Origin of the sequence: Coleofasciculus sp. B1-GNL1-01 (assembly GCF_040220235.1) — a bacterium.
Lineage (GTDB): Bacteria > Cyanobacteriota > Cyanobacteriia > Cyanobacteriales > Coleofasciculaceae > Coleofasciculus.
The window spans coordinates 1-57,671 of the sequence record NZ_JAVJTO010000011.1 but is presented as its reverse complement, the minus strand read 5'-3'; the positions used below and the strand labels follow the sequence as shown (position 1 = coordinate 57,671).

The 57,671-nt window shown below is 44.7% G+C and carries 42 protein-coding genes and 2 pseudogenes (1 of these 44 running past the window's edge); 22 read left to right on the top strand and 22 right to left on the bottom strand.

Going from position 1 to position 57,671, the window contains the following annotated elements:
- The 4 genes from RID53_RS02460 to RID53_RS02445 all read right to left on the bottom strand — a co-directional run.
- Nucleotides 1–821 carry the 5' end (the start) of a hypothetical protein gene (locus RID53_RS02460; protein ID WP_446386609.1) on the bottom strand. It extends 1,519 nt beyond the left edge of the window, so 821 of the gene's 2,340 nt are visible here — the first part of the coding sequence; the start codon lies at nt 819–821; its stop codon lies off the left edge, out of view.
- 54 nt (nt 822–875) lie between these two features.
- Nucleotides 876–2,189 carry an APC family permease gene (locus RID53_RS02455; RefSeq protein WP_446386608.1) on the bottom strand — a complete coding sequence of 438 codons (1,314 nt, stop codon included), beginning with the start codon at nt 2,187–2,189 and terminating at the stop codon, nt 876–878.
- A gap of 316 nt (nt 2,190–2,505) precedes the next feature.
- Nucleotides 2,506–2,835 carry a hypothetical protein gene (locus RID53_RS02450; protein WP_446386607.1) on the bottom strand — a complete coding sequence of 110 codons (330 nt, stop codon included), beginning with the start codon at nt 2,833–2,835 and terminating at the stop codon, nt 2,506–2,508.
- A gap of 39 nt (nt 2,836–2,874) precedes the next feature.
- Nucleotides 2,875–3,555: an HAD family hydrolase gene (locus RID53_RS02445; RefSeq protein WP_446386606.1), complete on the bottom strand. Its 681-nt coding sequence runs from the start codon at nt 3,553–3,555 to the stop codon at nt 2,875–2,877.
- Nucleotides 3,556–3,797: 242 nt separating this feature from the next.
- On the opposite strand from RID53_RS02445, the gene RID53_RS02440 reads away from it, so the two are divergent.
- Nucleotides 3,798–4,661, top strand: a complete 864-nt coding sequence (locus tag RID53_RS02440) for a DUF4351 domain-containing protein (protein WP_446386605.1) — start codon at nt 3,798–3,800, stop codon at nt 4,659–4,661.
- 279 nt (nt 4,662–4,940) lie between these two features.
- On the opposite strand, the gene RID53_RS02435 is transcribed toward RID53_RS02440, so the two are convergent.
- From RID53_RS02435 to RID53_RS02400, 8 genes and pseudogenes are all read right to left on the bottom strand, one after another.
- Entirely contained in the window at nt 4,941–6,263 is a 1,323-nt protein-coding gene (locus tag RID53_RS02435; protein ID WP_446386604.1) for a hypothetical protein, read from the bottom strand.
- 133 nt (nt 6,264–6,396) lie between these two features.
- Nucleotides 6,397–7,704, bottom strand: coding sequence for an ATP-binding protein (locus RID53_RS02430; RefSeq protein ID WP_446386603.1), 1,308 nt, complete (start codon nt 7,702–7,704; stop codon nt 6,397–6,399).
- A 614-nt stretch (nt 7,705–8,318) separates the two neighbouring features.
- The gene (locus RID53_RS02425) at nt 8,319–12,533 is read right to left on the bottom strand and encodes a beta strand repeat-containing protein (RefSeq protein ID WP_446386602.1); all 4,215 of its coding nucleotides are present in this window, start codon (nt 12,531–12,533) and stop codon (nt 8,319–8,321) included.
- 33 nt (nt 12,534–12,566) lie between these two features.
- Nucleotides 12,567–13,649 carry a TIGR03032 family protein gene (locus RID53_RS02420; RefSeq protein WP_446386630.1) on the bottom strand — a complete coding sequence of 361 codons (1,083 nt, stop codon included), beginning with the start codon at nt 13,647–13,649 and terminating at the stop codon, nt 12,567–12,569.
- Nucleotides 13,650–14,061: 412 nt separating this feature from the next.
- A pseudogene (locus RID53_RS02415) lies at nt 14,062–15,270 on the bottom strand (RNA-guided endonuclease InsQ/TnpB family protein); the annotation flags it as partial.
- Nucleotides 15,271–15,483: 213 nt separating this feature from the next.
- Nucleotides 15,484–15,972: a DNA-binding protein gene (locus tag RID53_RS02410; RefSeq protein ID WP_446386601.1), complete on the bottom strand. Its 489-nt coding sequence runs from the start codon at nt 15,970–15,972 to the stop codon at nt 15,484–15,486.
- A 219-nt stretch (nt 15,973–16,191) separates the two neighbouring features.
- Nucleotides 16,192–18,615 (bottom strand): GH116 family glycosyl hydrolase, encoded by a 2,424-nt coding sequence (locus RID53_RS02405; RefSeq protein ID WP_446386600.1) that lies wholly within the window; start codon nt 18,613–18,615, stop codon nt 16,192–16,194.
- Between the two features lie 149 nt (nt 18,616–18,764).
- Nucleotides 18,765–20,207 carry an AAA-like domain-containing protein gene (locus RID53_RS02400; protein ID WP_446386599.1) on the bottom strand — a complete coding sequence of 481 codons (1,443 nt, stop codon included), beginning with the start codon at nt 20,205–20,207 and terminating at the stop codon, nt 18,765–18,767.
- A 293-nt stretch (nt 20,208–20,500) separates the two neighbouring features.
- Here RID53_RS02400 and RID53_RS02395 point away from each other — a divergent pair, with 293 nt between their 5' ends.
- The 3 genes from RID53_RS02395 (at nt 20,501) to RID53_RS02385 (ending at nt 22,455) form a co-directional block, all read left to right on the top strand.
- A complete protein-coding gene (locus RID53_RS02395) occupies nt 20,501–21,232 on the top strand; it encodes a PEP-CTERM sorting domain-containing protein (RefSeq protein WP_446386598.1) in 732 nt (243 codons plus the stop codon).
- Nucleotides 21,233–21,389: 157 nt separating this feature from the next.
- Nucleotides 21,390–22,298 carry a glycosyltransferase family 2 protein gene (locus RID53_RS02390; RefSeq protein ID WP_446386597.1) on the top strand — a complete coding sequence of 303 codons (909 nt, stop codon included), beginning with the start codon at nt 21,390–21,392 and terminating at the stop codon, nt 22,296–22,298.
- Nucleotides 22,270–22,455 carry a hypothetical protein gene (locus tag RID53_RS02385; protein WP_446386596.1) on the top strand — a complete coding sequence of 62 codons (186 nt, stop codon included), beginning with the start codon at nt 22,270–22,272 and terminating at the stop codon, nt 22,453–22,455. The genes RID53_RS02390 and RID53_RS02385 overlap by 29 nt, the downstream gene beginning before the upstream one ends.
- A 400-nt stretch (nt 22,456–22,855) precedes the next feature.
- Here the strand turns inward: RID53_RS02385 and RID53_RS02380 are convergent, their stop codons facing one another.
- Both RID53_RS02380 and RID53_RS02375 read right to left on the bottom strand, forming a co-directional pair.
- Nucleotides 22,856–23,407, bottom strand: coding sequence for a hypothetical protein (locus tag RID53_RS02380; protein ID WP_446386595.1), 552 nt, complete (start codon nt 23,405–23,407; stop codon nt 22,856–22,858).
- Nucleotides 23,394–24,512, bottom strand: a complete 1,119-nt coding sequence (locus RID53_RS02375) for an AAA family ATPase (protein ID WP_446386594.1) — start codon at nt 24,510–24,512, stop codon at nt 23,394–23,396. Before RID53_RS02375 ends, RID53_RS02380 begins: the two co-directional genes overlap by 14 nt.
- Before the next feature lie 172 nt (nt 24,513–24,684).
- Here RID53_RS02375 and RID53_RS02370 point away from each other — a divergent pair, with 172 nt between their 5' ends.
- The 4 genes from RID53_RS02370 (at nt 24,685) to RID53_RS02355 (ending at nt 30,217) form a co-directional block, all read left to right on the top strand.
- Nucleotides 24,685–24,813 carry a hypothetical protein gene (locus RID53_RS02370; protein WP_446386593.1) on the top strand — a complete coding sequence of 43 codons (129 nt, stop codon included), beginning with the start codon at nt 24,685–24,687 and terminating at the stop codon, nt 24,811–24,813.
- A 593-nt stretch (nt 24,814–25,406) separates the two neighbouring features.
- A complete protein-coding gene (locus tag RID53_RS02365) occupies nt 25,407–29,390 on the top strand; it encodes a magnesium chelatase subunit H (protein ID WP_446386592.1) in 3,984 nt (1,327 codons plus the stop codon).
- A 252-nt stretch (nt 29,391–29,642) separates the two neighbouring features.
- Nucleotides 29,643–29,993 (top strand): hypothetical protein, encoded by a 351-nt coding sequence (locus RID53_RS02360; protein ID WP_446386591.1) that lies wholly within the window; start codon nt 29,643–29,645, stop codon nt 29,991–29,993.
- On the top strand, nt 29,993–30,217 hold the full coding sequence (locus RID53_RS02355; protein ID WP_446365019.1) for a transposase: 225 nt from the start codon (nt 29,993–29,995) through the stop codon (nt 30,215–30,217). The genes RID53_RS02360 and RID53_RS02355 overlap by 1 nt, the downstream gene beginning before the upstream one ends.
- A gap of 42 nt (nt 30,218–30,259) precedes the next feature.
- Here the strand turns inward: RID53_RS02355 and RID53_RS02350 are convergent, their stop codons facing one another.
- From RID53_RS02350 to RID53_RS02325, 6 genes and pseudogenes are all read right to left on the bottom strand, one after another.
- Nucleotides 30,260–32,080 (bottom strand): UvrD-helicase domain-containing protein, encoded by a 1,821-nt coding sequence (locus tag RID53_RS02350; RefSeq protein ID WP_446386590.1) that lies wholly within the window; start codon nt 32,078–32,080, stop codon nt 30,260–30,262.
- A 94-nt stretch (nt 32,081–32,174) separates the two neighbouring features.
- Nucleotides 32,175–32,861: a hypothetical protein gene (locus RID53_RS02345; RefSeq protein ID WP_446386589.1), complete on the bottom strand. Its 687-nt coding sequence runs from the start codon at nt 32,859–32,861 to the stop codon at nt 32,175–32,177.
- 84 nt (nt 32,862–32,945) lie between these two features.
- Nucleotides 32,946–33,390, bottom strand: a pseudogene (locus RID53_RS02340) (type II toxin-antitoxin system VapC family toxin).
- A complete protein-coding gene (locus tag RID53_RS02335; protein WP_446386588.1) occupies nt 33,378–33,599 on the bottom strand; it encodes a hypothetical protein in 222 nt (73 codons plus the stop codon). Before RID53_RS02335 ends, RID53_RS02340 begins: the two are co-directional and overlap by 13 nt.
- Before the next feature lie 268 nt (nt 33,600–33,867).
- Nucleotides 33,868–35,031 (bottom strand): DNA cytosine methyltransferase, encoded by a 1,164-nt coding sequence (locus RID53_RS02330; RefSeq protein ID WP_446386587.1) that lies wholly within the window; start codon nt 35,029–35,031, stop codon nt 33,868–33,870.
- A gap of 309 nt (nt 35,032–35,340) precedes the next feature.
- Nucleotides 35,341–35,598, bottom strand: coding sequence for a type II toxin-antitoxin system ParD family antitoxin (locus RID53_RS02325; protein WP_446386586.1), 258 nt, complete (start codon nt 35,596–35,598; stop codon nt 35,341–35,343).
- A gap of 95 nt (nt 35,599–35,693) precedes the next feature.
- Here RID53_RS02325 and RID53_RS02320 point away from each other — a divergent pair, with 95 nt between their 5' ends.
- Nucleotides 35,694–36,749, top strand: a complete 1,056-nt coding sequence (locus tag RID53_RS02320; RefSeq protein ID WP_446386585.1) for a class I SAM-dependent methyltransferase — start codon at nt 35,694–35,696, stop codon at nt 36,747–36,749.
- A gap of 43 nt (nt 36,750–36,792) precedes the next feature.
- On the opposite strand, the gene RID53_RS02315 is transcribed toward RID53_RS02320, so the two are convergent.
- Entirely contained in the window at nt 36,793–39,231 is a 2,439-nt protein-coding gene (locus RID53_RS02315) for an AAA-like domain-containing protein (RefSeq protein WP_446386584.1), read from the bottom strand.
- Between the two features lie 250 nt (nt 39,232–39,481).
- Here RID53_RS02315 and galE point away from each other — a divergent pair, with 250 nt between their 5' ends.
- The 11 genes from galE to RID53_RS02260 all read left to right on the top strand — a co-directional run bounded on the left by galE (nt 39,482) and on the right by RID53_RS02260 (nt 53,738).
- On the top strand, nt 39,482–40,582 hold the full coding sequence (gene galE / locus RID53_RS02310) for a UDP-glucose 4-epimerase GalE (protein ID WP_446386583.1): 1,101 nt from the start codon (nt 39,482–39,484) through the stop codon (nt 40,580–40,582).
- A gap of 23 nt (nt 40,583–40,605) precedes the next feature.
- Complete coding sequence (locus tag RID53_RS02305) at nt 40,606–41,757, top strand: glycosyltransferase family 2 protein (RefSeq protein WP_446386582.1); 1,152 nt, start codon at nt 40,606–40,608, stop codon at nt 41,755–41,757.
- Nucleotides 41,758–42,017: 260 nt separating this feature from the next.
- Nucleotides 42,018–43,724 carry an ABC transporter ATP-binding protein gene (locus tag RID53_RS02300; protein ID WP_446386581.1) on the top strand — a complete coding sequence of 569 codons (1,707 nt, stop codon included), beginning with the start codon at nt 42,018–42,020 and terminating at the stop codon, nt 43,722–43,724.
- Nucleotides 43,725–43,740: 16 nt separating this feature from the next.
- On the top strand, nt 43,741–45,021 hold the full coding sequence (locus RID53_RS02295; protein WP_446386580.1) for a glycosyltransferase family 2 protein: 1,281 nt from the start codon (nt 43,741–43,743) through the stop codon (nt 45,019–45,021).
- 64 nt (nt 45,022–45,085) lie between these two features.
- Complete coding sequence (locus RID53_RS02290; protein ID WP_446386579.1) at nt 45,086–46,156, top strand: glycosyltransferase family 2 protein; 1,071 nt, start codon at nt 45,086–45,088, stop codon at nt 46,154–46,156.
- 17 nt (nt 46,157–46,173) lie between these two features.
- Entirely contained in the window at nt 46,174–47,478 is a 1,305-nt protein-coding gene (locus tag RID53_RS02285) for a glycosyltransferase family 2 protein (protein WP_446386578.1), read from the top strand.
- Nucleotides 47,479–47,512: 34 nt separating this feature from the next.
- Nucleotides 47,513–48,247 (top strand): class I SAM-dependent methyltransferase, encoded by a 735-nt coding sequence (locus RID53_RS02280; RefSeq protein WP_446386577.1) that lies wholly within the window; start codon nt 47,513–47,515, stop codon nt 48,245–48,247.
- 112 nt (nt 48,248–48,359) lie between these two features.
- Nucleotides 48,360–49,535, top strand: a complete 1,176-nt coding sequence (locus RID53_RS02275) for a hypothetical protein (RefSeq protein WP_446386576.1) — start codon at nt 48,360–48,362, stop codon at nt 49,533–49,535.
- 49 nt (nt 49,536–49,584) lie between these two features.
- Nucleotides 49,585–50,727, top strand: coding sequence for a hypothetical protein (locus RID53_RS02270; protein WP_446386575.1), 1,143 nt, complete (start codon nt 49,585–49,587; stop codon nt 50,725–50,727).
- Between the two features lie 32 nt (nt 50,728–50,759).
- Nucleotides 50,760–52,388 carry a glycosyltransferase family 39 protein gene (locus RID53_RS02265; protein WP_446386574.1) on the top strand — a complete coding sequence of 543 codons (1,629 nt, stop codon included), beginning with the start codon at nt 50,760–50,762 and terminating at the stop codon, nt 52,386–52,388.
- 81 nt (nt 52,389–52,469) lie between these two features.
- The gene (locus tag RID53_RS02260; RefSeq protein WP_446386573.1) at nt 52,470–53,738 is read left to right on the top strand and encodes a glycosyltransferase family 4 protein; all 1,269 of its coding nucleotides are present in this window, start codon (nt 52,470–52,472) and stop codon (nt 53,736–53,738) included.
- A gap of 286 nt (nt 53,739–54,024) precedes the next feature.
- On the opposite strand, the gene RID53_RS02255 is transcribed toward RID53_RS02260, so the two are convergent.
- Nucleotides 54,025–55,263, bottom strand: a complete 1,239-nt coding sequence (locus RID53_RS02255; protein WP_446386572.1) for a bifunctional sterol desaturase/short chain dehydrogenase — start codon at nt 55,261–55,263, stop codon at nt 54,025–54,027.
- Between the two features lie 135 nt (nt 55,264–55,398).
- Between RID53_RS02255 and RID53_RS02250 the strand changes: the two genes are divergently transcribed.
- Nucleotides 55,399–56,817 carry a glycosyltransferase gene (locus tag RID53_RS02250; RefSeq protein WP_446386571.1) on the top strand — a complete coding sequence of 473 codons (1,419 nt, stop codon included), beginning with the start codon at nt 55,399–55,401 and terminating at the stop codon, nt 56,815–56,817.
- Between the two features lie 63 nt (nt 56,818–56,880).
- Nucleotides 56,881–57,357, top strand: a complete 477-nt coding sequence (locus RID53_RS02245; RefSeq protein ID WP_446386570.1) for a DEP domain-containing protein — start codon at nt 56,881–56,883, stop codon at nt 57,355–57,357.
- Nucleotides 57,358–57,671: the final 314 nt, after the last annotated feature.

Below are 57,671 nucleotides of genomic sequence, written 5' to 3'. Positions count from 1 at the left end.
AGAAACTGGCGGGGTTGAACCTGGTATACCTGGAATTTGGGTTCTAATCCCACTGTTTGATCAAGCACTAATTCTGGGGTGGATTCCCCGGTGACTTGTTGCCAATAAGGGGGTTTATCTGTGGGACTTTGCCAGTCCAGCATAACACTCAGGTGCATTTGTTCGGGGTTGTAATGGAGGATTTGTCCATAACTTTTCGGGGATTCATTGGTGAGACGAACTCCCCAGAGGTTAAACCAAAATCCTGTGGCGGGGGCTTGATTTTCTAAACGGTTAAATCGAGTAAAGGCGAGGGAACGAGAGGCACTTCCAGTAATGGCGTCGGTGGAGGAGAGGACAAAATATTCTTCCGGTTCGTTAATAGCAAGCTGAGTGACCAATTGGTAAGCAAGTTCAGCTTGCTGAAATTCGATGGGTTGATAGAGTCTTAGTTCGACAATTTTTTGGCAATTGGTTTGACAGTTCGGCTTAGATTTTAAGATGGGTAATAGAATAGGAGTTTCTCGATAGGGTTGTCCTGTATTGAGGGATACAAGTTCTCCCGCGATTAACCCATTTTGGCGCAATTCGTCGCGTATAGTTGCCAGGGTTTGTGGGGGTGAAGCATCAGCGATGGGAATCTTTGTCCATCCGGGTAAAATGCGATTCAGCCAGATCGCCGCATTCGGATCAATCATGAGGCGAATCCCTAGCCATATCCCCCCAGTAACGATCGCACCCGTGGCGATTAATGCGGCGATCGTACCTAATGCTACCAGACAGCCGTTGGCTGATGATTTTTTCCGGACTCGTCTTCGGCGTCTCTTTGTGACTCCGGACAATCGTTTCCCCCTTTCACCTACTGACACCTTATCACCGATCATCGCTGCATTAAGTTAGTGATTGTGTACCCCTAAAGCCAAGGGCAATACTATCGTTTTCCAGACTAATCCGGCTACAATTAATCCCAGACCAACCAACCAAATTTGTTGTTCCACCCAAAAGGCTAAGACAAGACACCCGGCTAATCCTACCCCAGCTATCCATTTGGGATACAGTCGTTCTTGGGCAGATAGGCGTAGGGCAGACAGGTTGGTAAGGGCATAATAAACCAAAACGGTAAACGCGCTAAATGACCAGGTTATTTTTACATTACCAATCAGAACCAACGCCGCGATCGCAACTCCAATACAAATCACTGATATATAGGGTGTGGTTCCCGCCGCATTCAGACGCGCTACGATCCTTGGCATATCCCGACGACGCCCCATAGCCAATAGTACGCGAGATAATCCCAATATCAGGTTTAGCAATACGCCTACCATCGCCGTCATTGCACCGAGGGCGAGGAGTGGGGGAACAATAGGAATCCCAAATTGGCGAGAAGCGACTTCCAAGGGGGCGGCTTTTGATTGGGTAGCGGCGCTAAGGGTATCCACACCGACAGAACCCACACCCACGGCGGCGATTGCCATATACAGGATCATGGTAACAATCATCGTCAAGATAATCGCGATCGGGATAGTACGTCGCGGTTGATGCACCTCTTCTCCCAATGTGGCAATTCGACCATAGCCAGTATACGCCACAAACATTAAAGCACTGCCATGGAGTAAAGAGGCGATCGCACGTTTATCTGAGGTGTCGTCTGGGAAAAAGGGAATAAAATTCCCAGGGGTGACATGAGGTAAACCCGTGATGATAAAGATCATCAGCGAGAGTAGGGTAATGGAGACGATAATTAGGTTAGTTAGGTTAGAACGGCGAATTCCCCCTAAGACAATTAGCGTCAAGATAACTACTGTCACCAGCGCCAGGGGGACTAACCATTGATTCGCATCCAGACGCAACGCATTTAACAAATAACCCGCAAACCCCAAAGCCGCCGTCGCTGCTGATGCTGTTTTCGCCAACAGGAACATCCAACCCGCCGTAAAGCCCAGCCAAGGGGTAAGATAGCGATACCCATATTCATAAGTTCCCCCACTAACAGAATGATTCGCCGCAAGTTGGGCGCTACTTAACCCATTACAGGCGGCGAGTAAGGCTGCGATCGCAACAGCTAAAATTACCGATGTTCCAGCGACTCCGGCGGCGATACCAATACTGACAAATACCCCGGTTCCCACCATCGAACCGAGTCCGACTAGGATAGCACCTCGGAGATCCAATTCTCGTTTCAGCGAGGGTGGCGCGTTTGATTCTGGCATAGAGACACTCCCCTGAGTAATCATTATGCCGCTTATCGTACCAACTCTAATAGAGTAGAATTTATGTCAAGTGATCTACGATACAAGCGACAAGAAATGTAGGGGCGCAAGGCTTGCGCCCAGAAAGATTTTGGTGTTGCCGAAATCCTTACTATACCGTAGAGTGGGCATTGCTCACCCGCTAAAATTTCAGCCAAATAAGCATTTTGGTATCGCCGAAATTCTATACTGTAGGGTGGGCATTGCCCACCAGCTAAAATGTCAGTACCTGTGAACAAGTCTCAAACCCTTACAAATGACAAATGACCATCCCCACCTACTTATTGTCTCTCGGTTCCAGTAGCTTTATCCTAGTCTGGTCATCAAACTTTTCCTTGTTATCAATAGTTTCTAAAGTCGCTTCCTGTTCCTTTAACGACTCAATAGTGTTGCTCAACTCCAGTGTGTTTCTAGATACTCGATTGAACGATAACCAAACTACGGTAGTAGTGAAACTGGCTCCGATAATCACTGCTAAGGGTAAAATAACACCACTGTCAGTCATCGAAACTAATGGAATGCAAATCCCTAACATTCCCGTAGCAAATCCCCAGATAATGGCAGTAGCGGCAAGTTTGAAGCCTGCTCCTTGTGTTTGACGTATCATAAGTTAACTCAAGCTATCAGACAATCACTATCTCCTCTGTCACAATGCGATAGTGTTCATTTCCCGCCCAAAACAATGCAATAAATCTTCCAGCTTGGGGTCAGTCAAATCATTAACCACCAACTCCGCCCCCGCCGCCATTAACGCCTGTGGTTCATGAGTCGTCGCCACACCAATTGTTAAAAGTCCCGCACCGACGGCGGAACGAACGCCAGTTAAGGAGTCTTCAAACGCCACGGCTGAAACCGGGGATACACCCAATAATTCTAACCCCACCTGATAAGGCATGGGATCAGGTTTACCCTTTTTCAGTTCCTCCGCTAAAACAACGGTGGTAAAGTGCTTGTCTAAACCGAGAACTTGCAACATGAATTGGGCATTATCTTTCGGTGCATTTGTCACCACCGCCTGCTTCAGTTGCTTTTGATTTGCCCAATCTAACACCTCTACCAATCCGCCTAACGGTTTCAATTGTTGGGCAGCACGTTTCCGATATTCTGCTTCTTTATAATCCCCTAACTCTTTTCCTGCTTCTAGAGACAGATGGGGTAATAAATCCTTGACAATCGCCGCATTGAGACGACCGCTAAAATGAGTTTGGTAGAAGGCGTGATCAAACTCTAAGCCATACTCGCGCAAGATATCTTGCCACGTCTGAAAATGGATAGGGTCAGTATCCGCTAAGGTGCCGTCTAAATCAAATAATAATGCCTGAAGCATAATCGATGGGGTGATAGCTGTTGCACTCCAGTCTACCGTTTAGTAACGAAATATGACAAGAACGACTCAGTTTCCGGTTAAGACTGACGTATCGTAATAAAAGGTGCGGTTTATCAAGATGGGTTTAGCCACTTTCTGCGTGGGTATCACCGATTACATTTCAACAAAACCCCTCCTTATCCCAAATCAGTATCACTGCGCCAAAGCTTTGATTTCTGCCAGTATTATTCACAATGAGTGATATGATTCAATCTCAACTCACACTGCCCAAAGTATCCTACAGGATTGAATGGAAAAAACTGCCTGATGATTTTCACTTACCTGATGAACCTGTGGAGAATATTGATCATCCCTTACTCGCATCAGCACTGCGAGAGATTCTAGAAATCGCTGGTTTTATCACCGCCTCCATGCTATTCGCCTCCAACTTTGCTATCTGCGCCACTGTGGATGGCAAAATAGTGGTCAAAGCACCAGACTGGTTTTATGTTTCCAATGTGTTACCTATCGCGCCAGAAGTCACTCGTCGCAGTTATACCCCTCATACAGAGGGAGATATTCCAGCCATTGTTATGGAGTTTCTCTCTGAGACTGAACAGGGGGAATACTCAGCGAAATCGACTTATCCCTATGGAAAATGGTATTTTTATGAGCGGATTTTGCAAGTCCCAATTTATGTTATTTTTAACCCCAATGATGGGACATTAGAAGTCCATGATTTAGTAGCTGGACATTATGAATTGCGACAACCTGATGGGAATGGACGCTACTGGATTGCCGCAATGGGTTTATATTTGGGAGTTTGGTACGGCACTAAGGCAGAAATAACCTGCTATTGGTTACGGTGGTGGGATGAATCAGGAACTCTTTTACCTTGGGGAGTTGAGCGAGTGGAACAAAGTTTACAGGAAGGAGTACAACAAGGAAGAATGCAGGAAAAGTTAGCTATGATTAACCGTTTATTGATTCGCCGAATTGGTGAAATTACTCCAGATATGCAATCACGAATTAATGGTTTATCGGCAACAGTTTTAGATGAATTAAGTGAGGCTTTATTAGATTTTACGGATATGGCAGATTTAGTCAATTGGATTGAGCAGTGTTAATTCATATCAAATATTCATACCAAATCCACCTTTATCACCCCTTTTGCCACGGCGATTAAAATCGCTGCTACACAAGCAAAGTCCGCCTGCACGGACTAGAACACCAGTCCAGTAATCGGATCATCTACTTGAATTGTGCCAAAATGCTAACAATACGATACCAAATCTCCGGTCTTTTGACTTTTTACTTTTGCCTTTTTACTTCTTGTTACCACTAACTGTGGTTACTGGACTGACGCCCTAGACATGATAGAACGCAACATTGGTATAATTACTGGTTCAAGATGTGAGGTGAATAAAACTTGTTGATATTAGGTCAGATTTAATTTGACGATAATTAAGTCCAATCAAGTCTTTAAAATAAATAGATGTTGGTTCTTTTAATACTGAACTATAGTCTTTGTGAATTTGAGGAGTAACTGAGGTACTATCGCTGAAAAATAGAGAATATCCGAGGACGGCAATAGACTTTTGATTAAGGGATTGAATTAAATCCTGTGACGTTATCCCTTTTTGATGATAAAGTTGATTTAACCCGGCATTGTCTTCTGCCAAAATTGCCTGAAATGCCATTCGTTCATCCTCAGTAAGCTGTTGAGAAAATTCCAGCAATTTCTGCAATTTTTGTGGTAAAATCGCGGATAAACTTGGTTCAATTATAGGAAAGATTGTTTCACTTGCGGTTAACTTCTGTACTCGTAAGGTTTGCATTTGCTGTTGCAGAGTGGCATAATCGGATTCTAACTGCTGTTTAAGCTGATCTAATCGCGTCAAATCTTGATTCAGTTGCTTTTGTTGTTGCTGTTTTTCAGTAACTTGTTGCTGCATTTGTTCCAACTCGGATTTGAGCGGCGTGAGATTTTCCTGCACTCGCTGTTGCTGTATCCGTAAAGACAAAAAAGCTTGATTCAGTTGCTCTAAACGTTGCTTTAAGGCTTTAATTTGGGTATGTAAGTCGTAAGCTTCGCCGCCTAAGTCTTGCTTACGGCGTTCAAGTGCAGCTAAATCTTGACTAAGATGTTCGTGGTGATGCAGTTTATCAGCTATTTCAGTTTGAAGCTGTTCGAGTTCAGTATGTAAGTGATTTAAGCGAGTTTCCGCTGGCTGGATTTGAGCCGTTTTTGCCCAGAGGGATTGATTCAGTTCGCTTTGGTGTTTCTCTATCTGCTGAATTTGCGATCGCAGAATACTCACTTCCTCTAAATGTTCCTGCTTGTGCTGTTGAACTTCACTGATTTCCTGATACAGGCTATTTCGTTGGTTATGCAGTTCAGACACGCGATTCAGAAGCTGACTCCGTTCCGTTTGTAATGCCTTGATACTGGCTTCGAGTTGATGTTGTGTTTCCTTTCCCTGCATGAGTGATGCATACAATAGGCTTTCTTCTTCCTCAAATTCTTGGATTTGATTGAGTAAAGCATTTTTGCGCTGTTTTTCTGATTGAAGGCGTCGCCTATCCGCTACAGTAACGCCAGCATAACTTGCCACAACGGTAACGACTCCATTAACCAAGGCTTTGTTGGGGTTAACGAATAATCCCACACCCACGCTGACTGTAAAAGCAACTGTACCAAGAAGCATTTGATTAACGAGTTGGTTCATTGGTCTTATGTCATTGGTCTTATGTCTCAAATCTAAATACAAAGAGGGCGGGTTTTGTTGATAAGTTATCAGTCTACCCATCAATTAAATGGCTAAACCCGCCCCTACAATACGATATAACTTTTGCATCCTGCTACCCTTCTACCCTATCCGAAGGACGAATCCCTAAATCAGCGCTGAGAAAATCCACAAATTGGCGGGCGCTGCGCCCAGAACGTCCATTATGGCGGGTTGCCCATTGAATGGCACGGGATTTTAAGTCATTTTGGGGTAAGTTGATGTTGGCTTGCTGGGCTAAATGATAGACAATGTTGAGATAAGCGTCTTGGTTGGCTGGTTCAAAGGTCAGAGTTAAGCCGAAGCGATCGCTAAAGGATAATTTTTCTTGTAAGGTATCCCAGGCATGGATTTCATTATTATCGCTGGGACGAGGGCGATCGGCAAAAAATTCCCGTACCAAGTGGCGTCGATTGGAAGTGGCATAAACGACTACATTGGGGGAACGGGCGGTGACACTCCCTTCTAAGACAACTTTTAGTGCCTTAAATGCATCGTCGTCTTCTTCAAAGGAGAGATCGTCCACAAAGATGATAAACTTTTGCGGTACGTCTCGCAATTGCTCCACTATCATCGGTAGGTCTTTTAAGTCAGACTTAGCAACTTCAATCAACCGCAGTCCCTGATTTTTATAGTTTTGTAATAAACCCTTGACTAATGATGACTTACCTGAACCACGACTGCCATAAAGTAAGACATGTAACGCCGGATAACCCGCGAGTAAGAATTCGGTATTTTTAACTAATGCGGCTTGTTGAGACTCATAGCCCACCAATTGAGTTAACTGAATCGGATCAGGGTGGGCGATACCCAGCAATTGACCCGACTGCCAACGCAGGGCATGATATTGGGCAAATAATCCTGTACCATGGTGTCGATAGTGGGCGGCTAATTCCTCTAGTGATTCTGTCCAATCACTAGAGTGGTGTAGAAACGTAGGCTGCACCGTTTCCAGATTCCAAGAAACAGGCTGTGCTTCTAACTGAGAAGCTTTTTGCACCCATCGACTTAGCTGTTCAATGCAACATTGAGAAAGATGGTGCAAGGCGCGTAAATCCTGTTTCGCCGCCGTGACGAGGGCTGGAGGTAAATCGTCCAGGGCTACCCGTTGCACTTGCACAGAAAAGGGATTCTCATCCTGGAGAATTTGCCGAATCAGAAAATCTTGCCAACTTTGTCCGTGGGCGGCTAAGATTTTGAACCAGTTTCCATACGCGACCAAGCAATCGGTTTGTTCCGCTTCACCCTGGCTTAGGGTTTGCAAAATACGGAGAAAGGCTTTTCCCCCGTCGTTACGCAGAACCGATTGATACAGCAACAGCGACGCGGCTTGGCGTTTGAGGAATTGGCTGGAGGCGTTGGCAGGTCTCTTTGATGATGGCATGACGCCTATTGTAGCGGATTATCAGAATACACAAGGAAATTTCGTTTCTTTCCTCAACCCAGCCTACAACGGTAACAAGCTTTATTAAGTATGGGATGGTTCTCAACACTGATATTGTGGCGGCTTGCGAACAACAATTGTTTTGGTATAGCTTAATGAGTCCGTTTTACTATTGGCAACAAAAGAAGCCTTAAATAGGGGCTGCTGTTGGCAGTGGTGAGGTGAGCGGAGATGGGGGTGATGGGGGTTACAAAGACCTGTAGGGGCGACCCGCTGGAATAAATTAACAACACCACTCATTAATTGGGTCGGGTCGCCCTCTGCTCAACGCCCTGTACTGGACTGACACAGCTAAAATTAATAGATTGATGGTTAAATTGGGCGCACGCCATGCGCCCCTACAATGCTAATCCACCATTTTAGGTGGGTCATGCTGTAGGGTGAGGAGAGCGAAGCGTAACGCACCATTACCATTACTCCAATGTTTGCCGCTATACAAACGTAGACGCCAAGAGACATCAATCGGGGGCGCACGTCGGTAAGATGAGGGCGCACGTCGGTGCGCCCCTACGATACTGTCGTTTTTACACGACGTTGATTGATGGAGAAACGGTCTAGCCAATGATGGTAAAATCGGCTTCTGTTAAGAGGTTGGCGTTCACTCCTTTGAGCCTAGCCAGCGTCTCATCTTCAAAACCAATCAGTGTATTTTTGCCATCTTGAGTAATCGATAACTGACCAAAAGTTAGACCATTGGCTAAACCGATTAAATCGGCACCGTCTTGGAAGTCTACAATTGTATCGATTCCTTCGTTTATGGCGAGGATAAAGGTATCGCTACCACTACCGCCAGAGAAGTCATCCCCAGTTAAGGTATCGTTACCGAGTCCACCGCGCAGGATGTCATCCCCATCATCCCCCCAGATTTGGTCATCCCCGGCTTCACCAAAGAGTTGGTCATTTCCCCCTTTGCCACCGATGCGGTCATTGCCTGCACCACCGAAAATGATATCATCGCCACCGATACCAATTTGGGGGGAACGTTTGTTTAAGTCACCGCGTAAGACATCATCCCCGTCACCACCGAAGATTTGATCATTTCCTAAACCGCCAGCAATGGTGTCATGACCAGCAAATCCGTTAATGCGATCGCGCCCTTGAGTGCCAACTAAGGTATCGTTATTGGGGGTGCCATCGATGGGAGGTTCACCGGAGTCGAAGGTAAGGGTGGTGGTGGCGATGGTACTCAGGTTACTGTGCGCTTCTCCATCATTGACCGCAAATTCAATAATCCGGTCTGTGGTGTCGGGGGTGGTGGCGGTATTGTTATAGGTGACAGTTCGTAGGACTTGTTGGTAATTGGCAATGGTATCTTCTCCACTGAGGATGAGGGTGCGAAGAATTGGATCGTAATTGGCGGTGATATTGGTATTACTGGTATCAGCAGCCAAGATTTCCGCTGCACCATCTTGGAGATTGGTGATTTTGACGGTAGCGTTGGCGAGGGTGGTGGTGTTGGCGTCAGTTATGGTTAAGTTATTAGTATTGACAATCGAGACAGGACTTCCGGTAAAGGTGGTGGTAAAATCAATACCTGTATCATTACCGTTGAGGTCAAGTTCTGGGGCGAGGTTACCGTAAACTACATACGTCTCCCCTGCATAACGGATGCCGTTGGGATCAGTCAAAGGTGCGCCGATAATCAAATCATCAATTCCATCACCATTGATATCTCCAGCGCTGCTGACCGAACGACCTGAGAAGTCACGCTCATTAATGCCGTTGAGGACGAAGCCGTTGCTACCATTGAGTTGAGACAGGTTGAAAGAGGCATCAAAATCCCCACTCTTACCAAACACCACATAAGTTTCCCCTGCACTGGGGGTGTCATTGGGGTTAGCAGAAGGTGCGCCGATAATCAAGTCATCAATGCCATCCCCATTGATATCTCCAGCTGAGCTGACTGAATAACCTGAGGAGTCACCCGTATCAATACCATTGAGGACAAAGCCGTTGCTACCATCCAGTTGAGACAAGTTGAGAGTGGCATCAAAACCCCCACTCTTGCCAAACACTACATACGTCTCCCCTGCATCACGGATGCCGTTGGGGTTAGCTCGATCTGCGCCGATAATCAAGTCATCAATGCCATCCCCATTGATATCTCCAGCTGAGCTGACTGAATCACCTGAGCGGTCAAACCCATTAAGGACAAAGCCGTTGCTACCATTAAGTTGAGATAGGTTGAGAGTGGCATCAAAACCCCCACTCTTACCAAACACTACATAGGTTTCCCCTGCAGAAGATGCGCCAATAATCAGGTCATCAATGCCATCCCCATTGATATCTCCAGCTGAGCTGACTGAACGACCTGAGAAGTCACCCTCATTAATGCCGTTGAGGACGAAGCCGTTGCTACCATTGAGTTGAGATAGGTTAAAATTGGCATCGAAACTCTCAGAAGAGCCAAACACAATGTAGGTTTCCCCTGCAGAACGGATGCCGTTGGGGTCAGCAGAAGATGCGCCGATAATCAAGTCATCAATGCCATCGCCGTTGATATCTCCAGCTGAGCTGACTGAACGACCTGAGAAGTCATAACTATCAATACCGTTGAGGACGAAGCCATTGCTACCATCGAGTTGAGACAGGTCAACAGAAGCATCAAAACCCCCTTGATTACCAAACACCACGTAGGTTTCCCCTGCATTTCTGTTGCCGTTGGAGCCAGCACCTAATGCACCGATAATCAGGTCATCAATGCCATCACCATTGATATCCCCAGCTGAGCTGACTGAACTACCTGACCTGTCCAACCGATCAATGCCGTTGATGACAAAGCCGTTGTTACCGTTAAGTTGAGACAGGTTGAATGATAAGTTAGGTGCAAAATTCAAAAACGTCAGGGTGGTCGTAGCCACCACGGTACCGTTAATTTTGCCGAGTTCATCACTCACTGAAAAATCAATGATACGCTCTGTCTGGTTAGGCGCTGGGGCGGTATTGTTATAGGTAAGAGTCCGCAAAACTTGTTGGTAATTGGCAACGGTATCCTCACCACTGAGGGTGAGTGTGCCACTGCTGGCATCGTAGCTGGCAATAATGTTAGTACCACCTGTGTCGGCAGCCAGAATTTCAGCCCCAACGTCTTGGAGATTACTGATCTTGACTGTTGCTTGTTCAAGAGTTGTAGAGTCGGGGTCAGTTAAGGTAAGGTTGATGCGATCCACAATGGGAACTACGACTCCGGGTAAAGTCAAGAAGGTGGCAAAATCAGTACCTGCCATGTCGCCGTTGAGGTCTAACTGTGGCGGTCGATTAGCATTACCGAATACGATGTAGGTTTCCCCTGCATTAGAGTTGCCGTTGGGGTCAGCTTCTGGTGCGCCGATAATCAAATCATCAATGCCATCCCCATTGATATCTCCAGCTGAGCTGACTGAACGACCTGAGGAGTCACGCCGATCAATACCGTTGAGAACAAAGCCATTGCTACCATTGAGTTGAGACAGGTTGAGAGTGGCATCAAAACCCCCTTGATTACCGAACACCACATAGGTTTCCCCTGCACGGTAATTGCCGTTGGGGTCAGCACCTAATGTACCGATAATCAGGTCATCAATGCCATCCCCATTGATATCTCCAGCTGAGCTGACTGAATAACCTGAGTTGTCACGAAAATCAATGCCGTTGATGACGAAGCCATTGCTACCATTGAGTTGAGACAGGTCAACAGAAGCATCGAAACCCCCTTGATTACCGAACACCACATAGGTTTCCCCTGCACGGTAATTACCGTTGGGATTAGCTGTTGGTGCGCCGATAATCAAGTCATCAATGCCATCCCCATTGATATCTCCAGCTGAGCTGACTGGATCACCTGAGGAGTCACCAAAATCAATGCCGTTGAGAACAAAGCCGTTGCTACCATTAAGTTGAGACAAGTTGAGAGTGGCATCAAAACCCCCACTTTTGCCAAACACTACATAAGTTTCCCCTGCACTATCGATGCCGTTGGGGTCAGCAAAAGGTGCGCCAATAATCAAGTCATCAATGCCATCCCCGTTGACATCTCCAGCTGAGCTGACCGAACGACCTGAGGAGTCAGACTCATTAATGCCGTTGATGACGAAGCCGTTGTTACCATTGAGTTGAGACAAGTTGAAAGAGGCATCAAAACCCCCACTCTTACCAAACACCACATAAGTTTCCCCTGCACTATCGATGCCGTTGGGGTCAGTAAAAGGTGCGCCGATAATCAGGTCATCAATGCCATCCCCATTGACATCTCCAGCTGAGCTGACAGAAACGCCTGAGAAGTCATCCTCATCAATGCCGTTGAGGACAAAGCCATTGCTACCATCGAGTTGAGACAGGTCAACAGAAGCATCAAAACCTCCACTCTGACCCAACACGATGTAGGTTTCCCCTGCATTTGTGTTACTGTTGGGGTCAGCAAAAGGTGCGCCGATAATCAGGTCATCAATGCCATCCCCATTGATATCTCCAGCTGAGCTGACTGGATCACCTGATCCGTCATTCGCATCAATGCCATTGAGGACAAAGCCATTGCTACCATCGAGTTGAGACAGGTTGAGTGAAGTATCAAAACCCTCACTCTGACCAAACACCACATAGGTTTCCCCTGCATTAGAGTTGCCGTTGGGGTCAGCACGCCTTGCGCCGATAATCAGGTCATCAATGCCATCCCCATTGATATCTCCGGCAGAGCTGACAGAAACGCCTGAGAAGTCACCCGCATCAATGCCGTTGATGACGAAGCCATTACTACCATTAAGCTCAGAAAGGTTGAAAGATGCAGCTAACATAGTAAATTTCTTCGTCAGGTTTCAGTTACTATATTACTTTTCTTCAACAGAACCAACCCTGACAATACGCCGAATTTCATCCGTTTTAAACCCGATCGCCATCGGACGCCGCATTCCTGGCAATACCGCCACGTCATACAATTCCGTGACTATTCCCTCAATTCGCAACCAATGGACAATATCCCCACTCCGCAAATCAATCACGAATAACCCACATCGCGGTTCAGCCTGCTTACTCTCTAACTTCTCATCCAGCGCCAAACCCGAAAACGTCTTATTCTCCCTCGGTTTCGATAACCCGACAATGGCAAAATCCCCACTAAACGCCAACCCGCGCAAATACCCCGGACAAAAGGCTACCGACTCAAAACTCCCCCGTTCTAAGTCAACATATCCAAACTCCCCTGTGCCAGAATTGAGCAACCAGAGCTTCTCCCGATACAGTCGCGGTGAATGAGGCATCGATAACCCCGTCAAAATCACCTGATTACTCCCCACATCCACCACACAACCCCCATCGCGCCGTTTATCCCGCCAGCCATCAGCAACATCGGACTGACTCACGGCTGTCACATACCTGGGTTCTCCCTGTGCGATCGCTAAACCATTCAAATGACACCGATCTTCCGCCGCCAGCTTAGAAATAAACGGGGGTTGCCATAAGGGGATAAAACTGTGGGTTTCGCTCACTGTGGCTAAACAGCTAAATAAGGTATTGACAAAGATGGGATGGGGGGTTACAGGGGGATCGACCACCGCCACATCATGGACATCTAAATCCCCCGTCACATACCCCACTTGCGGCACATAAAGACAGTCATACCCGTTGTGAACTTGTCCTGCTTCCAGAACATTTTCAAATCGCCATACCTGATAAAGTGAACTCAAATAAAGGGTGGAACCATCGATACACAACCCCATACACCGCTCAAACGTGCGCTCAAAGATTGATAACTGTCCCGTTGGCTGTACTCCAATAAAAAATACCTTGCCAGCTTGATAGGTCGTAAACGCCAGACTGAGATGTTGCTCGGCTAACCAAGCCGTGAATTGCCGAGAACCCGTTATTTCTAATGACGGGGAATTCGTCGAGGAGAATGGCGATTGATGCACCATGAGCCTTGTACTCTCGATGAAAGCCACAAACGTTGTTCGTTATTTATATTAGGAGTAATCGGCAACTCAAAAATTAGTCAACAGAAAATCTTTACCGAATCTTCATACAGAAAGCCGAATTTTCTCTCTTCATTAACAGATTTTACTTTTTGTAAAATTTAGTGAAATATTAGCTGTATTTTTTCAATTAAATGATATGAGAAAAAATACGACATTAGCTCTATCGCACATCTAAGCTGTTCAGCATTTAAACCATAACGCCAATAATCCTTCCCCTTCTGGTAGTGCGATCCAGGCAACTCGCTACTCATATCTAAGACACCCAGGAGGCGCGATCGCGAATTAATCAAGAAAAGGTTTCCTGTTTATTTGCTATCTTTAACGCGACTTGGGACAATTGACACTCACCGCCCTATAAGGACGGTGATTCTTCCGTCGTAGGGATTCCTATGAATTTACCCTCAGAAAGCATCTTAACCGTGTGTCCCACGGCTCTTTGTCCACGAATACAGACTATTTGTGCGGCAGCGACATCCCTATCGGTGGTGTAGCCGCAGTGACCGCATGAATGGACACGCTCAGACAGTAGCTTTTGAGAAGTTTCGGTTAAGCAATTCGGGCATATCTGGCTAGTCTTTTTGGCGTCTGTTTTTAGGAAGAATACACCACGCTTAAAGCAACATTGTTCTAGTACCTGAAGGAATTGACCCCAGCCAGCATCCAGGCAGTGTTTACCTAACATTCCTTTTGCTAATGCTTTTAGGTTAAGTGATTCAACGAATATCATACCCGCCCAATCACAAAGATTATGTGCTAACTCCCAGTGGTAATTCTTCCTAATGTTGGCTATCCGTTCATGCAATCGGCTGACTTTGGCTTGTGCTTTTTGGCGATTATTACTCCCTAGCCGCTTTCTAGATACCCTTTGTTGCAGCAATTTAAGCTTGCGCTCAAGTTTCCGAAATGGCTTAGGATTGGGGAATAATCTACCGTTTGAGACAGCTACAAAATGGCTAATTCCTACATCTAGACCTATTGGCTCTCCATGGGGCATCGGTTGAGGTACATCAATCGCCCATTGTAGGGTTAACATGACGTACCAGCCTGATGCACGCTTAACTACACGCCCTTGCTTGAGAGTTGCCCCTTCTGGTATTGGGCGTGATTGGTTAAACTTAACTAACCCAATTTTGGGCAACTTAACCCTGTTTCCCTGAATGGGTTCTTTCCCCAATTGAGGGAATACAAAAGACCGCATTCTGCCAAACTTTTTGAACCGAGGGAAACCGTGACCGCCCTCCCACATACTGACAAACGCTTTTTCTAGGCGTCTAAGTGTCTGTTGGAGGACATGAACCTGTACTTTTTTAAGCACAGGAATATTAGCCCGTGCTACGGTTAATCCACGGCATTGACTTGCATACGTAGGTCTAGGAGCATCAGCCGAAATGATGTATTCAGATCGGAGTGAGCAAGCGTTAATCTGACACTTACGAGAGTTATACCAGTCCTTGCGTTCACGCAATGCGTAGTTATACACGCGGCGGCACTGCTCTAACCAATCTTCAAAGATGGCTATCTGAGTTTTTGTGGGCTTGAGTTTGAACTCGTAGGTTAGATTAAGCTGTTCGGCATTTAAACCTTAATGTCAATAATGGTGAAATCCTTGTAGTGCGAGCATCTTGCTCGCTACTAATACCCAATTTAAATGCATGACAGCTTAAACAACTTGCATCACCTCCTTGCCCCAATATACACTACTTTTGAATAAACGTCCGGACGATTATTCAAAAAGTCCCGATGGCAGGGGGAGGCTTGTGACCCAAGTTTTCGGTCAGGAAGAGTCATCCTCCTGCCAAGAAATCACCTTGACGTTGTAAAACGTTTCGATCCAAACCTTAGCACCACATCTGGGACTATCGGGACGATAAACAACCCGGCATCCTCCCGGTATTTCCACCTCATGACCATAGACATTCCTATTGCCAGTTTGGGTCGCCTGATCATTAGCTCCAATCAGGGTCCTGGGGTCGCACCACTTCTTCACCGTAATCACTGGCTGGTGTGAATTATGTTTTTGATTCTGTCGAATTCTCTGTGAATTAACGTGAATGATAGTTTTCGCGGGCTTTCTGGGATTGCGCCAACGAGGAGCTGGACCTCTTTTCCCTCGCTGAATCAGTGGTTTGCCATTAAATAGAGGCATTAACCACATCCTCCCGGTCTTGTAAGCGCCTTCCACTCTGCCTTGGAGCAGCAGGACTCTCAGTCGAGCTGTAGAGATATTTAAAATTTTAGCCGCTTCTGTTGTACCGACAATCATGTTAACTATAAGGATAGCGTAATAGTTTTGAGTAAGTTACGTTTCTAGGATTGGACAATTCCCCCCAATTTACTTTTATATCCCTCAACCCTATTGGTAGGATAATTTCCCCGATCGCGTGGATGAAAATTGGCAGGGATTTGGTTTGGGTATTTACGCTTGCTTGGACTCAACCGGGCTTAATTCCACGAGATCCAGCACAAGGCGATCGCGTGGAAACTATTGACTCAACGTCAAATAAACTGCCCAAATTGCCATCGCCCGCAGATAATGACCTGCCCGAAATGTGCCAATCGGTGTAATCGCTTCTGGGGTGCGGAATTGTAATCCATTTTCATAGACTTGTCTGACGACTGATTCAGTTAGTTTTAATGCTTCATCCTTCATCCCCAATTGAATTAAAAATGCCGCTAGTCCAAAATTAATCCCAGTCCACACCTCTAAGGGATGTGTCGCATCCGGATGTTCGGGAGAACCATCGGGTTTTACTCCATTGGCTGCACCAAATTGGGCATTATGGAACTTTAAGAAACAAGACTCGTAAACCGTTTTTAATGCCGATTGGGTACATTCTGGGGGAACAATATCTGGCAATCCTAATAATTTTGCATAGAATTGACCACAAAGTTGATCTGCCATCACCACATCGGAATCACTGTCGCTATCCAGGCGATAATATTGACCATTCCAGAGTTTTTCTTGATAAATCGGTTTCGCTTGTTTTAGCCATTGCTGATAGTTGTTCAGGGTTTGTTGAATCACCTCTGGATCAGGTAGATTAATGGAAAAAACCAGGGTGTAGTTGTCCAAGAGAATTTGGGCGATCGCGCTTCCGGCTTCTAAGGCGGCTAACCATAGTCCACCACAGTAGGCGCTAACGCCCTGCAACTGCCAATCATCAAACGTCTGATCCGGTGCGCCGGAGTTTTCCGGAATCCCATCCCCATCCTGATCAAAGGTTTTCAGATACGCCAGCGCCTTGACAATCGCTGACCAACATTCGGCTAAAAATTCAATATCCTTTGACCCTGTAAACACAAAGGTTCGATACACCTGCAAAACAAAATCACAGGGTAAATCCTTCCACTGATTACAATCTTGATAACTGGTGTAGTTGGTTTTCTCCCACGGATGCTCATTCGCTGCACCTAAATCGTGAGGTGTCGCATCAGCGGCTTTGCGAATCGCTGTGGCTTGGTTGTAACCAATAATTCGAGGCGTATCATCACTCGTGGGAATTGCCCGGGCAAAGGCTTCCAATACCGCTTTATCCAATCTTGACCACAGCATTGCTAGGGCAAATGATCCATACAGCCGCACATCTAAACTTTCGTACCAACGATAATCAAAGGATTCCAACACCCCGAACTGACCTACTGGATTGCGTTCATTTGCCGAACTCCAAATTGTTCCCCCAGCCGATAGTAAATAGAGTTCATTAAACAGCGCCATTTTGAACCAATTGGGTAAATCCTGACGCTGTAAAATTGGATTTTGCCAGGATAAAATTCTCTCTTGCCAAAGGTCAGAATGTTTAAGGGCGGTGCGAACCATTGACCAGGCATTATTCCCGGTGCGCCCAAAGAAATCAGTATAACGGCGGTAATATTTAACTCCAGCCGAAAACTCAGTTACCGGAAAATCCCACGCCAGGATAAACGGGATTTTCCGGGTTCTACCTGGGCGCAGTCTTACCCGTACCGCGATCGCACCTGCAATTTGTTCTCCGGGTTCAGCCGGGGTTTCGTCTTGCACATCACTCAGACTTCCATCACTGGCAAACGTATTCCACACCTCCGATCCATCGCCTGTGGGATTCCAGCGACAGTGATAAAATACCTCCTGACTGGGATTCGTCACCGTGGCAAAACAGAGTTGCCCTTCGCCTTCTTCAATTTCATCCCGCAACCTCACCCGATCTAACAGACAACCCACGCGGAAATTATCCACAATCCACTGATTATAATTCCCCGTACTATTGCCCCAACGGGGTTGATACTCGTAAACTGGACTCCCATCATCTCGTACTTGAACTTGAGGATGCTGAATTGCGTTGGTAAACCAGCCCACCATATTCTGCCAGGTAAGCATAATACTTAAGGTAATCGGCTGATCGGTGGGATTATGGGCAGTCCATTCAAACACCGCCACTGGATAACTGCTTTCCTGATAACACTCCGCCCAAATTGGGGAAAACTGTTGGCAGGTTAACTCTGTTTGAAATATATTCTCGTAGACAAACCAACTGCGGGGATAAAGGGCGTGATAGGTTCCTGTAGTGACGTTTGACGTTTCCCCAGTGGGATACCATTGCCATTTGCCCAAACTGCTATCCTCTGGGGGTTCGGTGCAAAGGGCATAAGCTTGGGCGTCTTGGTTTTCTGGCTGTTCAAACACACTAAACTGGCAAGCTGGCAAAGATTTAAAGGTATGTTCTCCCCCATCCAGATGCCATAGATTAAAATCTCCCCGTGGCGATCGCCCCAGACAACCTGCGCCAAATCCACCAAGGGGCATACCATGCCAGGGTCCATCATCCAGATTACTGGCATAGCGTACAGTATAAGGATTCTCCCAGCCCTGTCCAATTGGACGGTGCCAGGTACTCTCAGGGATAGTTGGGCGCGGTGGTTGGTAGATCATGTTTTAGATCTTACGGCGTAGTGGGTCACTTGCACTATTCTGGAGCAATCTCACATCTTGCGCCATTCTCCAGGAAAGCAAGGATATTCTGCGATCGCACTTATTGCTTTAAACGTTTAAAAGTGGATAGTTGACAAGCCGCTTCCGCTTTATATTTCGGCTTTCCCGGATTTAGGGTGGAACTCCTGTAGATGAGACGCTGAGACGTTAAAATACTGACGATACAAATTGCAGCTAGGCAGCACGCGATCGCCTTTTAGATGCACCAATCCCATGGTCTGTAATTGTAAGGCTTGCTCCCATTCTAATTCCACAGGTTTTTGCGAAGTTGTCACTTGGGTAAATGCTGAATAAAGTTCTGGGTACTGTCGCAGATTCGATAATTGCTGACACAGGTATTCACTGTAAATTCTCACTTTTCTGGTATACTTAGCTAACAACTCTTCTAGGGTAAAATCTTGTTGCCAAATGTGATAAAGTGCCTTTCGGATCAGATAGGGATGACCCCCAACTAGAGACATGAGCTGTTTTACCTGATCAATATCCCAATTGAGTCCATGACGCCATGCCAAATCTTGTACCTGCTCCCAGGTAAATTCTGGCAACCCTATTGATAGTCCCACATTAAACGGTGAGTGCTTAACAATCGAGGGCATATAAATCTCGGTTGAATAAACGACGACTAGCCGCAGTTTTTCCCAGACTCGGCTCAGGCTATTTCCGTACTTAGCTTTCTCATTCCAGGTTCGCAACAGGCAAAAAAAATTTGAGGCAATTTCCTGGTATTGAAAGATTACTTCAACATTATCTAAGCCAATAACGATAGGGCTGTCGATTTCTGCTAACACATAGTTCTCAAAATAATCCGTGCTACTGGATTTGCCACCCAAAATAGTATCCCAATAATCAGCCACTTGATTCGGTAACCCTAAACTTTTACCAATGCTGGCGCAGAACCATTGTAAGAATTTATCGAGATTACTCAAAACATGGCTACTCGCAAGCTGAAAGCTTAAGGTTACAGTATGATACTCTTGCCATCTTCCTTGCTGTAGAATTTTTGCCATTAGGGATGTTTTACCCATTTGCGTGGGAGCATGAATGCGAATTAATGCACCTGGTTGTCCAATAGCATCGTAGCAGCGTTCTTCAATGGGAGGACGTTCTATATAAAAGGAAGACTCTAGCGGAACTTGACCTCCGGGTAATTCAGGGCTGATGCAAGATGTGGCACAATTTTTTGTAGCGGATGTAACAGATAATGGAGTTTGGCACGATATTTCTGGACAAACGGACTGAGTGGCTATATCGATTGCTTTCTCTACCATCCACTCTTTCGCTTTACGTTGCAGAACTACTGAAAAATTCTTCTTATTAACTTTTGTACCAAGCACTTGGGATAGAAAGTTCCATAACTTGGCACCAACTGTCTTGGCGTGAGCGCTGGAGAAACAGTAAGTTTCGGCAATTTGCTCATAGGATTGATGTTCCCAAGATCCCCGCAGGACAGCCATTTGCAGAGTATTTAAGTGTTGCTGGGTTTGGGTATAGACAAAGGATTGCAAGAGTTCAAGTGCTTCTTCAAGACGCATGAGTATTTTTACTCCTATAGACACACCTGTGGGCAAGTTGACCTGAACTTCATAAAACCTGCCTACTGTTTTACACAAGCTTGATAAACCTGACCAACTTCTTTATGAAAACTTTACAAAACCTGCCTACTGTTTTACAAACGCTTCATAAAGAGGGTGACTTCTTCATGGGAACTTTATAAAACTGCTTCGAGATGTTGCTACTTTTTGCTACTGACAGCGCTGAAGAGACAGTTTAAGCTACCGAATGACAGCTAAATAAATAGCTTTTACCTTTTGGAGAAACGAGTTATATGTCTACTTCTACCCTTATCAAACTTTCAGCCTTTGCAGCCAGCTTCGTTAGTTTGGTTGGATTTTCAACTCTATTCGGTGTCGAATCTTCCTATGCTTCTATAGTTAATGGTGGGTTTGAGACAGGTAATTTTGACGGATGGCAAACTCTCGGTGATACTAGTATTGAGACATCCGCGTTTGGTAGTGGTCCCAAGGAAGGAGATTTTCAAGCGTTACTACGGACGAGTTCAATTAATGATTTTCAGTTAGAATCCTTTCTCGGATTACCTTCGGGCAGCTTGGATGCTCTGGGAAATGGAGATGCAACTGAAGGCTCTGCTATCAAACAAACATTCACGGCAAAGGCAGGTCAAGTTGTAAAGTTTCATTGGAATTTTCTGACAGATGAGCTAGACTTTGACGACGATCCATTTAGCTTCAATGACTTTGCTTTTGTTTCACTTACATCTTTAAATGAATTAGGCGATACTTCCTTAAGCTTCATGAACTCGTTAACAGAATTTTCTGATGAGACAGGGTTTGAGGAATTTTCTTATGTAATCCCAACCACTGGAACATATAGTTTAGGAATTGGTGTTACCGATGTCGATAATCGCATTTTCGAGTCCGGATTATTGGTTGATAAGGTTGCAGTGACCCCCGAACCCGCTTCTGTTCTGGGACTCTTAGCAGTAAGCGTTCTAGGCGCTGGCTCAGCTTTCAAGCGTAAACAACAGCGCAAGGCTTAAGTATATAGCCTTAAGCCACTCAAAAAACATGGCTTCTGCATGGAGACCACTCACTAAAAATACCTGGGGAGGTCTCCCTTTTTGAATAAACTATTAAACTTCATCCAAAACCTATCTCGGAGTGCTATATCTAATAGCAATTCACGCAACACTACTCATGTTTTCCATTTACATCCTCACCCATAATGAAGAATTAGACATCGCTGCCTGTATTGAATCAGCCCTGCTTTCAGATGATGTCATTGTTGTAGACTCATTCAGCACAGATCGCACGATTGAAATTACCTCCCGCTATCCCGTCCGAATATTACAGCATAAATTTGAAAGTCACGGAAAACAACGCACCTGGATGCTGGAAGCGATTCCTACCAAATATGAATGGGTCTACATTCTAGAAGCGGATGAACGTATGACTCCCCAACTGTTCCAAGAATGTCTGGACACTATCCAAAATCCCAAACACATCGGCTATTATGTGGCAGAACGAGTCCTGTTTATGGGTAAATGGATTCGCCACAGCACCCAGTATCCCCGCTATCAATTGCGCCTGTTCCAGAAAGATAAGGTCTGGTTTACAGATTATGGTCACACTGAACGAGAAGTTTGTAACGGTTTCACAGGTTTCCTAAACGAAACCTATCCTCACTATACCTGTTCAAAAGGCTTGACGCGCTGGATTGACAAGCATAATCGCTACTCCACTAATGAGGCGGCTGAAACGTTGCGACAACTCGAACAGGGACGAGTGAATTGGTGGAATTTGTGCGTGGGTCAATCAGAAGTCGAACGACGGCGGGCGTTAAAAGATTTGTCTTTGCGTCTTCCCTTCAGACCTTTGCTGCGCTTCATTTATATGTATTTTTTCCTCGGTGGTTGTCTAGATGGTCAAGCCGGTTTTGCTTGGTGTACACTACAGGCATTCTACGAATATCTGATTGTTCTCAAGAGTTGGGAGATGCAACAGCAGCCAATTGCATCCGGAAATAAGCGACAGGATAGCAACGGAGTAGAAAAAAATAAACAATACCTTTCCTTTGATGAGAAAACGCCAAGCGCTGTATATTAATAAACCCTTACGCAGCAATGGACAAACAGTTCAGGTGTTACCGGGTATTCGGTTTCCTGAGATTATCAACTGGGATGAAAAATTGATTGCCACGTCCTATGTTTTACCCGATGTGGCTTTGGCAGATGTGCCTGATGGAAAAGCAGTTGGTAACTGAAACGAGTACCTCTCAACTAAAGGAGGAGTCAGATTCAACTCAGTTGTCTAACTCTCCGTTTGCGAAAAAGTCTGAGAAGCCGAAGCGAAAAAAACACGGATTTGGTATCAGCAGCTAATTTCTATTTTGCACTAAGCCGTGAACTCAAGTACTAAGCCGTGAACTCAAGTTCCGGAACCTAAAGCTAAAACCCGTTAAAACGGGTTAAAACATCTAGTCAGCTTTAGCTGACTTTAGCTATCAGCCGGAAATTTATTTCCCGGCTGACCTATTGATTCTGAGAGTAAGGAGCAAACAAAATGCTGTCTTATTGAAATCTTGAAAAAGTTAATTTTATTAAATTTTTATCATTGTAAATACTTATTAAGGTGTAAATTTAACGTAACAGTCGTGATCGCACTTATTTTAAGAGTTGTAACAGCCGTTGTAATTCTCCACAAGCTACCTGAAGTGACGCAGGTGCGTTGTCTGGTAAGTTCTGAGAACGGCATTGTTCTGCCAGATTTTCTACAGATGGTTTACAAGCCGCTTCCTTCTGGTATTTTGAATACTCTGTCTCCTCATCCACGGTTTCTCCCTGCAAAAAATGTATCCAAGTCTCAATATTACGTTTAGGAATGAAAATCGCGATCGCGTCATCGGGTTGACGATTTTGTTGGGAATTTTCGCTGAGGGCGAGATCCAACTGATTGAGTCGTTCTTGCAAGCCACCTGTATCGGCATCAATCAACACAACCAATCCAATCGATACACGGTTTCTATTCTGACGATAGGCTTTGACTTCGACTGGATACTGACTCCGTACATACTGTTCTCCCGATTGGCTACCAGGCGGACATATTTTAGAGCGAAATATACCAGTCAAACCGCGCTTTTTCAAGAAATGACGGGCAAAAACTTCTTGCTGGCGATCCTCACACAGAATCACGATCTGCACTCTACGCTGACTCACTCAACCATCTCCTGGCAATGAGTTCTGAGACGGGTAATCCAGAACTATCAGCGACTTCATTACTAATCCGTTTAACTCGAACCGGAGCGTTACTTTGACGCTCAAACCAATAACCAATGGGTGACGCTAAAAGATAGTTAATTAACTCAGGATGGTGAGAAATCAGTAACGCTTGGAGTTGTCCCTCACTGCAAAAATCATAAAGCTGAATCAACCAAGGTTGAATTTCTGGTAAGGCTAAGAAATTTTCTGGTTCATCAATGCATAACGTATACTCTTCCTGTTTTGTGCCATAAATCAGTGTGTATAAAACAATTAACATCTTTTGTCCATCGGATAATTCTCGAAATCGATATTTAAGGGGTTGAGAATTATCTCCATCTCCGGCAATCCGTAGTGTCAGCACTAAATTTTGTTCGCTTACTCGTTCAAATTTAAAACTATAAAATCCCTCAATCACCTCTTTTAATACATTGGCGATTTCAGCAATTTTGCCTTGATCCTCAGAAATATAGCGATACCAAGACACAAAATTTTCCATTTGAATTGCCAAACGCATTTCTTCCTGGGAACTTTCATCAATCATCAAGCTGGGAATGATTTTGACGATAATAAATCGTTTAATCCGTTCTCTAAACCAAGTTAACTTGGTATTGTCATTTCTTGGCATCAATGAAGGTATCATAGACTGCGACCAGTCAAAGGAGTATTGCGGTCCCTCTGAATGGTTGTCTCGATAGAGTTGAACGTCACCTAACTCAAATTTCAGTAAGGGTTGGTTATCAAACCACAGACGTTCATACTCAACACGGCATTTATTCTGATTGTGACCAATACCCAATTCGTATTTGTAACTGCCACCATTCCCTTGAAGTTCGAGTTCAAACCGTTGAACAGTTAAGGTTTGCCAGCGGGTACAGTCGGCAGAGTCAAAAATTTTATCGACTTTGCTATCACCACTGACAAATGCCTGGATTTTCTGTAAGACTTCAAAAACTGTCGATTTACCCGTTCCGTTAGCACCCAGAAATAGATTAATCGTATCAACGTCAAGTTCAAAGTTGACTAGACAGCGAAAATTATCAATATAGATACGTTTTAACATAGGATTATCTATTAAAAAACAGACTATTTTTTTATCTATCAGTCTCTTGATTAAATCTGTTTTTTCTTCAAATTAAAGGGAAGGGGACTCACTACAAAATGCCACAAATACTGGCGATATCCTAACACAGGAGACAATCCAACGCTGCAAGGGATAGGGAAGCCTGGTTTGTATGCACCAGTACCCCCGTTTACGTGGAAATGCGATCGCTTATAGCGAAGACAGCCCAACGGCTAACCTAAGTGCCATTGAACTGAAAAGCGTGCATTTTGAGATCACTGAAACCCTTGATATACCGTAGGGTGGGCATTGCCCACCAGAAAACGAGGAGCGTGACATTCAATCGAAGCGTAGCCGTGAACTCAAGTTCCGGAACCTAAAGCTAAAACCCGTTAAAACGGGTTAAAACGTCTAGTCAGCTTTAGCTGACTTTAGCTATTAGCCGGAAATTTATTTCCCGGCTGACCTATCAAATGGCTGTCTGCCTTTGCGATCGCATCTAGCGAAGATAGCGCAACGACGAACCTCGCTGGGGAGTCTGTGTCCTTTTATCGCCGTCTACCAGAATTGTCAATGTTATGTATCTACATGCACCCCAGTACCTCTATAACACTGAGTCTACTTTTGCCCATATTAATTTAATTGTAAAGTTTTGTAAAAAATAGTTAGAGCAACTACTTCAATTAATGTAAATAAATGTAAAGTAAATTGAGCAACTTCCTATCGAATTGTGTCAAACAAGGGCGAAAACGCTGCATCGGTCAGCATTTTCTGGTAAAACCACTAAAGTTGCCCTAACTGTAACGCCAAGCCGATTCCAAGGGAAATCAAGCCAACCTTCCCTGGAACCCTACCCATGAGAAGAGAACACGGATCAAAAGGAGCGAGAACAGTATGTTCACTCACGTCAAGTCCACCATTCGTCACATCACCCCCGATGACCCCAAGAATCGTCACGTACTGAAGGTGGTCTATGTCGTGCTAGAGCCACAGTACCAAAGTGCCTTATCTGCGGCTGTCCGTTCAATTAATCAAAATCAGCCGGATATCGCCATTGACATCAGTGGCTACTTAATCGAAGAACTCCGCGACGAACAAAACTATCAGGCATTTCAGCAGGATATTGCCCAAGCCAATATCTTTATTGCCTCGCTAATCTTTATCGAAGACTTAGCGGATAAGGTAGTCGCCGCCGTTCAACCCCATCGCGATCGCTTAGATGCAGCGGTGGTATTCCCCTCCATGCCGCAGGTGATGCGCCTGAATAAATTAGGCAGCTTCTCCATGGCACAACTGGGTCAATCCAAGAGTGCGATCGCCCAGTTTATGAAGAAGCGTAAAGCCAAGTCAGGCTCATCCTTCCAAGATGGGATGCTGAAGCTATTGCAGACGCTGCCGAAAGTCCTGAAATATATGCCCATCGATAAGGCACAGGATGCCCGGAACTTTATGCTGTCGTTCCAGTATTGGCTAGGGGGTTCCTCTCAAAACCTGGAAAACTTCCTGTTAATGCTGGCAGATAAATATGTGCTTAAGGAAAGAAGCCTTGATTTTAATGATCCGGTGGTTTACCCAGATATGGGCATTTGGCATCCCCTGTCTACAAAGATGTTTGAGGATGTCAAAGAGTATCTCACCTGGTATAACAATCGCGACGATATCTCCGACGATTTAAAAGATCCCTTCGCCCCCTGTGTCGGTTTAGTCCTGCAACGTACCCACCTGGTAACCGGGGATGATGCCCATTATGTGGCAATGGTACAGGAATTAGAAGCCATGGGCGCACGGGTTCTGCCTGTGTTTGCTGGGGGACTGGATTTCTCTAAACCCGTGGATGCCTTTTTCTATGACACGCCCACGAGTAAGGGACAAGCCAATGTGCCACTGGTGGATGCGGTGGTATCTTTGACTGGATTTGCCTTAGTTGGGGGTCCAGCGCGACAAGATCATCCCAAGGCAATTGAAGCCTTAAAACGTCTCAACCGTCCCTATATGGTGGCATTACCCTTGGTCTTCCAAACCACCGAAGAGTGGGAAGGGAGTGACTTGGGACTACACCCGATTCAGGTAGCCCTGCAAATTGCCATCCCCGAACTCGATGGCGCGATTGAACCGATTATATTATCGGGACGAGATGGCACCACCGGGAAAGCGATCGCACTTCAGGATCGGATTGAAGCCGTGGCAAAGCGGGCGCTGAAATGGGCAAGCCTGCGCCGTAAGCCGAAACTGGATAAGAAGGTGGCGATTACGGTGTTTAGTTTCCCGCCAGATAAAGGGAATGTGGGAACGGCTGCCTATCTGGATGTCTTCGGGTCAATTTATAAAGTCATGGAAGCCCTAAAACATAACGGCTACGACGTGGAAGACTTACCCGAATCCGCCGCAGCCCTGATGCAAGAAGTCATCCATGACGCCCAGGCGCAGTATGCAACCCCAGAACTGAATATTGCCTACCGGATGTCCGTAATGGAATATGAACGGTTTACCCCGTACTCCACCCGTTTAGAAGAAAACTGGGGTCCACCACCGGGACATTTAAATAGTGATGGACAAAACCTGCTGATTTATGGTAAGCAATTCGGCAATGTGTTTATTGGCGTCCAGCCCACGTTCGGCTATGAAGGCGATCCGATGCGACTGTTATTCTCCCGTTCCGCCAGTCCTCACCACGGGTTTGCTGCCTACTACACCTATTTAGAACATCTCTGGCAAGCGGACGCCGTACTGCACTTCGGCACTCACGGGTCATTAGAATTTATGCCCGGTAAGCAGATGGGGATGTCGGGAGATTGTTACCCGGATAATTTAATTGGTTCGATTCCTAATCTCTACTATTACGCTGCCAATAATCCCAGTGAAGCCACGATCGCGAAACGGCGCAGTTACGCCGAAACCATTTCCTACCTGACGCCTCCGGCGGAGAATGCAGGGTTATATAAAGGGTTGAAGGAACTGAATGAATTAATTGGGTCTTATCAAACCCTGAAAGACACCGGACGCGGCGTTCCGATTGTGAACACAATTATGGATAAATGCCGCTTGGTGAATCTGGATAAAGATATCGCCTTACCGGAAAAAGACGCCAGTGAACTGACTTCAGAGGAACGGGATACCCTGGTGGGGTTAGTCTACAAAAAGCTGATGGAGATTGAGTCGCGGCTGTTACCCTGTGGGTTACACGTCATTGGTAAACCACCTACGGCTGAGGAAGCGATCGCGACTTTAGTTAATATAGCCAGTCTGGATCGTCCAGAGGAAGAAATCCTGAGTCTCCCCCGAATTATCGCCAACAGCCTGAACCGGGATATCGACGAGATCTATCAAAATAACGACCGAGGTGTCTTAGCAGATGTGCAGTTACTCCAAGACATCACCCAAGCCACTCGTGCGGCTGTGGCGGCGTTAGTCCAAGCCCAAACTGATGCCGAGGGGCGGGTATCCAAGGTGACGAGTCTGAATTTCTTTAATATGCGGAAGCGCACCCCTTGGATTGAAGCGCTAATTGATGCGGGGTACTGTCAAGTTGACTCGGAGGCGATTAAACCCCTATTTGAGTATCTAGAATTCTGTCTCCAGCAAGTGGTGGCAGATAACGAACTGGGGGCTATGTTGAAAGCATTGGAAGGGGAATATGTTCTACCCGGACCCGGCGGTGATCCCATCCGCAACCCGGATGTATTACCCACGGGGAAAAATATCCACGCCCTTGACCCCCAATCCATCCCCACCACCGCCGCCGTAAAATCAGCAAAAATCGTCGTAGACCGTTTATTGGCGCGACATCGGGCGGAAAATGGCGGAATTTGGCCCGAAACCATTGCCTGTGTTCTCTGGGGAACGGATAATATCAAAACCTACGGGGAATCCCTAGCACAAATCATGTGGATGGTTGGGGTGAAACCCGTTCCTGATGCGTTGGGGCGAGTGAATAAGTTAGAACTGATTTCCCTAGAAGAATTAGGGCGTCCCCGTGTAGATGTGGTGATTAACTGTTCTGGCGTATTCCGGGATTTGTTTATCAACCAGATGAATCTGTTAGATCAAGCTGTGAAAATGGCGGCTGAGGCGGATGAACCTGAGGAGATGAATTTTGTCCGCAAACACGCCATGCAACAGGCGGAAGATATGGGGATTAATCTGCGTCAAGCGGCGACGCGGGTGTTCTCCAATGCATCGGGTTCCTATGCGGCTAATGTGAACCTGGCGGTAGAGAATAGTACGTGGGAAAGCGAATCCGAGTTACAGGATATGTACCTAACCCGGAAATCCTTTGCCTTTAGTGCGGATAATCCGGGAACCATGGAACAGAATCGCCAGATTTTCGAGTCGTCGTTGAAAACAGCAGAAGCGACATTCCAGAATCTGGATTCCTCGGAGATTAGTCTGACAGATGTGTCTCACTATTTTGATTCTGATCCGACGAAGGTAGTCTCAACCCTGCGTCAAGATGGCAAGACGCCTGCATCCTATATCGCCGATACGACGACAGCAAATGCCCAGGTAAGGACATTATCGGAAACGGTGCGTTTAGATGCGCGGACGAAGCTACTCAACCCGAAATGGTATGAGGGAATGCTGAGTCACGGCTATGAAGGCGTGCGCGAACTCTCGAAGCGGTTAGTCAATACCATGGGTTGGAGTGCGACGGCTGGCGCGGTGGATAACTGGGTATACGAGGAAGCCAATGAGACGTTTATCCAGGATGAAGCGATGCGTCAGCGGTTGATGAATTTGAACCCTCATTCCTTCCGCAAAGTGGTGTCCACGTTGTTAGAAGTGAATGGACGCGGGTATTGGGAGACGAGTGAGAGTAATCTGCAGATGTTGCGCGAATTGTATCAGGAGGTTGAGGATCGGATTGAAGGGATAGAATAGTCGGTGACATGACCATTGTGTAGAGACGTTGCATGCAACGTCTCTACATCATGATCGGGGAAAACCCATAATCTTGTACAAAACCAATATCGGGTTGAATCTATCCGATTAACGAGGCGGCAAAGGGTTGATATTTCATCCCCCATCTGTACCCGCGATCGCACGTTTTTCTTCGCTGATGTTATAGTCGGTGACATGACCATTGTAGAGACGTTGCATGCAACGTCTCTACACCATCATCGGGACAAACCCATGACCCTGTACAAAGGCAAATATCGGGTTGAATCCACTCGATTACCCCACAGAGACTATGGCGCAAATGGCTGGTATTTAGTCACCATTTGTACACGCGATCGCACATTTTTCTTCGGTGATGTAATATCAGGAGAAATACACCTGTCCAAGATTGGGCAAATCGCCCAACAATGCTGGGCAGATATTCCTGATCATTGTGCCTATACTGATCTGGATGCTTATGTCGTCATGCCCAATCATTTACATGGCATTGTGATTATTAATAAACCTAATTCATCCTGTAGAGACTTGCATGCAACGTCTCTACATTCCGTGGCGACACGGAGTTCTATCGGGCGAGATCACTAATGTCTCCGAAAGCAGGTTCTCTGGGTGCAATCATTCGATCATACAAAGCAGCCGTTAGTCAGTGGTGTAAAAGGAATAATTATTCATCTTTTGCTTGGCAACCGCGATTTTATGACCACATCATTCGCGCTGATGGATCATTAGACCGAATTCGAGACTATATTATCAACAATCCGGCTAAGTGGGAAGATGACAAGGACAATCCCGCAAATTTGTGGATGTAATCTCTAATTATTAAATAATTTAAGAATCAAAAACTAAATATTTCATTTAGTTTTTGGATGTTGTTCAATATAGTTTTCTGAAATAACAATTTTTCCAAACTGGCTCAGCTTTAAGTCAGCATTATAGATAGTCAGATTTTGCTGACTTCTTGTAATAGCAGTGTAGAGCAGTGGGACTTTAGCTTCCTCTTGTTCTTCTTCAGGATTAAAAAATACAAGGATATTGTTAAGTTCCCATCCCTTAAAACTATGTATTGTACAGACTTTAATCCTTCCCCCTTGCATCCAAAAACCAGCTCTATAGCGACGTCGTAGTTTGTTTCGTTCTTCTTTGAAATTCTTTTGCTCATCCTTACATTCATTAGAAAGTTGAGTATTCTCTTCTTTCGACTCAAAGTTGCACTGTGGTTTCGGTAGCTTAAGCTCATCTAAAACCTGGCACACCTGCCAGCCATCCTTGACCGTACATACTAGGATAGCTATATCTGCACGAGCAGTATTTTTATCTTGAACAAGCTCTTTAACGTCTTCTCGTATAACATTAACTATCTCATCCTTTGTACCATCAAACCAGAGGTTACGCACTAACAAGTTACCTTGAGTGGATTTTATAGACTCTACAGAGCCAGACTCACCCTCTTGTTTAGCCCAACTAGCGAGAGCATTAGCAAGTTTCGCTGTTTGTTCTGGAATTCGATAAGATTCCTTTAGTAGATTCTTACCTCGAATTGGAATTTTTTCCCGTTCTTTCACACTCTTACCATAAATATTCTGCCGATCATCTTCGCAAAACATCAGATGATAACCAGAAGCACCTATTTTCTGTAGCTTTTGAATCCAAGCTCGTTCAAAATCTTGTCCTTCATCAATAAGCAGCACATCTATCGGTTTTTTCATACTCCGCTTATCTACTTCTGGGTTTTCCTTTAGATATGGAAAAAAGCGATGAAAGTGACCCACTTCGATATTTCGATGGTAATGTGAACCGTAATGACGGGCTAGGCGAGTAACCAAGTCACGAAGATAGTTCGCCATCGTGATGTTAAAACACACTAGGAGCACCTTTTTTCCATCTCTGGCAGCATTGACTGCCTTGTGAATTAGTACAAAAGTTTTACCAGAACCTGCAGCACCAAATACTCTACGACTTCCAGATTCATTAGGCAGTAAATCTTTCTGTTTTTTGTTAAAAGGCGCTAATAGAGTTTGAATATCCGTACTACCATGTTGAGGGTAAGCCAGTGCATTCGCTAATCGGTCAGCTAGCCCAATTTCCGCCATCATACCTGCAAATTGAGAACCGTGACGAAGACCACATCCCCTTATAATTCCTCGCAAAAAGTTCGGATTGAGGATGTTATTTCCAAATACATTTGAGTAAGGCTTAAGGATTGGCTTAAGCCTTTGTATTACATCTTCAGTCGTATGCTTGTGAAAGTAGACGATTGGCTGGATTAAACGATGAACACTCCGGTCAAGCAGTCGTTTAGCGTCCAGAAGTGGGATTTCGTGTTCAAAAATAGACTGACGATACTTTTCTACTTGTTTCAGTGGACAGTAATCTTCTTGAGATCGAGTTACCCATTTTCCTGTATCCCAAACCTGCCAGTCATACTCACCATCCTCATGGACAATAATTCGATAAGAATTTAAGTTCCAATCTTTAACCTCAAAAACCCCAATGCCAGCATCTTCGCTAAAAATCACAATGTCTGGTCGAAGACCATTTAAATGAGGTTGAACATATACAGTCCAGTTATCGTCAAGAGCTTGGTCTAAAGCCTTCATGAGAGCATCTTCACCATCTGTAAGCTTTTGGGGTAGGCTATCAATTTCTGCTCTATCTGGTACTAAAATAGCCATCTTGAAATTTTCCCTGGGATTCTTAAGTCTAAGTTCAATATAGCCAAAGCATTTCCAGCTTTACTACTTCTGTCTAACCTACACCGTGATCGCACTAAAAACCACGGATTATCTTGTCGCCTTCCAGGTAAGCTGTACTAATTTTGCTTCCCAATTGTCCCAAACTGTAGCCTATATTCATCGCAGCAACTCGCTCTTGGGGCGTACCATGATGATCAAGATTCCAAAAATTGTAGTCACCTTTGGTAAAGAGGCTGCTTGCAAAAGCACGAAGATCGCGATAGGGAATGTAATTTTTGACTCCTAGATAGTATCCCGCTAGGAAGTCAGCGTGCAATTCCCTAAGCTTTCCAATAAGCTGTGATTGATATTTCCACTGAAGAATATGAGCAAACTCATGTGCCATGATTCCCACAACCGCTAAAACCCCCTTATCCATACTAAAAAGTTCATCGTACAGGAGCCTGATACCTAAGTAGATCGTTCCATAGAATCCAGGATCAGTTACTCCCCAGTAGGCAAAGGCATTGGGACCTTGGAAGTCATCAATTATTAATAGAGTTGGATTTACTGTAAAAACAATCGCTAACTGACTATATTCATTGGAGATTAAGGAGTTAAGATTTGGATTCCCCGTACTTCGATAGACAGCTCCAGGGAAAGGACTTCCTAGCGTACATGCAGATGTATATGGGTGACTCCAGTATATGTTTACACTTTCAGATACTATTGGATTTACCATTGCTTTTACCAGTTGGTGTTTTTTATGATCAACAAACATTGACTTTATCCAAAAAAATATTAAAGAGTCGATGTATGCGATCGCGTCTGTCTTTCCTGAAGTGCGATCGCTCTCCACTAAAAATCAAGCTCTCAATTCCTCTAACACCAAAACTGCCAACCCTGGTAAAGAAGGTAAACGCGCATCATTAGTCAAAAAAAACGAAGCACCTTGACGAATTGCTGTAGCCATTTGAATTGCATCAGGCGTTCTCAAATTGTAAGCTGCCCGGAGTTGTGAAGCTTCCTCAGCAATAGCTACAGACACTTCGATAGTCGTCAAACCTTCTTCATTAAACAAGATGTCACGATATTGTTGAGCCAGTATTGTGTTCCCTCGCCGTAGAGGATAAACTAGCACTTCTAACAAAGTTATCACCCTCGGTTACAACCCTAAACTCACCGCGCACCATTGCCTCAAAAAAAGCGTCAGTCATCTCCAAGTAAGTCGGATTTTCCTCTATAAAGTAAATCAGTGGCGCACTATCCAAACCAACGACTTGCCCCTGTAACTGCACTATCCATTCCATGAGTCTCGTTCCTGATTAACATAGTCTTGAGCATCCATGCCATTCCAAATTTCTTTACCTAGCCCTCGCAACTCCAAGATGCTACGTTTGGGCTTAGGTGCTAACGTCACTCGTTGATGAATTAAGCTGAACAATTCTTCTATCAGCCGCATTTGCTCATCAGGAGTAAGGTTTTCAGCTAGACGACGTACTTCATGATAAGTAGACATATACTTTCTGTTGTAATGCTCTTGCCCTAAGTCCAATATACACAGAGTGATCGCCTTTGTGGCTCAAATGTAGAAGTTATTATGCTCCGAGTGGATTGAAACCGCCAACGAGTTAGGGCGTCCGATTCCTGAACCCAAAGGTCGCTTGATGGAAAGCCTAATTGATAGAAATTGAAGTGCGATCGCGTTTCTGTATCGGTGTATGCGATCTTTCCAGGTTCGACGGTAGGGGCGCAAGCCTTGCGCCCTTTCTCATGTGTCCATGATATCAGTCGCCTATTTTCTGATCCCCGTAAGAGATATCAAAATGTTTAGATAATATTTTATTCCACTTAATCTTATGATCAATTTGAAGCTCAGAATCTGATTCTATCAACAATTGAACAAACTTTTCTTCCTTTTCAGCTATAAAACCATTTCCATTTTCTTCTTCCTGACGCCCAAGAAATATTTGTTCTTTTAATTGTTGAGCAATTTCAGAAACCATCGGAATGCAGACCGAGTTTCCCACTTGCTTGTAACATTCTCCTAAATTTCCGTGGAGTTTAAAATTCTCTGGAAATCCCATAATTCTATAACACTCTTTAATCGTCAATTTGCGAACGGCATTTTCTTCAGGAAGATAAATAAAGAATCGCCCCGAGGTTTCTTGAGAAGGTATTGTAGGATGTATGCCTTCTACTGAATAAATCCTATTTGGTTGATGGTGAACCCTAGATAAATGATGAGTGTTGGGTCTAACTCCTTTTTTCCAAATACTCTTATTATTCCGATATCCTACAAAAATTAATCCCGATTGCTGTTGTTTGGGTTGATCTATTAAGGTATAGCTGTCTGGCTCTAAATATTCAAAATCTTCAGAATCAGAATTGGATAGAAAATTTTTTAATTTTGCTCTAGAATTTATTTTTTTTAATTTATTAAAATTAAATCGTTTGTTTTTGGTAGCAACAATAATTATTCTTTCCCGGTTTTGGGGGACTCCAAAATCTTTAGAATTCAGCAGACTATAATTGACTTTATATCCCAAATCTTCTAAAGAATACAAAATTACATTGAGCGTTCTACCTTTATCTTGATGCATTAAATATTTTACATTTTCCAGGAGAATAACCGGAGGTTTTTTGGCTGCGATTATTTCACAAATGCGAAAAAACAATGTACCTTGTGTATCCTGAAAACCTTTTCTTTTGCCACATATACTAAAAGGCTGACAAGGAAACCCTGCCGTTAAAACCTCAAAGTCAGAAATACTATTAACATCTATTTTTCTAATATCACCTGCGGGTTGATCTAAAAAATTATTAAAATATACTTCCTGACACTTGGGATCAATTTCACAAGAATACACGCATTCATAGCCCGTTTTTTCAAAAGCAATTCTAAATCCACCAATTCCAGCAAATAAATCAATAAACTTCAGTTTGTCCATCCCTGTTTTTCAGTAAGTTTTATTCTCTATTATAAAACATGGTTGCAGGTTCAGGCATCCCCAACAAGCAACCCAGAAAATTATCCAGTCAATATGGATCGGTTAAGACAACTAAATGAGAGTGAAACTACTGAAATATTATAGTTCATCTTCGGAGGAACTAATTCAGAATTTTGAACTTCGTGTTGATCTTCTCAAGAAAACGATCTGCCGTTTCAATACTTCCTCTCTGGGCGAGATAGTCCATAATACTCTCTATATCTCGGCTTGCTGTTGGTGTAATTCAGCCAACATTGCTCATCAATTAATCTAAGCGCGACGCTGTTGCAATTTCTCTTGCAGACCAATTATTACTGTTTCTGCATCCAACAATTCGCCTCGTTCAGCCGCTTCCACTCCAACCCTAATCTCGCGACGTAATTCCTCAAATCGTCCTTGATAAAGATTTTCTCGTTCCTGTAGCAGCTTAATACCAGCCAAGAAGACTTCATCAGTAGAAGCATACTTGCCGCTAGCAACCTGATTTTTGATAAACTGTTCCAGTTCCTGTGGCAATGTAATTGGCATACTAAAATCAGCCTCAGGTTAACCTGCTGCTATTGTAACGCGATCGCGCGTCCCGTTTCAGGGCAATAACCTTTGTAATCAACTGACAATAAACGATGAATCCTGAACAATCAACCATCAACCATCAACCCCCTAGAATCCGAGAAGAACATATCCACCAGCTACAACGTCAGTTTTTGACTCGTGGAGAACTGAAACTCCCCTGCGTACCAGCGCTGCGAAACTATTACCTGCATCAGATAGCTGCGCTACTGCAAACCATTAACCAGACATTGGGTGAAGAAGCCGCCAGTCGCTTGTCTCACAACCTGACACTCAAACTTGAAGAAGGATTTGAAGAATCGCCCCGTTCTCTATTGGTCATTCAATACGACCTAACTGCACCACCTGAACAACGCTTCAAGTTTAACTTTTCCCTATTGAGTCCATCTGTTGCAGATACCTATCAACAATGGGTCAATGAACGAGAACCGCCTTTATTTGGGTCACATCCCGATGCAAAACTGATGGCAATTGCAGCACAATTGGGAGAACCCGCTCACGTTCCGGTATTAGATATTGGTGCGGCGGCGGGTCGTAATACTCTCCCTTTAGCTAAACTCGGCTACCCTGTTGATGCGGTTGAATTAGCCCCAGTATTTGTTGAGCAATTACAAGCAATTGTCCAAGGCTCTAATTTACCTGTCAGGGTAATTCTTGGTGATATTTTCAGTCGCGAAATTAGGTTACGACCCGCGTATTATCGAGTAGTGGTTCTGGCTGAAGTTGTGGCATCTCATATTCGTGATCAAGAACAACTACGATTATTATTAGCCAAAGCTTGCGATGTTCTTTGTTCAGGAGGACTGTTACTTTTTAGTATGTTTTTGACAGTTGACGACTACGAACCTGATCCCGTCACCCAACAACTTTCCCAAGCCAAATGGTCTTGTCTGTTTACCCGCCAAGAATTAGCCAAAGCGATGGAACGATTGCCGATAGAATTAGTGTCCGATGAATCTGTGTTAGAGTACGAACGCGAACATTTACCAGAAATAGCGTGGCCCCCCACCAGTTGGTTTATTAATTGGTGTTTGGGGTATAATGTGTTTCCCTTAAACCAGGGAAGACCACCGTTAGAGTTACGTTGGATTCTCTGTAGACGGTTATAGTGATTGGTCATTCGTCATTCGTCAAAAAACAGTAAATTTACATTCAATACTTATTAAGCAATGAAAAATCTCTGAATCCAAAATTAACCACAAAAGCAACATTCAAATTTTCCATCGATTTAACCAGAGAGGGGATATCTCCCATCGGTTTTGATTCGTAGTGATTGAATAAAATAGCCATGCGTTTTTCCAGGTCGGGGCGAATTTCGGATGGAGACAACAAAACCAGTTTAAGCAGTAAAACTGTCATTTGTAGCGAACCCAGATTAACGACTAAATCATCAAACCAATAATGTTCTGGTTTTTCTGGACTTTCGACGATGAGTAAATTAAACAACTGGCTGCATGTTTTCTTGATCAGGAATTTGTCCAGTTTATTCTGATTATATTCAGTTAGCGTATTAGCCAGGTGTTTATTTAACAATCCATAAAAGTAATGTTGTCCATAGCTCGGATCAATTGATGCAATGATATACTGATATAAATTGTCTTTAAACAGAGAATACGAAGGCGTTTTTAATGTGCGGTGTAGAAAATTTTGTGCCTCACAGTAGGCATAGGAATTCTTGGCTTTTCCGCCAAACTGCCGCAGTGCCAGATGCAATTCGTCATCATCCAATAGGGTAGGATTTTTTACCAACGGCTTCCTCATTCTAGTAGGGGATACGCTTCCCTTTACTAGATAGGTTGCATACTGCCACAATTCATCTTCCAACTGTTGCTGTTTTTCCGCTTGCAGTTTTTGGATGGTTTGCTGAGCTTCCTCGGAACAGTCTTGACTCAATAGACAATAGGAAAATAAGAATGGATATCGCCCAATTAACTCAGCTAATTTCTTCCGTTCCCATTTAGAAGACTTTTCTGTAGATCTTGGCTCATCCACCACTACCCTGAGACGTTCTAAGGCTCGATATTCTTCTGAATTGATAAAGGTTTGTACGAGTTGTCGCAAACGGCTAGAGGTGGGCTGGTGGCTAATTTGGAACAGATCCAGCAACTTGTTGATCGCCATATTTTCTTTAGGCGTCATTTGCCAACGGTTCACCAGAATGTGACAGCAGCGATAAACGATATATTTAAACTCTTGATCCGCTCGTCTAGAGGCAGTAATTCTGTAAAGTATATCTAGAATTTTTGGATCGGAATAGTCGATTCCATGGATAAACAACTGATGGAAACGCTCAATCATTTGCTCCGGAGATTCCCGTTGTAAGCAGTCCATTAAGTGTTTGTAGAGACGTTCGGCTAGGGTGTCTAAGTCAAGCTCTCCCTCGTGATTTTGTTTCGCGACGAAAACAGGTTGAGGTAGACTAGGAAGAATCTGCTGCACCCACTGTTCACTAAAGACAGACTGGTAAATCGGGTTATAAACTTGTAGTTGACTATTCTGCTTGACCACTAATCCAGTCAACCGCAATTCCATTTGGGGACGACTGTCATTCGCCGTAATTTGTCCATCTTGTAAAATTTGCTGGTAGATATAAATAATTTCCGGATGACGCTGTCCACATTTGAGCAAGCGATTGCGGATCGTTCTTAGATGTTCAGGTTCATCAAAGGCTTCCCAATTTTCAATGACTTGGGTTTGAATCAGGTGTTCAATCCAAGCTGAGACTTTAGCTTTACCATTTAGTCCCAGAAAAATTTTTTTGAATGGATTAGCTTGCCAGGTTTCCCTAGTTTTAGGAGAATGTCTTTGTTTCTCAATAAAGTGACTGACTAATTTACACAGTTTTTGGGTGAGAAACGGTTGACCCCCTGTCCAGGCTAAAATTTCTTGGAGAATTACATCGGGATGACTAACGTTTCCGGCAAATCCCTTGGCTAAGGGTTGAATATCTTTGAGCTGAAACCCCGAAAGTTCAATTGCCTGACCAATATTGAATGGGGTGCAGTATTTATCTTGAATCAGATCAGATGGTGTAGCGACGCCAAGCAGAGCAAAGGTGAGGCGTTGATAGTTAGGATTAGTGGCTCGCTGATTGTAGCATGATTTGATAGCAGCGAAAAAATCATCCACCGGAAATTTTAAGCGGAGAACGTTATCGATTTCATCGAAAAAGATGACTAAGTTTTGCGGGATTGATTGAAGTAATACCTCATCAAAAAATGTGCCAAACCGTTGTACAATAGAGAGATGTTTGCGCGTAGACCACCAAGTTTCTAGTTCACTGGCATCCATGAGATCAAAGCTGCCAGCCAAGGTGTAGACAATACCCGCGTACCACTGTTCTAGGGTAATATTTTGGCATCCGATCGCGGTCAGATCAACCGCAGCGCAGGCAATCCCCACCTGCTTCAGGCGCTGCATCGTGCGAACCCGCAAGCTAGACTTCCCCATCTGGCGGGAGTTGAGGACATAACAGAACTCGCCAGCTTTCAGCGCTTCGTAGAGTTGATTGTCAGCTTGTCGAACCACGTAGGTAGGAGCATCAATAGGGAGACACCCCCCAACTTGATACTCGTAGGCTGAGTTTTCCATGGCAATAATGGGACGCACCTGAGGTTTAGGTAAAAATACGGGATTTCCCTCTGACAGGATTGTATCCTAGATTGTTATATTTCCCAGAACTAATCGCTTATGCATCACATTTAATGAATTAACTTCATAAATTCTTCATCAGAACCTCATATTTTGGGGATTAGTGTGAAGATTTGATGAAGTTGTCCCTAATACATTAATCAGCCTCTATGTATGCTATAAAGCGATAAGATTTCTAGTCCAGAACCCAGTGAACCAACAAAATAAAACGTGGGCTACTGCATCTCAGTGGGCTACTGCATCTCAACGGACACCAACCCTCCTAGTTACAGGGGGAGCCGGATATATTGGGTCTCATACCGTGCAAGCCTTAAAGCAGGCGGGTTATCAAGTTGTTATTCTAGATAATCTAACCTGCGGACATCGAGACTTCGTGGAAAATGTCTTGCAGGTTCCCCTAATTGAGGGGAGTATCAGCGATCGCGCCTTACTGGATCGGGTATTTGCCACTCACTCGATTACCGCCGTTATCCACTTTGCCGCCTCTGCCTATGTGGGGGAATCCTTCGCCAACCCAGCCAAGTATTACCGTAACAACGTGGCGGGAACTTTGACGCTGCTGGAGGCGATGGTGGCGGCTTCGGTGAAACGGTTAGTCTTTTCATCAACTTGTGCCACTTACGGTATCCCAGAGTCATTACCGATTACCGAAGAACAACCCCAAACTCCCATCAATCCCTATGGTAGTAGTAAATTGATGGTAGAGAAAATGCTGGCTGATTTTGACGCGGCTTATGGGTTAAAGTATATCTGTTTTCGCTTCTTCAATGCCGCTGGGGCAGATCCGGCGGGACGCTTGGGAGAAGATCATACTCCAGAACCCCACCTGATTCCCTCCGTGTTGTATAGCGCCCTCGGTTGGCGAGACTCCATTTCTGTGTTTGGCACCAATTATCCTACCCCCGATGGGACTTGTGTTCGAGACTATGTTCATGTTATTGATATCGCTCAGGCTCACTTGCTGGGATTAATTCGCCTGTTGAGTACAAATAAGAGCGAAATTTTTAACCTGGGGAGTGGCAAAGGTTTCTCCGTCAAACAAGTGATTGAAACCGTCGAGACAGTAACTCAACAACCGATCCCCGTGATCGAATGCGATCGCCGTTCAGGAGATCCCCCAATTTTAGTCAGTAGTGGGGAAAAAGCCAAGCAGGTTTTAGGTTGGCACCCTCAATACCCAGAACTCAAGGATATGATCACCCATGCTTGGCATTGGCATCAACACCGCCACGGTTGGCGAGAGAAACAATTGGTTCAGCCTTGCATTAGTGCATCTGGGGCATCTCGATAGTTTCAGCAGCAACCCAAAAATTCATGATCACCATGAACAGCGATCGCGCCGCTTCTACCTTACCCTTAGTTTCGGTGATTATTCCAGCTTATAACGCCGAAGCCTTTATTGAAAAGACGCTAAACTCTGTACTATCTCAGACGTATCAGAATCTGGAAGTTTTAGTCGTCGATGATGGTTCTCATGACCGAACTCCTGAAATTATTAAATCGATTGCCCAACACGATAAACGGGTAATCGTTTTACACCAGAAAAATGCTGGAGTCGCCGCCGCCCGAAATTTAGGCATTGAAAAATCTCAGGGAGAATTCATCGCTCCCATTGATGCTGATGATATTTGGTATCCCGAAAATATTGAAAAGCAAGTCCAATGTTTTCTTGAATCTGAACCCTCGGTAGGATTAGTCTATTCTTGGTCTGTGGATATTGATCAAGATGATGTCCCCACGGGTATCTTTCGTGCTGCCAAGATTGAGGGAGAGGTTTACATCACCTTGGTGTGTCACAATTTTATTGGCAATGCGAGCGCCTCCATGATTCGTCGAGATTGTTTCGAGCAAGTTGGGGGGTATAACTGCCAGTTGAAAGAACAGGCTGCCCAGGGATGTGAAGATTGGGATCTTTATCTGAGGGTTGCTGAAGTTTGTCAATTTCGCGTTGTCCCAGACTTTCTTATTGGTTATCGTAAAATTACCAACAGTATGTCCCGTGATTCTACTCAAATGGCAAAGTCACACCATTTAGTGATGCAAGCTGTACGACAAAGACATCCCGAAATTCCTACAGCTCTCTATGGATTTTCGAGTAGCAGTTTATCTATTTACTTTGCCCATCAAAGTCATTATTTTCAAGACCATAAAACAACTCTATTTTGGCTATGGCAAGCCATAAAATCAGATTTCGTCACACCCTACTTACGGCTGGGGTTTTATTTATTGGCTCTCCAAAGCAGTTTAGGGTTAGTCCTTCAGCTTATGAGAGCGAGAGTGGGGGTTGCAAAAAAACCATCGCTCAAGTCAAAAGAGATAAAAAACAAAATGACTCTTGATGACATTAAACGCCAGGACATGGCGATCAATCTTAAACTATTAGTTGGTGATGCCTTTCACTATCTTATTCCTAAACTGGCTCGGACTAAAAAAATAAAGCTAAAGTACGGAACGGTTGAACGTTAAATCTTAAATTGAAAGGAGAAACCTGTTGTCCATTTACTCTTAACCGTTACTAAGCTGTTCGGCATTTAAACCTTAATATCAATAACGGCGAAAGCCTTGTAGTGCGAGCATCTTGCTCGCTACTAATACCCAATTTAAATGCATGACAGCTTACTGACGTCTAAAAAACAACGATTGAAGAGGAAAAACTCATTAAAAGGCTACTCCTACTGCTAAAAATTTATCCCTGGGCAATTCCGGCAATTGTTACCCTAGGAATTTTGTCGTCCCTCTCGGAAGGATTAGGGATTAGCCTATTTATTCCATTTCTACAAAGCTTGTCTCAAAACTCCAACCCAACCGTCAGTGACAACGCTTTAATCAGCTTGCTCAACCAAGTCCTCAATATTGTTCCTGCCAGTCAGCGCCTAGTCATCATTCCTCTGTTTATTTTTGGCACGATTGTGCTGAAAAATGGCTTAACTTACAGCAATTCAGTTCTATTGGCATGGTTAAATTCGCGGATCAGTCATCGGTTGCGTTCTCGTATTTTCGATCAGCTTTTAAGCGTCAGCTATAGCTTCTTAGAAACGAAAGATTCCGGCAAATTACTCAATACCTTGGCAACGGAGACATGGCGCACCAGTGAAGCACTTGGGATATTGGTTAACCTGATTGTAAGTTCCTGCACCACCGTTGTTTATGTCGCCTTACTCCTACTGATTTCCTGGAAATTGACCCTGTTAGTCGGCGGGATCACACTTTTAATTTCCCTAATTATCCAGGTTGTGACGCGCCAGTCCAAAGTTCTGGGACAAAAGGCAGTCCAAGTAAATGTCGCTCTGGGAAGACGAATGTATGAAGGGTTAGCAGGAATGAGAACCATTCGAGCATTTGGACAAGAACCTTATGAGCAAAAACAGTTTGATCAGGCGTCTGAGCAAGTCCGTAATATCTTTATGAAGCTCGATACTCTATCAGCATCAGTCAATCCGCTTTATGAAGTGTTTTCGGCATTGCTCGTGTTGAGCATTATGATGATTGCTCTGTTGCAAGACCGGACGGCATTACCTACCCTGCTAACTTTTCTATTCATTCTCTATCGACTTCAGCCGCAGATGCAACTGCTCGGTAGCCATCGCGTTAAGTTGTTGATGTTAGCCAGTTCAGTGGATGATGTGATGTACTTTCTGGAACCCTCAGACAAGCCCTACATCCGCTCTGGCAATATAGCCTTCTCCGGATTGCAGCAGGCTATTTGTTTAGAATCCGTTAGCTTCCGCTACAATCCCCAGGATAAACCCGCCTTACAATCTATCTCCATCTCCATTCCCCGTGGCAAAACCACCGCGTTTGTGGGTCCTTCCGGTGCGGGGAAGTCTACCCTCGTTAACCTAATTTGCCGTTTTTATGAGGTTACGGAAGGCGAAATCTATGTAGACAATCATCCCTTAAAAGCATTGGATTTACCGTCTTGGCGTCGTCATCTGGCAATTGTTAGTCAAGACATTTATATTTTCAGTAATACCATCAGGGAGAACATTGCTTATGGTCGTTTAGACGCAACAGAAGCCGAGATCATTGCCGCCGCCAAACAAGCCAATGCCCATGAGTTTATCATGCAACTTACTCAGGGCTACGATACCAAAGTAGGCGATCGCGGAATTCGGCTCTCCGGGGGTCAGCGACAGCGCATCGCCCTTGCTCGTGCGATTATCCGCAATCCAGACATTCTGATTCTGGATGAAGCCACCAACGCCCTAGACACGATTTCAGAACATTTAATTCAAGAAGCGCTGAATACCTTTAGCCATAATCGTACCGTTATTGTCATCGCCCATCGCCTGTCCACTATCGAAAAAGCAGACCAGATTATTGTCCTTGAGCATGGACAGGTGGTTGAGAGGGGGAATCTTCAGCAGCTTCTCCAACTCAACGGACTCTTTGCCAAACTCCACCGACTGCAATATCATCGTTCACCAGCTTGACCCTCAAACCAGACTCATGTCCTACTCCATTATTGATTTGGACGTTACTCAACCTCTACCCACCCTCCAAACAAAGGAGGACGAAACGGGTATCGCCTTGGTGCTGCGCCGTAAAGACAGACCCATCGGTTTGGTGATGCAGGAACTCCCGCCAAACATCGTCCTGACTCCCGAAGAGTTAGCGCCACTCCTGAGTCGGGAAATTGGGACAAAGCTGCTTCAGGAAAGTATCCGAGAGGAATTAGTTTCTCCAGCGAATCCAGAGCCATTTCCTTCGCTAACCGTCGCAATTTGTACAAAAGACCGTCCCGATAATGTGGCAAGATGTTTGGAGTCTTTACTCAAGCTACAAAAATTAGACGGTTCGCCTCGTTTTGAAATTTTAGTGGTGGATAATGCACCGTCTGACGATCGCACCAAAGATTTAATTGACACATTACCAACTGTTTGCTATGCAAGGGAACCGAAAGCGGGTCTAGATTTTGCTCGCAATCGTGCTTTGCAAGAGGCGACAGGCGAACTTCTGGCATACCTTGATGATGATGTAACTGTAGACCGTCAATGGTTCAATGGACTGGTAGAAGCCTGGGCAGAAAATCCCGATGCAGGTGGGTTTACGGGCTTAGTTCTGCCCTATGAGTTGGTCACCGAGGCACAAATTCTGTTTGAAAAAAGGGGCGGATTTCGGCGCGGTTTTGAGAAAATCCGCCATGGACAAATTTTACCGGGTAATCCCCTCTATCCCTGTGGAGCCGGAATTTTTGGCGCTGGATGTAATATGGCATTTCGCCGGGAAGTTTTACTCAAACTGGGTGGCTTTGATGAGGCGTTAGATACAGGCGCACCGCTTCCGGGTGGCGGGGATTTGGACATCTTTTACCGCGTAGTTCGAGCCGGATATCCGTTGGTATATGAACCTCAATACTTAGTGTTTCACCAACACCGTCGGGAACGGGCAAAACTCCGCCATCAGTATTGGACGTGGGGGTTAGGATTTATGGCATTTGTGGTTAAATCTTACCAGCAAGACATCCCCATGCGTTTAAGATTTCGCCTGTTGGTCGGATGGTGGTTTCAATACCAATTGCGCCAGCTTGCAGAGAGTTTGCTAGGTTTTCATCCTTTACCACCGGGGATGATCTTGGCGGAACTTTGGGGAGGAATTGTCGGGCTTTTGGGAGAATATCCTCGTTCACAGAAACGTATTGAGCAGATTAAACAGCAATGTTCTTCAGAGGTGAAATTAGCAGTTCACCAACTGAGCGGATCTCCTGATGATAGTGTCATGCTTCACTAACCGATCTCAACCATCTAAAGCCAATTGAAAAAAATATCAGGTAATCATCTATTTTTTAGTAGCGATGAATAACAAACATCCCTATCGAGCAACAATTATCCCAGTTCCAGAAGCAGAACATCGCCCTCTGTGGTCGGTGATGATTCCTAGTTATAATTGCGCTCACTATTTGCGGGAAACCTTGGCAAGTGTGTTGGCTCAAGATCCAGGATCGGAGGTGATGCAGATTGAGGTGATTGATGACCATTCTACCCAGGATGATCCCGAAGCTGTGGTTAAGGAACTGGGTCAAGGTCGAGTAACATTTTATAGACAGCCCAAAAATGTTGGCTATATCCGCAATTTTGAAACCTGCTTAGAGCGATCGCGTGGTCGGTTCATCCACATCCTTCATGGTGACGATTATGTGCGGGATGGCTTCTATTGTAAACTTCAAAGGGCTTTTGAGAAAAATTCAGACATTGGTGCGGCGTTCTGTCGCCATATTTATATGGACGAATACGGACACTGGCAAAGCATTTCCCACCTCGAAAAACCGGAAAGTGGCATTGTACCGAATTGGTTAGAACAGATTGCTGCCGGACAACGGATAACCACACCCTCAATCGTGGTTAAGCGGGATGTTTACGAAAAACTGGGTGGGTTTGACCGCCGTTTCTCCTGCTGCGGGGAGGATTGGGAAATGTGGGTGAGAATAGCGACGGAGTACCCTATTTGGTTTGAAGTCGAACCTCTGGCTGTCTATCGAGTTAAGCGACTGGGTTCGCTAACCGAACGTTCTGTCAAAACCAACAAGTTGGTTCAAGATATGCGTAAAGCGGTAGAAATTATTGAATCCTATCTACCTGACTATTTGACGCCTACCGTCGCTTACCAATTGACCCGTCAGGCGAGAGAAACCTATGCCGGTTGGGCAGTAGAAACGGCAGGGAATCTCCTGGCTACTGGCAATCTAGATGCCACTGTATCCCAACTCCAAGAAGCACTTAAGTGCAGTCGTTCTGCCAGAATTTGGCGCTGGATAGTTCGCGTGCTTTGCTTTGAAGGCATTGGCTTGCTGTGGCGCAAGTGCCGTTCAATGTTGACATTGAATCGCGAAAACGTCGTCAGTTGCCAGGATGTTACCGGACAGTAAATTAAGTAGCAGATTTTATGAGTACGTTTATTCCTTGGAAAATTCTCCACCTAGAGTTAAGTGAAGGTATCCCAGCACTACCCGCAGAGCCGGACTATCAGGGAGTGTATATCGTGTTTTGGTGGCATGGGGTACCTCTGGGCGATCACGCGATTTCAGTTGACCAGTTACCGATGAGTGCTACGGAACTCGCCAATCTAATGGTACAAACGATTACGCCCGCCGTTGGCGATCGGCTTTTGCCTCAAGGGTTTAAAGCGGCGCTATCGGAGCATCCCGTACACCAGCCTCCAGATATACCCCCAGATTTTTATGCGTTACTAGCATTAAACCGCCCTCTAGAGAGACTTGATGAATGCTTATCAAACGAATCTGACGGTGAAGCGGTTTCGGTTGTGATTTGTACACGAGACCGTCCAGAGCAATTAGAAAAATGTTTGCGATCGCTCCACAGTTTATCACAGCCTCCCCAGGAAATTATCGTTGTAAACAACGCACCCGCTACAGAGGCAACAAAGGAAGTGGTTTCCCAAATACCTGATGTTCGCTACATATTAGAACCGCGTCCAGGTCTAAGTGTAGCGCGTAATACAGGCATTCGCCACAGTACAGGCAAGATTATTGCCTTCACTGATGATGATGTCGCCGTTCATCCGGACTGGATTCGTCGAATTCAGCAAGGCTTTGAGAATCCTCAAGTGATGGCGGTGACGGGATTAGTCTTACCTGGAGAACTCGAAACCGAATCTCAATTAACCTTTCAAACGGGTCACGGAAACTTTAGTTGGGGATATCGAAAGCGTATCTTTGATCAACAATTCTTTGAGTCAATTCAACCTCTGGGTGTTCCCGTGTGGCGCATTGGTGCTGGTGCTAACATGGCGTTTCGTCGCGAGATTTTTGAACAGGTTGGCAACTTTGATGAACGCTTAGGGGCGGGAGCCTCTGGCTGTAGTGAGGATTCCGAATTTTGGTATCGAGTCTTAGCTGAAGGTTGGCTTTGTCGTTACGAACCAACAGCAGTGGTTTTCCACTACCACCGCAAAGAACTTGAGCGTTATAAACAGCAGATGTATCAATACATGCGGGGACATGTTGTTGCTCTGTTAGTTCAATTCGCCCGATACGGACACTGGGGAAACTTGATTCGCTTATTTGTCATTTTACCGGGATATTACGCCAAGGTATTATTAGGCGGTATCCTCAGAGGTTTTGGTCTCAGGCATAAAATCTTAGTCACAGAAATTTTTGGGTGTTTAGCCGGAATCAAGTTTTATTTACAACATCGAGACTACGCTAAAAAATTAGCGGATATTTCTTGATTACCCGTTCATACTGTAATTTTAAATCTTAGCTATGTACAAAGCTCAAATCAATCATTTTTTGTCGAAAAATCCTTTTTCTCGTCCCCTAACTCAGGGCTTTTTCTACCGGGAAAAAATGCGTGCTATTTATCGCATTGCTCCAGAACAAAATTTTCAAAATATTCTCGAAATAGGTGGGGGTCAGAGTGGTTTGACTGCTTTGTTATACCCCCAAACCAAAGTCACAAACCTAGACCTAAATCCTGACCATGCTAATGCTCCCTGCAATCAACAGGAACGAGTTAGTTTTGTTTGTGGAGACGCTACAGCGCTACCGTTTAATGATAATTCATTTGATGCTGTCACCATGTTCGATGTTTTAGAACATATTCAAGCGCATGAAAAAGCTGTATCAGAAGCATTGCGAGTAGTGCGAGCAGGCGGTTTTCTCTTAATCAGCACTCCCAACGAAAACTGGCGATTTCCTTACTACGAATTTATGAAACCTATTTGCCCTAGTGATACTGATGTCATGGCTGAATGGGGTCATGTCCGACGTGGCTACACTTTAGATGAACTGAAGAAGCTGATTGGTTTATCCTGTCAAAGTTATGCTACCTTTATTAATCCAACCACTGTGCTATGCCATGATATTGCATTCTCCCATTTATCCCCTCTGAATCGTGAGTTTATTTGTGCTTTGCTCAGTCCCATTACCTGGTTAAGTTACACCCTACACAAGCCTGAATCTATGGGTACAGAAACCGCATCGGCTTGGCAGAAATAAAAAAATGTACAATGTACAAAATTTACAATGTAAGCTAGAGTTATTTGCTCTAATAATAGATAGGGTATATAAAAATATTACAGAACAAAAACAGTTACAATAAAATAACCAAGTGAATGAACAGAGCCTTAATTTAGATTCTCAAAAAGTAGATGAAACCTTTTTTACCGTAAAATTACCGGAGCAAGTAGGACTCTCTGACCAACTATGGCATCTATCAAAATTATACACCCTTGGTATCGCTTTATCTTATACTTACGTTCATACGCCATTTAAATGTCCTAGAAGTTATAATGTAGGTTATTTTGAAACAGTCATTGAAAAGTCAAAAAGTATTCTTAATAAATTTACATCTATTAACAGCTCATCGACAGATAAACTTATTGAATTTATTGGTTTAGACAAGCATGAATTAAATATAAGCGACCAACAATTCGAGTTATGTAATATAGTAGAAATAAATATAGATGAAATCTTAAAAGATGATAAAATAAATTCCACATCCGATTTAAAAAAATGTATTGAATATTTTGGTTTATATTCAAAAGAAAAAATCTATTCTTTTGTAACTAAAGGCATCTATAAATTTGAATCGAAGATAGAGCAGATAGTACGCAGTGCCAATTTAGATGATAGTACAATTAAAAAATTGAAGCTTCCAGAAAAATACTGGAAAGCCAAAGAAAAATTTTCTGGTAAATTTTCTATTGATAATTCAAAAGTCAAGATAACATTACATATTAGAAAAGGCGACAGAACCTGTATCAATTTAAATGGTAAATTAGTTTCAGTATTTGCATCATCAATAAAAGTGATTGATAGTACAGATTATAGAGACGAATTGAAACAAAGCCTAATGGATACTACTAAAGCTTATAATCTTATTCAAGAAATATTTAATAAATACGGAGAAGAGTATTTTTCTGTACAAGTACTTTCTGATGGTTATCAAAGAACATTTTTTACTATTATATGGGCGATGGTTAGAGGCAAAATAAAGCTAAACCTAAATGATTTAAAGCAACTGCATAAAACAAAAAAAGCACTAAGTAAAGAATTCAATGATTTTTTACGCTTTTCAAATATTTCTCTTGTAGTTGGTGAATCAAAACAAAATCTTTTTCAAAGTATTCATGCAATAGTTTGTGCAGATATATTAATTATAACTTCAGGAGGATTTGCATATTGGGTGCATAATTTTTTCCGTAAAAGCAACCAACCGTCACTGATTATTAACTTAAATTCATGTGACAATAAGGTTGTTAATAAAATCAGTAAATTCTTGTGATTATTATTGATTTATGGTTTCATATAGTATTTTATAAATTAAATAAATCATGGATATTAAAAAGATTATTAAACCTCTGTTTACTTTAAAATATTACCTTTCAAGAGAGGGAATAAAGTATTTGCTCAGGGATATAAAAGGGAAATTTTTATATTTGCGAAACAATGATTATGGCATTCCAGAACCCCTGATTAATTATACCCCTTTTAGATTTTGGATTTATCCTTCATATTGGCGTTATGTACTGACAAAATCCCTAAAAAACTTGGGACTTTGGCATCCAGAGTCTCATTTAAAGAATAGCCAGAGACGTTACTTGACAGGGCGTCCAGATCCACTGGCAGGAATGGGACATCAACTGTCCAACTGGAATGCGGCTTTGATTTATTCGATGAAATATGATCTCAAATTTGTTCATCAACCTCTTGTGACGGCTGGAGGCTACAATTGGGAAGAATTTTTTAATTTTGGTGACGGAGAAGTAGTCTACGATGAAATTATCAAGGATCAAACAGTCAAAATAGTCAAATTGCCGAGAGTGCGATGGATTAAAGAAGATGATTATGGACAGTATGTTATCGGTGAAATTATAAAGTCTGCCTATCCGGGTAGTCATATTCTCTTTCAGCTACAGAGTGATTGCACAGCTCCTAATGTTTATGATCATACGCCCAGTTCAGAAATTCTGAGACGAAAATATTGGAACACCAGAGGCAAAAATCCCGTTGAGTGCGATTTTAAAGACGATGGATTAAATATTGCTTGCCATGTCAGGAGAGGAGATATCGTAACGACCAATGATGAAAATGTTAATCTCCGCAAAAGATGGTTAGAAAATTATTACTTTATAGAAGTAGTCAATACAATTAAAACCTGGCTACCAGATAAAACATGTTACATCCATATATTTTCGCAAGGTGTAAAAGACAATTTCCAAGAATTTGATCAACTCAATAATGTTGTTTATCATCTCAATGAAAATCAATTCAAAACATTTCATAGTATGGTCGTCGCAGATATCCTCATCCTCAGTCCAAGTTCTTTCTCTTATAAAGCAGGTATCATTTCTCGTGGCATTAAAATTGCTAAATATCCTTGGTGGCATGAGATTCCTAATAACTCTGAATGGTTGCGGAGTGATGAAGATGGTAATTTTAATCCATATCCAATACTAGAAAAATATTCAAACTAATAAAATACTACGATAAAGCTTAAGGGTGTGCAATGAAAATAACTGGTTCCCGCACGACAACGTATCTGCTTCTGGCAATCCTGATTACGGCAGCAATTCTACGGTTTAATCACATTAGCCAACCCTTCACGGATATGTTCAGTTGGCGACAGGCTAGTACAGCGATGATGGCGGAAAATTTCTATCGCCGTAATTGGAATATCTTCTACCCAGAGGTGAATTGGACGGGTCCTGGTCCAAACTACCAAGGACGTGAATTCCAAACTGTAACCTACCTTGCTGCGCTACTTTATACAATTGTCGGTCAACAAGATTGGGTTGGGCGTAGTATCGCTGTAATGTTTGGCTTGTGGGGTATTTTTGCCCTCTACAAACTTGTCCGTCGCCTGTGGAATGAAGAACATGCCCTCGTCAGTGCTGCGGTTATGGCGCTGTTACCAGGAAGCGTTTTCGTTGAACGCTCATTCCTCCCTGATCCGGCAATGGTTGCTTTAGTCACAACCAGTGTCTGGATGTTGGTGGCTTACTGCCAAACCGAACGCCTGCGCTATCTAATACTTGCAAGTTTATTCGGTATTTTGGGCTTCTTAACGAAAATCCCCGGCTTAATTATCGGCATTCCCATGCTGTACGCAATGCTGACAATTCTCAGTCGCAAGCGGATGTTGCATCCAAAGAAGCTAGTCACGATTGGTGTTGCTGCGGTGATCACACTCTTACCCGTTATCACGTATTACCTTTGGGCAAGACATCTTTCCCTGTCCTATCCCCCCTATCATTTTGCAGGTTCTGGAAATTGGCTGTGGGACTATGGGTTAGAAAATTGGTTCAACGAAAAATTCTTTTTGCTCCAACTGGGGCGACATCTCAATGGCTGGATGTGGACGGAACCGATAATCGTTCTTGTGTTTTTTGGTTTATTTATTCATCCCCCCCATGAGAAAGCGGACTCTGATCAACACTCAGTAGGTGACTTACAAAAAGCTCCATGGTTATTTCATTGGTGGATGATAGCTTTTGCTATTTATTACCTGATTGGAGCCAAGGAGCTGGTTGGCAATCCCTGGAACCTTCACCTGATAAACCCTGCAGCCGCAGCACTAGCCGGGAATGCAATTATCGCGATCGCAGCCTTCACCAACCGAATAGCGCGTTCTCGACTTGCAGTACCTTCCGCGTCGGCTGCTTCACTCGTAACTATAGTCGTCATACTACTGAGCATTGGTGGATTTGCTCATTGGAATTTGAGGTGGATATACCATCCCTACGCTCAAGAAAGTTATACCCTTGGACTTGCTCTGCGAGAGGTATCCCCACCTGAGGAACTTGTGATTACTATGGCAAATGATTTGGGCGATCCGGTTGCAATTTACTATAGCCGAAGGCGGGGATGGGTATTTCCACCTGCTGAACCCGATAAAGCTTGGGGTGAACTCCCTGAAGATGATCAAGAAGCGATCCGATTATTCAATGAACTGCAAAATCAGGGTGCGGACTGGCTAGGTATTGTTAATCGGCACAAAAAGCGGATCTGGAATCATCACCCAATGCTGGCTGAGCATATCGAACACACCTGTGAACTGAAGCAAGAAAGCCCAGACTGGTTCATTTATCGCATTCTTACTCCAGAAAAACAAACTCAGCTTTCTGTCTCCCCATGAATGCGCTATCAGTTGTGCGACTACCCCTGCTACTTGACCGGATGAAAGCCCATAACCGTGAGTGAATGGAGGCTTTGCCAAATGAACACCCAATCCAAAGCCGCGATCGCATTACTGCATTGGGGCGATCTAATTGAAGATTTTCTCGATAGCATCGGCATCTCCTTCGAGGGATTCTGTAAGGAAATGACCGGTGGCTGGATGTTCGGTTACATCGACGCCTTGCAACTTGCTGGCGTGCGGACAGTATTATTCTGTGTTTCCGCCCAGGTGAGTACACCGACACGCTATACCCACTTACCCACAGGTGCAACGATTTGTGTACTGCCTGCCCCTAAACGCTATCGCGCCATCCACCGCCCCATGGTTCGAGGTGTTAGTTACCTACTATCAGCCGTAAGGCGAGATATCGCCCCTTACCTAGCCACGCCCTTGAGGATACTCGCCCACGAACTACGACAGGAAGGCTGTCAGGCAATTTTATGTCAAGAATACGAATATGCCCGCTTTGATATGTGTGTCCTGTTAGGGCAGTTAATCGGCTTACCTGTGTTTGCCACGTTTCAAGGAGGAGACTTCCAGATGAGTCGCCTTGAATATCCCCTGCGTCCATTTTCCATGCAAGCTTGTGCGGGTTTAATTATCGCCCCCCAGACGGAAGTCCAGCGAGTGCAGTCTCGCTATGGTGTACCATCCAGCAAGATAGCCCAGATTTTCAACCCATTAGACCTGAGTATATGGGATGAGGGCGATCGCGTGACCACCAGAACCGCCCTAGGCATCCCACCAGAGGCTGAGGTAGTGGTTTGGCATGGGCGAATTGACCTGCGTCGTAAGGGACTCGATATCCTAACTACGGCTTGGGAACAGGTATGTCGCGATCGCCCAGCACGAGACTTGCGGCTACTCCTGGTTGGCACCGGTAGCGATGCGGATCAACTACGCCAACGGATTGCCCAAATGCAGTTACCCGGTGTAGTTTGGATCAATGAGTATATCCTTGACCGCAGGGCTATCCGGAACTATCTGGCGGCGGCTGATCTCTACACTCTCCCCTCTCGTCATGAAGGGTTCCCGGTTGCTCCCCTAGAAGCAATGGCTTGTGGTTTGCCCGTTGTGGCGACTGATGCGCCCGGTGTACCCGATATTCTGGAGAAGGGTGAGTTATCAGGGGGACTGGTTGTCCCTCGCGAAGACGCAACCGCTCTAGTACTGGCTCTGGGTCGGGTTCTTGATGATCCCGCATGGCGGTGTGAGTTGGGGAAACGTGCCCGACATCGAGTAGAAATGAGCTTCTCTCTAGAGGCAGTAGGTCAGCAATTGCGCGATTTCCTTTTTAAGGATACATGAACCGTAGGGGCGCACCGACGTGCGCCCGATTTAACCGACGTGCGCCCGATTTAACGGTATTTTGTTCGGATGCAATCATGGTGCGTTACGGCGACATTCAAATTAACCCGCTCATGATGATCATCAATTACGCCTAACGCACCCTACGGAAATACTACGTAAAATCTAAAACAACAAGCGGAAATTGAGTAAAGGGCGACCCGACAAAATTGAGTGGACACAGTTTTTAATTGATGCAAGCGGGTCGCCCCTACTAACTGGTGTTTTTTCAAAAGGAATAGGGACGTTATTCTTTAACTGATGATTCTGACGCCTTGTGACTAAAGAGTCGGAAATACAGGCTGACAAAAAACTCTTTAATCGGAAATGCCAAAAACGTTAGCGGATTAATCGTAACGATAATATTCCGGACATCTCGCACCGCTAAATTAACAATTTGTTTTGCCACCCAATCCGCCGACATAATGCCAATGGGATTCAAATTACTCTTAAATGGTCCTAAAATCAGTTTGCGGATTACACAAGGCGCATCGAGACGGCGTAATGTGACGAAATCCCCTAATGCCCGTTTGCTTAATTCATACAGAGGACTGACGGCGGGACTGACTTCGGCTTCTGAGGTATTCACCCAGACTTCCTTGCGGGCAATATCTTGATTGGTGCGAACTGTCTGTAAAAATAATTCTAATAACCGCCAACTGGAGAATGTATTCACCTCATAAGATTTGGCGATCGCGTCAGCGGTTCTTTCTCCATGGACGTTAATCCCATGATTGAGAATCAATATATCAACGGATTCTAACTCAGCCGCAATCTCAGATTCCTGTCCCACTTGCCAGGTAATCGTTTTCACCGATAGCGGTTCACCCGCTGCGGTTAAAATAATCGGGTCTGACTTTGAGGTTAACCCGATAACTTTAGCCCCTCGCTGGTGCAACTGATACAATAGCGATCGCCCCAATGTGCCAGACGCCCCAGTAACGGCTACTGTTTTACCTTTCAGGGATAGCGCGGTACCCATAAGTTTATCGACGAAGGTCAATGTGCCACAATAATACGCCTTTTGGTTATCAAAGTGATGTCGCCAATGATAGGGGCGATTGACTGTCCAGTTTGAGGGGGGACTAAAGAATGGTCCTGGACGATGGGTTAAGTCGGTTAGTTCATCTGCACCAGCGAGTCCACTCCCTCGCGCGATCGCACTTCCTAAAAAGCTTAACGTATAGACAACCCCCGCCAACGCCGCCCAATGGGGTTCACTCCAGACATAGGCGATTCCCCACAGCCCGAGGCTAAACAGCAACATCACCAGGGATTCGGGTAAATCATTGTACCAATGGGCTTGGCGATAAATTTGCTCACTCACCGGGGTTAAATCCGGTTTGAACACCCGATGGTGCCAAACGTGCAACCGATATAACGGTGTCCAATGATGGGACAAGACGTGATAGAAGTCGCGGATTAGTTCCACCCAGAGAACAGAACCCAGTCCCCATGCTGCTGTACTCAGAAACGATATCACCATACAAACGCTATATCCTCACCCATGCAGAACCAGCAAACGTTAAAATACTAGAGCATACTCCTCAAAGTATAAAAAAATTAACGAAATAAGATACAATTAGATACAATTTGCGTGGGTGGAGAAATCAAGGAGCGTATGCCAGAGAACTCCTGGACAGAGAATAATCATAGCAGTGAGCTTGATTCCCTTAGCTCTCTGCTGTCTGAGTGGTCTGAAGATGATTTTGAGAGCGACTTTTTCTTTCAGGGACTCGAAGGGCGACGACGCAAAGCGGCGTTGGCGCTGACCCTGATTTGGGGCGGGACGATCACTCTGCATCTGCTGTCCTGGGGGTATTGGTTAGTCTTTGGGTTAACCGCACTGTTAGGGATTCAGGCGATCCGGGTATTAGTGGCGCGACCGATCCGAGTGCCAAAACCGCTACAGGGGGAGAATCCGGCGGATTTTCCGTTTGTGTCCTTACTGGTAGCGGCTAAGAATGAAGAGGCGGTGATTCAGAACTTAGTGAGGATGCTGTGTAACTTAGATTATCCCCAGGAACGCTGCGAACTCTGGGTAATTAATGATCACAGTACCGATAAAACCCCAATCCTTTTAGATCAACTGGCGGCAGAATACGATCAGTTAAACGTATTTCATCGCGATGCTAACGCCACAGGCGGTAAATCGGGGGCATTAAATCAAGTATTACCCTTGACAAAAGGGGACGTGATTGGTGTCTTTGATGCCGATGCCCATATCACTCAAGATCTACTGCGGCGAGTGCTACCCATCTTTAAGCAGTCGAGAGTTGGCGCGGTACAAGTGCGAAAAGCGATCGCGAATGCGCGTCTGAATTTCTGGACAAAAGGACAGATGGCAGAAATGGCGCTGGATAGCTATTTCCAAAACCAACGGACTGCCATTGGTGGGATTGGTGAACTGCGGGGAAATGGTCAGTTTGTGCGCCGTGCGGCATTAGAACGCTGTGGCGGCTGGAATGAGCAAACGATTACCGATGATCTGGATTTAACGATACGCCTGCATCTGGATCGATGGGATATTCGTTTCCTCGAATTTCCTGGCGTGGATGAAGAAGGTGTGACAAGCGCCCTATCTCTATGGCATCAGCGGAGTCGTTGGGCAGAGGGGGGATATCAGCGTTATTTAGACTACTGGCGTTTGATTGCTAGTAATCGTTTGGGTTTGAGCAAAACCATCGATTTATTCTCATTTTTAATTATTCAGTACCTATTGCCAACGGCGGCTATACCGGATTGTTTAATGGCGTTGCTTCGTTCTCGTTTGCCTCTGTATAGTCCGATTACCGGATTGACTCTTGTCTTGTCTTTCATTGCCATGTTTACGGGATTGCGTCGGATTCAACGGGATGAACCGTTGACAATTGGCAGTTTATTTCTCAATGTTTTGCAAACAGTGCGCGGTGTTCTTTATATGATGCATTGGATGCTGGTGATGTCAGCTACAACCGCTCGCATGTCTGTGCGTCCCAAGCGATTGAAATGGGTGAAAACGGTGCATCAGGGGACAGGGAAGGAAAGTTTTGAGTTTTGATTAACCCTTCGGCTTCGCTCTACAGACAGATCCCCGACTTCTCCAAGAAGTCGGGGATCTTGCTTGAGGCTGCGATCGCCTCAACTTGAAGAAATATTTAATCGGTTAATATATCGGGATGCATCGACCTCTTCGCCGCGAACAATTGAGCCGACAAATGGGAATCAATCTAACCCTACCTCCCCGGCTCAATCCCAAGATTCCCTCGCGGCTACGACGGAGATGTCCGGATCAGGTTCTCAGACAATCACTTCAGCTAAAACGCTGACGCAGAAAGAACTTGAGGCTTTAGTTGCCGCGATGCGGGGGACAGATGGGGTGGAAATAAAAGACCGCCGTTATCGGGGAAATGTTTATCCACAATGTTTCATTGGTGCGGAAGCGGTGGAATGGTTAGCACAACGGATTCAGGGGTCTCGACAGGAGGCGATTTGTATTGGGCAAATGTTGATTGATAGGGGTATTATTCATCATGTGATTGATGATTATCCCTTTCAAGATGATTATTCATTTTACCGATTTTATCGGGATGATTGTTGAGCCAGGTGATTGACAGCGTGGTTCGGCTGGCACACCTTATTTGGTGGATTAGAATTGTAGGGGCGCAAGGCTTGCCATTAGTGTCAGCTTAAGCTAAACCCCACACCCCCAGCCCCTCTCCCACGCCGGGGTGAGGGGAGTAAGCGTGTCTGGTTCCCCTTCTCCCCAGGGTGGGTGATGGGGTTAGGGGATGCGGGGGAAAATGTTGAGGAGTAGATAGACACGGTTTAACACCTTGCCAGCATTGGTTTTCTACCTTAAGTTGACACGGCTGCACATCGGTGCGCCCCTACTCACCTGGTAAGGATTTGGAA

What these genes read in the sequence shown, in the direction of transcription:
- RID53_RS02455 (WP_446386608.1), bottom strand. Translation starts at nt 2,189, where the DNA reads ATGCCAGAATCAAACGCGCCACCCTCGCTGAAACGAGAATTGGATCTC.
- RID53_RS02450 (WP_446386607.1), bottom strand. Translation starts at nt 2,835, where the DNA reads ATGATACGTCAAACACAAGGAGCAGGCTTCAAACTTGCCGCTACTGCC.
- RID53_RS02445 (WP_446386606.1), bottom strand. Translation starts at nt 3,555, where the DNA reads ATGCTTCAGGCATTATTATTTGATTTAGACGGCACCTTAGCGGATACT.
- RID53_RS02440 (WP_446386605.1), top strand. Translation starts at nt 3,798, where the DNA reads ATGATTCAATCTCAACTCACACTGCCCAAAGTATCCTACAGGATTGAA.
- RID53_RS02435 (WP_446386604.1), bottom strand. Translation starts at nt 6,263, where the DNA reads ATGAACCAACTCGTTAATCAAATGCTTCTTGGTACAGTTGCTTTTACA.
- RID53_RS02430 (WP_446386603.1), bottom strand. Translation starts at nt 7,704, where the DNA reads ATGCCATCATCAAAGAGACCTGCCAACGCCTCCAGCCAATTCCTCAAA.
- RID53_RS02425 (WP_446386602.1), bottom strand. Translation starts at nt 12,533, where the DNA reads ATGTTAGCTGCATCTTTCAACCTTTCTGAGCTTAATGGTAGTAATGGC.
- RID53_RS02420 (WP_446386630.1), bottom strand. Translation starts at nt 13,649, where the DNA reads ATGGTGCATCAATCGCCATTCTCCTCGACGAATTCCCCGTCATTAGAA.
- RID53_RS02410 (WP_446386601.1), bottom strand. Translation starts at nt 15,972, where the DNA reads ATGATTGTCGGTACAACAGAAGCGGCTAAAATTTTAAATATCTCTACA.
- RID53_RS02405 (WP_446386600.1), bottom strand. Translation starts at nt 18,615, where the DNA reads ATGATCTACCAACCACCGCGCCCAACTATCCCTGAGAGTACCTGGCAC.
- RID53_RS02400 (WP_446386599.1), bottom strand. Translation starts at nt 20,207, where the DNA reads ATGCGTCTTGAAGAAGCACTTGAACTCTTGCAATCCTTTGTCTATACC.
- RID53_RS02395 (WP_446386598.1), top strand. Translation starts at nt 20,501, where the DNA reads ATGTCTACTTCTACCCTTATCAAACTTTCAGCCTTTGCAGCCAGCTTC.
- RID53_RS02390 (WP_446386597.1), top strand. Translation starts at nt 21,390, where the DNA reads ATGTTTTCCATTTACATCCTCACCCATAATGAAGAATTAGACATCGCT.
- RID53_RS02385 (WP_446386596.1), top strand. Translation starts at nt 22,270, where the DNA reads ATGAGAAAACGCCAAGCGCTGTATATTAATAAACCCTTACGCAGCAAT.
- RID53_RS02375 (WP_446386594.1), bottom strand. Translation starts at nt 24,512, where the DNA reads ATGTTAAAACGTATCTATATTGATAATTTTCGCTGTCTAGTCAACTTT.
- RID53_RS02370 (WP_446386593.1), top strand. Translation starts at nt 24,685, where the DNA reads ATGCACCAGTACCCCCGTTTACGTGGAAATGCGATCGCTTATAGCGAA.
- RID53_RS02365 (WP_446386592.1), top strand. Translation starts at nt 25,407, where the DNA reads ATGTTCACTCACGTCAAGTCCACCATTCGTCACATCACCCCCGATGAC.
- RID53_RS02360 (WP_446386591.1), top strand. Translation starts at nt 29,643, where the DNA reads ATGACCCTGTACAAAGGCAAATATCGGGTTGAATCCACTCGATTACCC.
- RID53_RS02355 (WP_446365019.1), top strand. Translation starts at nt 29,993, where the DNA reads ATGTCTCCGAAAGCAGGTTCTCTGGGTGCAATCATTCGATCATACAAA.
- RID53_RS02350 (WP_446386590.1), bottom strand. Translation starts at nt 32,080, where the DNA reads ATGGCTATTTTAGTACCAGATAGAGCAGAAATTGATAGCCTACCCCAA.
- RID53_RS02345 (WP_446386589.1), bottom strand. Translation starts at nt 32,861, where the DNA reads ATGTTTGTTGATCATAAAAAACACCAACTGGTAAAAGCAATGGTAAAT.
- RID53_RS02335 (WP_446386588.1), bottom strand. Translation starts at nt 33,599, where the DNA reads ATGTCTACTTATCATGAAGTACGTCGTCTAGCTGAAAACCTTACTCCT.
- RID53_RS02330 (WP_446386587.1), bottom strand. Translation starts at nt 35,031, where the DNA reads ATGGACAAACTGAAGTTTATTGATTTATTTGCTGGAATTGGTGGATTT.
- RID53_RS02325 (WP_446386586.1), bottom strand. Translation starts at nt 35,598, where the DNA reads ATGCCAATTACATTGCCACAGGAACTGGAACAGTTTATCAAAAATCAG.
- RID53_RS02320 (WP_446386585.1), top strand. Translation starts at nt 35,694, where the DNA reads ATGAATCCTGAACAATCAACCATCAACCATCAACCCCCTAGAATCCGA.
- RID53_RS02315 (WP_446386584.1), bottom strand. Translation starts at nt 39,231, where the DNA reads ATGGAAAACTCAGCCTACGAGTATCAAGTTGGGGGGTGTCTCCCTATT.
- RID53_RS02305 (WP_446386582.1), top strand. Translation starts at nt 40,606, where the DNA reads ATGATCACCATGAACAGCGATCGCGCCGCTTCTACCTTACCCTTAGTT.
- RID53_RS02295 (WP_446386580.1), top strand. Translation starts at nt 43,741, where the DNA reads ATGTCCTACTCCATTATTGATTTGGACGTTACTCAACCTCTACCCACC.
- RID53_RS02290 (WP_446386579.1), top strand. Translation starts at nt 45,086, where the DNA reads ATGAATAACAAACATCCCTATCGAGCAACAATTATCCCAGTTCCAGAA.
- RID53_RS02285 (WP_446386578.1), top strand. Translation starts at nt 46,174, where the DNA reads ATGAGTACGTTTATTCCTTGGAAAATTCTCCACCTAGAGTTAAGTGAA.
- RID53_RS02280 (WP_446386577.1), top strand. Translation starts at nt 47,513, where the DNA reads ATGTACAAAGCTCAAATCAATCATTTTTTGTCGAAAAATCCTTTTTCT.
- RID53_RS02270 (WP_446386575.1), top strand. Translation starts at nt 49,585, where the DNA reads ATGGATATTAAAAAGATTATTAAACCTCTGTTTACTTTAAAATATTAC.
- RID53_RS02265 (WP_446386574.1), top strand. Translation starts at nt 50,760, where the DNA reads ATGAAAATAACTGGTTCCCGCACGACAACGTATCTGCTTCTGGCAATC.
- RID53_RS02260 (WP_446386573.1), top strand. Translation starts at nt 52,470, where the DNA reads ATGAACACCCAATCCAAAGCCGCGATCGCATTACTGCATTGGGGCGAT.
- RID53_RS02255 (WP_446386572.1), bottom strand. Translation starts at nt 55,263, where the DNA reads ATGGTGATATCGTTTCTGAGTACAGCAGCATGGGGACTGGGTTCTGTT.
- RID53_RS02250 (WP_446386571.1), top strand. Translation starts at nt 55,399, where the DNA reads ATGCCAGAGAACTCCTGGACAGAGAATAATCATAGCAGTGAGCTTGAT.